A 55,118-nucleotide genomic window follows, 5' to 3' on the forward strand; every position below is an offset into this window, starting at 1 on the left:
GGTTCGGGATGGCCTGAAAGGTGGTCCTGATGACGCCGAAGCGGTATTCGCTGGTGACCGTCAGTGCCGCCAGAATCATGAGCACCAATGCTCCGAATCCACCGACACCGCTGCCTACTGCCTCGAACGCGGACGGAAAGAACGGTTCGAAGTCGGGCTGATCACCCTGTGCGAGTTGATTGTTGTAAGAATTGACACCCAACTTGGACGTGATGCCGACGATCGCCGCCAAGCCGAGTCCGAGCACGATGATGGCTATCGTGCACCACCACGGTGACTTGGTCGAGGTGATTTTGATTCGTTCCGCTGCCAGGACACCCATCAGAGTGAACCACCCATCGCTTGCTGAATGTTCGGATCTTCGGCACCTTCGCCGTGGAATTGCACGTCGTGTCCTGTGAGCTTCATGAACGCTTCCTCCAACGAGCCACGCTGCGAGGACAACTCGTGCAGCACGATGCCGGCACGGCCTGCGATGTCACCGATCGCATCGGTGGACGAGTCGACAACGACGAGCGAGGGCTGCAGCTCCTCTGCCGAATCCGGTTCGCGCACCGTCAATCCGGCGGAGGTCAACGCACTGCGAAGGGCGTCGAGCTGTGGGCTTCGAACTCGGACCGAGGCCTCGGACGCGTGGTCGATGAAATCCTGGACCGACGAGTCGAAGATCAGCTTTCCGCGACCGATCACCACGAGATTCTCTGCTGTCTGTGCCATTTCGGACAGCAGATGACTCGAGACGAGGACCGTTCTGCCTTCGGCTGCGAGGCGCTGCATGAATTTGCGAATCCAGACAATGCCTTCGGGGTCGAGCCCGTTGACCGGCTCGTCGAACAGAAGGACTTTCGGGTCACCCAGAAGCGCACCGGCAAGGCCGAGTCGCTGTGACATACCGAGCGAGAACCCGCCCGCGTTCTTCTTCGCGACGTCGGTGAGGCCGACGAGCCGAAGCACCTCGTCCACTCGAGACTTCGCGATGTCGTTGGACGCGGCCATCCACTCGAGATGTGCCCGCGCAGACCGGTTGGGATGCACCCACTTCGCATCCAGCAAAGCACCGACCGTCCGGAGCGGTTGCTTGATCTTGTTGTAGGGCTTGCCCTCGATCAGCGCCACCCCACTGGTGGGGCGGTCCAATCCGAGGATCATGCGCATGGTCGTCGACTTGCCCGCACCGTTTGGTCCGAGGAAGCCCGTGACGATGCCGGGCTTCACCGTGAAGGTCAGGTCTTCGACCGCCTTGGTGTTTCCGAACTGTTTGGTCAGTCCTTTGACTTCGATCATGGGACTCACTGTCCACTACCGAACTGCCCCGGCACATCACCCCTGAGTCGCGACCTGAGGTCATCCTTTGGGATGACGTGCAGCTACATCGGTGAACTCGCCTGAGCCCAGAAACGTTTCGGTATCCGGCCGGCCTGGCGGGCCTGGTAACCGGCCACGACGGCATGCTTCATCGCCGACGCCATGAGCGCAGGGTCTTGTGCCCTGGTGACCGCCGTTGCCAGTAGGACGGCGTCGCAGCCGAGTTCCATCGCCAGCGCCGCGTCGCTTGCCGTGCCGATGCCCGCATCGAGGATGACGGGCACGGTCGCTGCGTCGACGATCATCTCGATGTTGTGCGGATTCGAGATGCCGAGGCCGGTTCCGATGGGTGCACCGAGGGGCATGACGGCGACGCAACCGATGTCTTCGAGTCGCTTGGCCAGGACGGGGTCGTCCGTGGTGTAGGGCAGCACGTTGAATCCGTCGTCGACCAGTTGTTCTGCGGCCTTGACCAATTCGATGGCGTCGGGCAGCAGGGTTCGCTCGTCGGCGATGACCTCGAGTTTCACCCAGTCGGTCTCGAGCGCCTCGCGTCCGAGTTGCGCGGTCAGTACTGCCTCGGCGGCACCGCGACATCCGGCGGTGTTGGGCAACGGTGCGATGTTCAGCCGTCGCAACAGGTCGAGGACACCGGTGCCACCCGCGGCGTCGACTCGACGCATCGCCACAGTGGTCAATTCGGTACCGGAGGCCACGAGGGCTTCTTCGAGAACCGCGAGATTGGCCGCTCCACCGGTGCCCATGACGAGCCGCGAGTCGAACGTCCTGTCCGCGATCTTCAGAGAATCAACCACCCTGCACCGCCGTCAGTACGTCGATGGTCCAGCCTTTGCTCACCGTGGTCGAATCCCAACGGCTCTTCGGTAGCACCACGCCGTCGACGGCGACGGCGATTCCCTTCGGTGGCATCGAAAGATGTTCGAGCAGTTGACGCATTGTCATCTCTTCGGTCAGGAGGTGGTCCTCACCGTTGACGGTGACACCTATTGCCAGGGCAGTCATTGTTTCCTATCTGTGGTGAATCGGGCCGGGTCTGCGGCCTTCGCTTCGATGAGTGCGTCGTCTTCCAGTAGTGCAGCGACGGCGTCTGCGGTGATGGGCATCAACAGGATTCCATTGCGGCCGTGGCCCGACGCGACGATGACGCGGTCGGAGATCTTGCCGATGAGTGGCAACCCATCGGGGCTCATCGGGCGCAGGCCTGCTGCGCATTCGTGAAGTTCGTATTCGCCGAGGCCCGGCATCAACCGCTCTGCGTCGGCGATGAGGTCTCGGACGCCTGCCACGGTGACCTGGGTGTCCTGACCCGATTCGTATTGTGTGGCCCCGAGAACCAGTCCGTCTCCGCGCGGCACCAGGTAGATCGCGCGTCCGTGGACGCTGCCGCGGATCGTTCGGGTCGGGGCAGGTGTGGCACTGGGTCTGCGTCGTAGACGAAGTATTTCGCCTTTGACTGCCCGGACCGGTACATCGGCGAGGAGCGCGGAGGTCTGGGCGCCTGCTGCCAGCACGATGCGGTCGGTAGTCAGTGCGTCGAGATCGGTGACGGTGTCGGTGGAGAATTCGACGCCTGCGCTCACCGCTGCGGTGTGCAGTGCTTCGAGCAGCATGCGGTTGTCGATGGCCAGTTCGGTGGGTGCCAACAGCCCGAGGCGAATGTTCTGGGCAAGGGAAGGCTCGAGCTCCCGGATCTGTGCCCGACCGAGGATCTCGAGATCGTGCCCCTGCTTCCCGACCCAATCGGCAATGGTTCGCAGATCGGTTGCGTCGGCTGCATCGAGGGCCACTGTCAGTGATCCGGTGGCGGAGAACACCGACGGGCCAGGGAGCGCTCGTGCAAATTCGGGCCATCTGGCGAGGGAATGAGCGCCGAGTTCGAGCAGTTCGTGTTCGCCAGGCCACCCCTCGGACAGCGGCGCGAGCATTCCCCCGGCCACCCACGATGCACCGGTACCGACCGACGGATCGTGTAGCCGCACGGACCAGCCGTCGCGCGCCGATCGTGCGGCCACTGCGAGGCCGATCACTCCGCCGCCGACCACGGAAAGACTCTTGGGCACTTCTCTCACCACCTCACTCCCTGCGCCGGCATGATCCGGGTCAGGTATTGACGGTAAGGACGGCGTGTCCACTCTCAGCCCCACGTACCTGGGACTCCCGTGTATCGACTCTCGCCAACAGACTACCGTTGCCGGTGTGCAAAGCGATCGGATCATCCGCAACCCGGAAGCGCGTGAGCGTTTGACATCAGCTCGGCTGTATCTGTGCACCGATGCTCGACGCGAACTCGGCGATCTCGCCCAGTTCGCCGAGGCCGCACTGTCCGGTGGCGTCGACGTCATTCAACTTCGCGACAAGAACTCCGAAGGCGAGCGCACGTTCGGCCCGCTCGAAGCCAAGGACGAGTTGGCTGCGCTGGCAATTCTGTCGGCCGCCACCAAACGTCACGGTGCTCTCCTCGCAGTCAACGACCGCGCCGATCTTGCCCTCGCATCGGGCGCCGACGTGCTGCATCTCGGCCAGGGTGATCTTCCGGTCCACTATGCGCGCCAGATCCTCGGCCCCGACGTCGTCATCGGGCGGTCGACACAGAATCGAAGCCAGGCCGCTCTCGCTGCCATCGAGGACGGCGTCGACTATTTCGCTACCGGGCCGATCTGGGCCACACCGACCAAACCGAACCGGAAAGCAGCCGGTCTGGACCTGTTGCGCAGTACCGCGGAATCCGCTCCGACGCGGCCGTGGTTCGCCATCGGCGGGATCGACGCCGAGAACGTCCACGAAGTTCTCGCCGCGGGCGCGGATCGCATCGTCGTCGTACGGGCCATCACCAAAGCTCGAGATCCACAGGCAGCTGCACGGGAGCTCAAGCTCGCGTTGCAGGGCTGACCCGGTAGATCCGAAAATGCACGGCTGGCTAGCCGAGCCATCCCAGCACGGTCGACGGCGATAGCACCTGCACCGACGTCGGGATCCGTTGCTGCAGTCCGCGGTCCGCGGTGACCACAGCAGTGAGTGTCGTCGACGCCTGTGCCTGTGATGCGAGCTCGTCGTCCCCGCTGCCGGCGGCGTGGATCAGGGGGACTCTGATGTCCTCGAACTGCGCTGCTCGTGCTTCACCTTCGAGTACGGCCTCGATCCGGGTGAGCCAGCCGAAGCCGACACCCGGCAGCTCGACGGTTCGCGGAAGGGTGCCCGCCAGCGAGCTCAGCAACTTGCCTGTTGCGCCGCTGCGATCACGCCACCAACCGTCGGGCCTCGAGCCGAGTACGTTCGCGGTGTCCAGCAGAACTCGTAGCGGGCTGATGCGCAGGGAGGCCCAGCTGGCGGCGAATCCCGGATGTAGGGGCAGTTGATCGACCAGGCTCTCCGGAACCCACCGGAGTTCGGTGCTCTCACCGTTTATCGTGGTGTCGAGTTGGGTGGCCGCGTCGGCGACGACGGTCGTGTAGGACCATCCGCTCGCCATCCGTGCCGTCTCGACTTCGCCGCGTACGAAAACGTTGTCGGCACCGATTCCGGCTTCCTCGTCTGCTTCGCGAACAGCGGCGTGCACGTTGGTTTCGTGCGAGTCCTTTGCGCCACCCGGCAACGCCCACGTCCCGCCTTGATGGCTCCAGAGCGCCCGGTGCTGCAGAAGGACCGTCGGCTTACCGTGCGGCGAAGGCGCCCGCAGTAGTAGCCCCGCCGCGCCGTGCTTGCCCCAGTGCCGCGTGCCGTCCTCACCTACAACCCACCCGTCACCGTCGCCACGCATACCGACACCCTAGGTGAACCTTCCGGTAGGCGTACGGACGGTGGCTCCGGCTTATATGCTCGGTACTGTGATTGTGGTCGGCACTACGCCCTCGGCTGCCGTACCTCCTACGACGGCTGCCGTGACGTCGGAGGCCGATTCTCGACGCGAACTGCAGCGTCTGATTCGGTCGACACCGGCGCGCATGATCGCTCTGGGACTGATACTCATCATCGCGTTCGTGGTCACGGGCACCGTTACTTCCATCTCGGTATCCGAGAGAGCTCGGACTCTGGACACTCTTCTCGTTCGGACCGAGCCACTCGCCAACTCGGCACAGAACCTCTACGGCGCACTGTCCGTTGCCGACGCGGCTGCCTCGACTGCCTTCATCGCCGGCGGGTTGGAGCCCAAGGACGTTCGCGATCGATACACCCAGGCGATCGGAAATGCCGGCACCGAATTGATCCGGGCATCCGACGGGCTCGCGGTTTCGGACGACGAAGCGCGGAGGGTTCTCATGGAGATCGGCGCGGGCCTGCCGGTGTATACCGGACTGGTGGAAACCGCTCGTGCCAACAATCGCAGTGGCAATCCCGTCGGTGCGGCGTACCTGGGTGAGGCGTCGACGCAGATGCAGTCCTCGCTGCTGCCCCGTGCCGAACGCCTCTACGCCGAGCAGGCAGCTCGAGTGGCCAACGACCAGGAACGTTTCGTCAATCCACCGTTCGTGTCGATCGGTCTCATCGTGGTGTGCCTGATACTGCTGGTGCTCGCACAGATATACCTCTCTACCCGCACCCGCCGGAAGCTCAACGCGGGATTTCTCGGAGCGTCTTTGGCGATCGCGATCCTGCTCGGGTGGATGTTGGTGGCGGGGCTGATTTCTTCGATAGCCACCGACCGCGCACTGGACCGCGGTGTTGCTCCGTTGCAGAAACTGACCTCAGGTTTCATCCTGGCGCAGCAGGCCCGCGCCGATGAAACACTCAACCTGATCCGACGCGGAAGTACCAGAGAGTTCGACGCGGAGTTCGCGCAGAACACCGACCGCTTGACCGAACTGTTTGCAGACAATGCCGAGATGACCGGCTCGGTCGCCGCGTGGAAGGCCTCGCATGAGCGGATCGACCAGGCACTCGCTGTCGGCGACTTCACTACTGCTGTCACCGTGGCCACCGGTAACGGTGTTCAGGATTCCTCGACCCAATTCCGCTTGCTCGACACGATGCTCGACGACGGAATCGACGACGCACGTGCTGAACTGCGCGGCAACGTTGTTCGCGCCAAGTCGGTCCTGACCGGTCTGGCCTCAGGTGCGATCGTCCTCGCCGTCGCCGCTGCCGCAGCAGTCGGAGCGGGGCTCATTCCGAGGTTGCGTGAGTACCTGTGAAAAGTTCGGTGTCCCTTCGTTTCTCGTTCGCAATCCTCGCTGTCGTCGGTGCACTGATCGCGGGATGCGCAACCGAAGATGCGGTACCGGATGTTCCGGCCGTCAGCTACACCGAACCACCGCTGCCCGACGGCGCAGGCCCCGCTCCCACCGCTTCCGAGCCGTCGATTCCGGATCCCCAGTGCGATCGCCCCACCTCCAGCCTGCGGCCGATACCGCCCGGAGCAGCCGGTGAGAACGCCCCGCCGATGCCGACCGTCGACGCGATCAAAGAACGTGGCCGGTTGATCGTCGGGCTCGATGCCGGTAGCAATCTCTTCAGCTTTCGCGACCCGATGACCGGCAAACTCGTCGGATTCGACGTCGACATCGCGAGGGAGATCTCCCGCGACCTGTTCGGCGATCCGGATCGGGTGGATTTTCGGATAATGTCCTCCGCCGAACGTATCGAGGGACTGCAGGATTCGACGGTCGACATCGTGGTGAAAACCATGACGGTCACCTGTGCCCGCAAAGAGGACGTGTCGTTCTCCACCGTGTACTTCCAAGCGCAGCAACGTGTTCTGGCAGTCAAAGGATCGGGGATCAACGGAGTCGCCGATCTTGCCGACAAGCGAGTATGCGCGGTGGACGGCACGACGTCACTGCGCAGACTGCAGCGCATCGTGCCGACGGCGCAGATCGTCACTGCCTCGATGTGGTCGGATTGCCTTGTCGTGCTGCAGCAACGCCAGGTCGACGCGATCAGCACCGACGACGCAATTCTTGCCGGTCTCGCCTCGCAGGATCCATATCTCGAGATCGTAGGCGCCAGTTTGAGCCCTGAGCCTTATGGTGTCGGAATCAAGAAGGAGAGCGAAGACTTGGTCAGATTCGTCAACGGTACCCTCGAACGGGTTCGCTCGGACGGCACGTGGAATCGGTTGTACAACAAGTGGCTCACGGTGATGGGTACTTCGCCGGGTCCTCCCGCACCTACGTACGTCGACTGATCATGGGCGATCCCGACACACCTACCGGCCCGGCGACGGCGCCGACCGCGGAACCCGATTTCACGGACCGCACCCAGGCCGTCGAGAGACCATCCGCAGCGGACCGGACCCAGGCAGTGGAGCGAACCCCTGCCTCCGTCCGGCGGTCCGATCGGACGTCGGGGCGTGTGCGGTCCGGTCGCACGCGCGGTACCGGGATCAGGCGGCGACTCGGCGCCGGGTTGGTCGAAGTCCCTCGGGTCGATCCGGTGGATCCCGCTACGGCCGTCATGCAAGATCCCACGGTTCCGCAGCGAAAAAGATTCTGTTGGAAATGCAATGCACCAGTCGGCCGAAACGCTGAGGGAGAACCGGACAAGCCGGCCGGAACGTGCGATCGCTGTGGTTCCCACTACGACTTCTCACCACTACTCGAGCCCGGTGATTTGGTGGTCGGGCAGTACGAAGTGCAGGGATGTATCGCGCACGGAGGGCTGGGGTGGGTCTATCTCGCGATCGATCGCAATGTCAGCGATCGATGGGTGGTGCTGAAAGGTTTGCTCCATTCCGGCGACGACGAGGCGCGTGCCGTTGCGGTGGCCGAGCGTCAGTTCCTCGCCGAAGTCGCGCATCCGGGCGTGGTAAAGATCTACAACTTCGTCGAGCAACCGCGCGCCGACGGCACGAATATAGGTTTCATCGTCATGGAATACGTCGGTGGACGCTCGCTCCGAGATATCCTGCCGACGCAGGACGAGCACAAACGCATGCCGGTAGAGCAAGCGATCGCCTACATCCTCGAGGTGCTGCCGGCGATGGCGTATCTGCACTCCATCGGCTTGGTCTACAACGATCTCAAACCCGAGAACATCATGGTGACCGACGATCAGATCAAACTCATCGATCTCGGTGCCGTCTCGGGAATCGAAGACTTCGGATACCTGTACGGCACAGCCGGGTATCAAGCTCCCGAGATCGCCAAGACCGGGCCGACCATCAGCTCGGATATCTACACCGTCGGCCGCACTCTTGCGGTCCTCACGCTGGAGATGCCCTCGAGCGGGGGCAGGTACGAAGCCGGCATTCCTTCCGCCGACGATCACGAGTTGTTGCGCACCTATCCGTCGTTCCATCGATTACTGCAACGTGCCACCAATCCCGATCCTTCACAACGCTTTTCGACAGCAGAGGTACTGGCAAGCCAGGCCACCGGGGTGTTGCGTGAAATTTTGGCGTTGAAGACGGGAACCGAACGACCCGGGCTGTCGACGGCGTTCAGTCCGCCGCGTACCACGTTCGGCACCGAGGAATCGGTGGGCCGAACCGACACGTACGTCGACGGGAAGCTCCGTGGCGAGAAGATCAACGGCCGCGAGATCGTCACAGCGCTGCCCGTGCCGCTGGTCGATCCCGCCGACCCGAGCGCACCTCTGCTCGCCGCGTCCGTGCACAGCGAACCCCAGCAGACACTGGATTCGTTGGCGCATGCACGTCGCAACGGCATCGAGCGCTTCGCCGACGGCTCGTCCGGCGGTCTGGAGATCACGCTCGCCGAGGTCAAAGCACACCTCGACCTCGGCGATGTCGGAGTTGCGAGTTCCGTTCTCGCACAGGTCCGCACCGACGGAAACGATCCCTGGCGGGTCGAGTGGTACGCGGGCCTCATCGGATTGCTTCGTGGCGAATTCGGCTACGCCTCGATGCATTTCGAGAAGGTCCTCGATGCACTCCCGGGGGAGCTCGCGCCCAAGATAGCCCTCGCTGCCACTGCCGAACTCATCAGGGAAGGTACCGAGAAGTTCGACACCGACGAGCGCGAGAAGTGGCGAGCGTGCGCCGAGTCGTACTACCGGGCAGTGTGGCGAACCAACCGTGCGATCGTCAGCTCGGCGTTCGGTCTGGCGCGGCAGATGATGTATCGCGGAGACTTCGAAGGCGCGGTAGCCGCTCTCGACCAGGTACCGATCAGCTCACGCCACTATGCCGTCGCGCGAATGACCAGCGTCCTGGTGATTTTAATGGATCGATCATCGAAAGACCTGGAGGAGAAAGACTTTCGTGAGGCAGCGCGTCGCGTTGCCATGTTGCCGCGTGGGGAGAGCCGTACCCTGCAAATGCGTACGTTGGTGTTGGCGATGGCAGTGGACTGGGTGCGATCCGGGCACGCCGTCGCAGAGGAACGCGAGCCCATCCTCGGCTCTCCGTTCACCGAGTCAGGCCTGCGTACCGGTACCGAAGCGGGTCTACGCGCTCTGGCCCGCAATGCGACCGACCGAGCCCACCGCTATACCCTGGTGGATCTGGCGAACGCCATCAGGCCGCAGTCACTGTTCTGATCGCACCAGCTGAGCCGCCGCCCGCGCGATGGCCAGTTCCTCGTTGGTCGGTACCACCAGTACCGTCACCGCCGACGCATCGGTCGAGATGACCCGAGCCTTCCTGCTGCGTGCCGCATTTCTCTCGCCGTCGATTTCGATACCGAATCCGCCGAGGCCTGCCAGTGCGGACGCACGGACCGCTGCGGCGTTCTCGCCCACCCCAGCAGTGAAGGTGATGGCGTCGAGTCGGCCGAGGTCGAGCATGTAGGCACCGATGTACTTGCGTAGGCGATGGATGTAGACATCGAACGCCAGCGCGGCGTCTGCATCACCGTCGTCGATATGTCGCTGCAGCTGCCGGAAGTCGTTGACACCTGCCAAACCCTTGAGCCCCGACCGTCGGTTGAGCAGTTCGTCGATGGCGTCGACCTCCATGTTCGCGCTGCGCCGCAGATGCATGACGACACCTGGGTCGATATCGCCACTTCGCGTGCCCATTACCAGGCCTTCGAGTGGTGTCAGGCCCATCGACGTGTCGATCGGCGAACCGGCTCGGATCGCCGAAGCGGATGCCCCGTTGCCGAGGTGCAGAACTATCTGATTCAGATCCTCGCGCCCCAAGAACTCCGCCACCTGTTGCGACACGTATTCGTGGGAGGTGCCGTGGAATCCGTATCGACGAATGTCGTGAGCTTTCGCGACGTCACGGTCGATTGCATACGTCGACGCGGCCGCGGGGAGACTATGAAAGAACGCGGTGTCGAACACTGCGACGTGCGGCACGTCCGGCAGTTGCTGCCGTGCAACCTCGATACCTAGCACGTTGGGTGGATTGTGCAGTGGCGCAAGATTGGAAAGATCCGATATCTGCTTCAACACGCCGTCGTCGATGAGGGTTGGCCGGTAGAACACCTCACCGCCGTGCACCACCCGGTGTCCGACGGCCATGACATCGGACCCCAGTTCCACACCCGCGGCAGCGAGCATGTCGAAAGCGATCGCGAGACCGACCCCGTGATCGGCGATCTCCTGCGTCTTCTTCGTTTCCTCATCGAGGTAGTCGAGGGTCACGTGCCCCTCTGGTTCACCGATCTGCTCCACGAGCCCCGACGCGATGGAGACGCCGCTCACCGGGTCGAGAAGTTGGAACTTCACCGAGGACGAGCCCGAGTTGACGACGAGCACACTCATTGTTCGATCTCCTGGGCTTGGATGGCCGTAATGGCAACGGTATTGACGATATCTTCCACCAGCGCACCACGAGAGAGATCGTTCACCGGCTTGCGCAGACCCTGCAGTACCGGCCCGACAGCGATGGCACCCGCACTCCGCTGCACAGCCTTGTACGTGTTGTTCCCGGTATTGAGATCGGGGAAGATGAACACCGTTGCGCGTCCGGCCACCTCGGAATTGGGAAGCTTCGACTTGGCGACCGAGGGTTCGATCGCAGCATCGTATTGAATCGGACCCTCCACCAGCAGTTCCGGGCTCCGTTCGCGGACAAGAGCAGTGGCTGCGCGCACCTTGTCGACTCCCGCGCCGGTGCCGGAATCACCGGTCGAATACGACAGCATCGCCACACGCGGTTCGATACCGAATTGTGCGGACGTCTGCGCCGAGGAAATGGCGATGTCGGCCAACTGCTCGGCCGTCGGGTCGGGAACGATGGCGCAATCACCGTATGCGAGAACTCGATCCGACAAACACATCAGAAAGATCGACGACACCGTGTTCACCCCTTCGGCCGTCCTGATGATCTCGAACGACGGCCTGATCGTATGCGCGGTGGTGTGCGCGGCACCGGACACCATACCGTCGGCAATTCCCTTGTGCACCATCATCGTTCCGAAGTACGAGATATCGGTCATGACTTCGCGGGCACGCTCGATGGTCATGCCCTTGTGTTTGCGTAACTCGGTGTACTCCGCGGCGAACACTTCCGCGTAGTCCGAAGTTGCCGGATCGAGTACCTGCGCGTCGTCGAGTTGGACGCCCAGTTCCGCGGCCCGACGACGGATCGGCCCCTCTTCGCCGAGAAGCGTCAACTGCGCCACCCGCCGCTGCAACAAGCGACCGGCCGCACGCAGAATCCGATCGTCGTTGCCCTCCGGCAACACGATGTGTTTGCGATCGGTACGGGCGCGGTGAATGAGCTGGTACTCGAACATCTGCGGGGTGGTGACCGCAGGGATGGTGAGTTCGAGGCGGTCGAGGAGCACCTTGGCGTCGACCCGCTGTTCCATCAGCGAGATCGCCGTGTCGACCTTGCCCTGCGAACCCACCGCCATACGACCACGGGTATTCGCCGCGGCCGAAGCCGTGTCGAACGTACCCAGTCCGGTCGTCAGAATCGGAAGCCGCGGGCCCAGTCCGGCGACGAGACGCGCGATAGCCGGATGCGGGGAAATGCCGCCGTTCATGATGATGCCCGCGAGCGATGGAAAACCCTCTGCCTCATGCGCATTGACCATGGCCAGAAGAACGTCGGACCGGTCTGCGGGCGCGATCACCACCACACCTTCGCTCAACCGCTCGAGAATATGCTCGGCCGTCATGCCGCCGACCATGACCCGCAACGCTTCACGGCGCAACAGCTCGGGGTCGCCGCTGTACATTTCGCCGTCGATCGCCGTCAGCAATTCCGCCATCGTCGGCGCAACGAGCAATGGAACTTCCGGCAAAGTCCACGCAGGCACACCGAGCGGCTCCAGTGCTGCCGCGATCTCGTCGAGCTTGCCGGGATCACACCGGTTGGCCACAATCGCTGCCAGATGCGCATGGTGCGCGCGGAGTTCGGCCTTGCACAGCTCGGCGTACTGCGCGACTTCCGTGACAGTTCTTCCCGAGCCTCGCAACGCCAACAGCACCGGGGCACCCAGATTGGCGGCGATGCGCGCGTTGTATCCCAGCTCACTCGGGCTACCGACATCGGTGTAGTCGCTGCCGACGATCACCACGGCATCGCACTGTTCGGATACCTCGTGGAACCGCGAAACTATCTCACCGAGCGCCATATCCGGATCGGCATGTACTTCCTCGTATGTGACCCCCAACGACTGCTCATACGTCAGATCCGCGGTGGTGTGATCGATGAGCAGTTCGAGGATGTAGTCGGTCTCGGTGGTGGAACGCGCAATCGGCCGGAACACACCGACCCGCGCCGCCGAAGCACACAACATCTGCAGCACCCCGAGCGCAATCGTCGACTTACCGGTGTCACCCTCGGGTGAGGCGATATAGATGGAGGAAGCAGACTCGGCCATGCCAGCCAGACTAGTCGGTGCTGTATTGACACACTCTTACCCGCAACGGGCATCATGGGTTATGACCGAATCACCATTCCCAGACGTCCGCTGGGGCAGCGAGAGCAGTATGATCCGCAAGCCCGCCATTGCATTCGCGGCAACGAAACCGGGGTCGTGGGTCATCCGACACCTCGCCGGGGTGGACCGCCGGCTCCTCGAACGCACCGACGGCAGGTTCACGATCCTCGGGCCCATCGCCGCACCCGTCGTATTACTGTCCACGACCGGCTGCAAGTCCGGCAAGATTCGAAGCAGCCCACTGCTGTACTACCGGGAAGACGATCGACTCTTCGTTGTCGGCAGCAACTTCGGCCAAGAACATCACCCGGCCTGGACGTCGAACCTTCTGAAAGAACCTCGCGCCACCGTTGCTATCGGCGGCCAGCGGATCCCGGTGACAGCAACACCGGTCACCGGCGCCGAGAAAGTTCGGATCTACGCCGCGTTCGCCGAGATCGCCCGGGCCTACAGCGAGTACCAGACCCGGACCGACCGCGATATGCGGATGTTTGCGTTGTCGGCTGACGCTGCTTCCTGACCGGTGAGCCCCACCCACCGCTTGAATGGTCCATTCATACGATCAGATAGCTTGAAGCGCACATTCAAGCAGTGCACATTCAAGCGGCGGACGGTCAGCCCAGCTTGCGAAGCCTCGGCGCCAGATCCTTTTCGAACAGTTCGAGGAACCGCTTCTGATCGTGTCCGGGCGCATGGAAGACCAAGTGATTGAGGCCTGCGTCGGTGTACTGCTTGACCTGTTCGACTGCGTCGTCCGGGTCGGAGGCGACGATCCAGCGCTTCGCGACCTGCTCGATCGGCAGTTCGTCGGCGGCCTTCTCCATCTCGATCGGATCTTCGATCGAGTGCTTCTGCTCCGGGGTCAGTGACAGCGGCGCCCAGAACCGGCAGTTCTCCAACGCCAGCTCGTGATCGGTGTCGTAGGAAATCTTGATTTCGATCATCTTGTCGATCTCGCCTGCGTCGCGCTCGGCTTTGCCTGCGCCTTCCTCGACGGCCGGGAGCAGCTTGTCGGTGTAGAGCTCCATGCCCTTACCCGAGGTACAGATGAAGCCGTCGCCCGCTCGTCCTGCATATCGCGCTACGACGGGTCCGCCTGCCGCGATGTAGACCGGGATTCCGCCGTCGGGGACGTCGTAGATCGATGCACCCTTGGTGGAGTAGTAGTCGCCTTCGAAGTCGACGCGGTCACCGAGCCACAGTTCACGCATCAGGCGCACCGATTCACGCAGCCGCGCGAACCGTTCTTTGAAGTCCGGCCACTCGCCCTTGTATCCGGTTGCGATCTCGTTGAGCGCTTCGCCGGTACCGACACCGAGCATGATGCGTCCCGGGTAGAGGCAGCCCATGGTCGCGAATGCCTGTGCGATGACCGACGGGTTGTAGCGGAATGTCGGCGTCAGCACCGAGGTGCCGAGCTGGATGGTCTTGGTTCGTTCGCCGACCGCGGTCATCCATGCCAACGAGAACGGTGCGTGTCCGCCTTCGTGGCGCCACGGCTGGAAGTGGTCGCTGACTGTCGCCGAGTCCATGCCGTGTGCCTCGGCGAGAACACCGAGTTCGACGAGATCTCGTGGGCCGAACTGCTCGGCCGACGCCTTGTATCCGAGCTTCAGAGCCTGTGCCACGCGCTACTCCTTCGTTAAATGTCACTAATGCCTCGATTGTGCCCTTCCCGCCGTGGCGACGACCACACCGGTCCTTCTCCTAAGTGATACCGAGCACGGTGACGACTGCGGCGAGGATTGCGATGGCTCCGATTCCGACGGAGAAAATCCACAACTCTGTCGCCTCGGGCATCGGCGCTCCTCGATCGAGGGCATGCTTGACCTGCATCCAGCGTCGCAAGCCGACGAAGGCTGCGGCTCCGCCCATCAGGATCAGCGTCAAGCCGAGACCGGTCCGCACCCATCCGGTACTGAAATCGGGAACCAGATGTACGACGGCGATGCCGCCGGCGAGCAAGCCGAGAGCTGTGCGCATCCACGCGAGGAAGGTGCGTTCGCTGGCCAGGGTGAAGCGCTCGTCCGGGCGGTCGGGTTGGGTCATGCCCCCCATCGTGCCCCAGTCACCTTGTGTTCGAACTCTAGGCAGGCGTGCGCGCCAAGGTCAGCAAAGATTCCTCTCGGAGGACGAACCCGATCGACAGATACAGCCTGATTGCGCCGACGTTCGCCGCCGACGCGTGCAGAAACGGTGTCTCGCCGCGCTCGCGGATGCCGTGCCCGACTGCGCGGACGAGCTGGGTAGCAAGCCCTCGTCCGCGATATGCCGGATCCGTACAGACCGCGCTTATTTCGGTCCATCCCGGTGGATGCATCCGTTCGCCTGCCATGGCGACCAACGCGCCGTTTTCGCGGATGCCCAGGTAGGTGCCGAGCTCGTACGTCCGCGGTAGGAACGGGCCGGGCTGCGTACGGGCGATGAGGTCTTCCATGTCGGGGACGTCGCCGACACCGAGCCGGACAGCTCCCGGCAACGGACGGGTCTCGAGGCCACTGCCGTCGAGCTGCACGATCCCGAACTTGTCGATCAGCTCCCAGCCGTCGGGAAGGGTGTGCCCGGTACCTCGAAGCGATACGACGGCGTGAGGCCCGAACAGCGTCCGGATGTCCTTCCAGTCCTGCTCCTCCATCGGCGACGGGTGTCCGAGGAACGGCGCGACCTCGGGGTCGAATCGCGAGACGCGTCCCAGCGTCTGGGCGAACCGGCGGTGCTTTCCGCGCAGCGACGCGACTACCGGATCGTCGAGAGAGTGCACGCTCTGCGTCTCCTCTACTTCCTGTGAACTCACTCGTTCGCCCTTTCTCCTGGTGCTACGACGGTGCAACGTTTCGACGGGCAGTCTCCATCCCGAAAGCCGAGAAACTCCTTATCGCGCCGGAACGTAATCGGCGGTTTTGGTTTGGAACCGTCGGGCATCGGAGAACATGGGTTCAGGACGTGTTGCCTAGCGAAACGAGAGAACATGAGCGACAACATCTACCGCATGACCGAGATCGTCGGAACCTCGACGGAAAGTTCCGACGACGCCATTCGCAAGGCCATCTCCCGCGCGAACTCCACGTTGAACCATCTCGATTGGTTCGAGGTCGTGGAGACGCGTGGACATATCGAGGACGGCGCAATCGCTCACTTCCAGGTCCTGATCAAGGTCGGCTTCAAGCTCGAATGATCTGACTTGGACCTGGATATCCCCGAGGACGCACACCCAGTGATGCGTCCTCGGGGACTTTCCGGATTCGGCCATCGACAGCGGTCATGACTTCCATCGCTTTGCGTGTTCGGCATGCGTCCGCAGATACGCCCCAGGGACGAAGTGTGTGTCGTAGAAGTCCAAGTCGATGTTCTGAGCCTGCAGATACATCAGTACCTGCACGGTGGGAACCGTGCCGGGCAGCTTCCCGAACGTATCGTAGATGTACGACGCTTCCGCCGTCACGAGTTCCTGCACGGCCTCGGCAGGCAGCGCTGCCGACCGCACTGTCGGGGCGTCGGCCCACGGCCCGGGGGTGTCCGGATGGAAGGGACCACCGGGGCCGTACTTTCGGTCGATGTACCGCGCGACGCCGTCTGCGACGGTCGACACGTGTGGCGGGGACAGCGTCTCGAAGTAGCCGGCCAGGCCCGTGGCGTTCGGGAATGGCCAACGCGGATCGGAATCGGCTCGAAAGCCCAGGCCAGGCGCGCGCGGATCGCCGGATCCGCCCAGTACCGACAGCCGGTCGAGCCCGTCGAACATCCATCCACCCAGGCCGAGCGCTTGGAGCAGCAGTACGCCGTTGTGTGTGGCCGTCGCCAGCTCCGCGCTCGCCTCGGTGAGCGTGTACTGCTCGACGAACGACAGCGGAACCGGATCTTCGTAATGAGCCAGGTGCGAGAACGACTCGAGTCCTGGGATCGGGCGGTCGTTGACGTCGTCGAATACGACGTATCCGTTGGCTGCGAAGAACGACAGGTTCGCGATCAAGTGTTCCGACAGGTCCGCGACCGGAAAGGCGAGAAGGCTACCTGGATGGTTCGCGATCCAGGTGTTGTGGCCTTCTATGTACGGCTCCTCGCGGGGAATCTCGAGCCTGGTGTCGGAGAGCCGGACGTAATGATCGACGGTGTGGTTCAGCCAGTTCTCCAGATCGAATTCGCCTTCCAACGGCGGATGGTCTCGAGTGGGCAGAATGTACGTTCCGGAATCGTCGGTGAAGAACAATTGGCTCGTGTGGAAGCCTGCTGCCGACGGAAACGTCCGTCCAACAGCAGAACCCGAATAGTTGGGAAACTTCGGCGCATATCCCCCGTGCCGGGTGATCCCGTAGTGCCATCCCGTCACCCCGCCGACCACCGAGAGCACCAGCGCCCGCTCGACCTCGGACAGAGGTGTCACGGGATGAGAACTCTTGTACGCCAACGGGCCGTCGGGAATCTCTCCACCGAGGGGAAATCTGCGGGAGCGGCGCCCGGCTATGGCGTCGAGCAGCGGGAAAGAGGCTGCGTCGGCCAGTGCGGCGCGTTGGGAGTCGGTGATGGTCAACCGAGCCATGCCCGGTCCTCCTCTTCGGTCGGTTCCGTTTGTTCGAGTACGAAATTCGCGATCGACGCTGCGGTCCGCCGATGCCCGGTCTCGTTGTGGACGTCGTGGCGAGCCCCGGCGATCTCCCGCAGTGTCAGACTCGGGCAAGCCAAGTCAGTGTCGTTGCGTCGTCGCTTATTTCACGAAGTGAGCCGAAATTTCCGCGATCGCCAGGCGAGAGTCCGTGACCGAGATGATCGAGCGCCCAGAACTCGACTCCGTCCGAACTCAATGAGTCCGCGAGACGGTGGTACAGGCCGGAATGCTCGCCGTACCCGTGCAAAAACACCACCGACACCCGTGGGACCTCCGCAGCCCACTGTCGGTAGTAAATCGGACCCGATACCCCGTCGAAGAATGGCACGTCCACAACTTCATCACTGCCTCATGCGCGCGTCAACGGTTCGGATCAGTGTGCAGCCGATCCGACTTCGATCAGTAGGACGCCACCGATGATGAGCGCAATTCCAGCCGTCATGATCCAGGTGAGAGGTTCCTTGAACAGCAACCGTCCGGCAATGGCCGTCAGCGCAACCCCGCTTGCGGCCCAGACTCCGTACGCGACGCCGATGGCCATTCCCGCGGAGAGGGTCAGGGACAGCAGCACGAATGCGGCGACGTATCCCAGCACAACCGGGATGAGCCACACCTTCACTCGCCCGCCTTCCGACGCTCGTAGTGACAGCGTCGCGGCAACTTCGGTGACGATCGCACCTGCCAACAACCACCACATCAGAGGTCGACCTTGTGTGCTGCACGTCCTGAGCCGACTTCGACGAGAACCACTCCCCCGATGACGAGGACGATGCCGGCGACCATGGTGACGGTCAAGGGTTCACTGAATACGGCAGTGCCGAGTATCGCGGTCAACGCGATTCCAGCTGCCGCCCAGATGCCGTAGGTCTTGCCGATAGGCGCTCCGGTCCGGAGGATCATCGACAGCAGTACGAACGATGCGCCGTATCCGGCCACCACCACCGCATACCAGGCTGGGGCATCGAGTGCTGCCTTCAACGACAGGGACGCCGCGACCTCGGTGGTGATGGCAGCCGCCAACAGCGCCCATACCCGTGTGCTCACTTCGTTGCCTGCATACCGATGATGGTCCCACCCCACCGCCATTACCCCTGACAACCACCTGTGCACATCGGACGGGTGGCCGGTTCCGATGCCTCGGAGAGCCGGAATTTCGGCTATCGGCGCGGTGAATTCACCTGCGGTCTCCGAAGTCCCGGATTGACGGATTGAGTCATGTGAATTAACTTCGGTCAGTCAACTGATTTAGAAATTTTTGTTCTATTACCTATATGCCGCGGAGGCACGATGTCCCCACGCTCGGCCGGCACCGCGCCCGCGGTCTCTGATTCCGCGAAAGGCGCCGGCACGGGTCCGATAGTCGCGGTCCTGGCATTCGCGGGCGTCGTCGTCGCACTCATGCAAACCTTGGTCATTCCGCTGATTCCCCAACTCCCTACGCTGCTGGACACCTCTGCGACGAACACTGCATGGGTGATCACCGCGACGTTGCTCGCGGGAGCTGTAGCGGTCCCCATGATGGGCCGACTCGGCGACATGTACGGCAAGCGCAGGATACTTCTCCTCGGCCTGGCCCTGCTCGTCGTCGGATCGGTCATCGGCGCGCTGAGCGCGACCGTGGTGCCACTCGTCGTCGGCCGGGCTTTGCAGGGTTTCGCAGCCGGCGTGATCCCACTCGGAATCAGCGTCATGCGCGATGTCCTCCCTGCCAAGAAGCTCGCAAGTTCGGTGGCTCTGATGAGCGCCTCGCTCGGCGTCGGCGGTGCCCTCGGGATTCCTGCGGCCTCACTGATCGCCGAGTACGCCAGCTGGCACTACTTGTTTTGGGCGGCCGCCGCTCTAGGGGTCTTCGTCACCGGCCTGGTCGTCGCAGTCGTCCCCGAATCCAAAGTTCGTTCCGGTGGACGCTTCGACTTTGCCGGAGCGGCGTCCCTGTCGGCTGCGCTCATCACCTTGCTCCTGGCGATATCCAAAGGTTCGAGTTGGGGATGGACCAGCGCTCTGACGCTGGGAATGCTGATGGTCTCGCTTGCCGCATTCGCATTCTGGGGATGGTGGGAGCTCCGCACCGCAGAGCCGCTGGTCGACCTTCGCGTCGCCGTCGGTCGGCAGGTGCTCTTCACCAACCTCGCGTCGATTTTCGTCGGATTCGCGTTCTTCGCGATGAGCTTGGTCTTTCCCCAGGTTCTTCAGTTGCCGACTGAGACGGGGTACGGGCTGGGACAGTCGATCCTCGCTGCGGGCCTTGTGATGGCCCCATCTGGATTGGTCATGATGCTCGTCGCACCGATCTCCGCACACATCACCACAACGAGAGGCCCGAAAGTCACCCTGATGTTGGGGGCACTCGTCATTGCCGTCGGTTACCTGGTCGGCGCCGCCACACTCGGCTCGGTGTGGCTTCTGGTCGTCATTTCGATCATCATCGGCGCCGGAATCGGTCTCGCGTACGGCGCAATGCCCGCGCTCATCATGGGCGTCGTTCCCGCCTCGGAAACCGGTGCAGCCAACAGCTTCAACACGCTGATGCGCTCGCTCGGAACATCTTTCGCCAGTGCAGTGGCAGGGGTCATCCTTGCGCAGATGACCATCGACACCGGGGCGGTCGACGTCCCCTCCGAAGCCGCCTTCCATGTGACGATGGCAATCGCAGCAGGGGCTTCCATTCTGGCCTTCGTACTCTGCATCTTCATCCCGCGATTCCAGAGTCCGACTACTTCGACAAAGGTCGAGTCGGGCGCCGAGCCATCCGAGCCCGCTACCGCGCGAAACTGACGCTCAGCAGGTCCTCGCACAGCCTGGTAGCGCACAATGGTGACGTGAGCTCACCAGAGGAACGGCAGCGTTGGACCTATTTGATGGACATGGACGGTGTCCTCGTGCACGAGGACCATCTCATTCCCGGTGCCGACGTCTTCGTTGCCGAATTGCAGTCGAACGAGATCCCGTTCGTCGTGCTGACGAACAATTCGATCCGAACTCCCCGGGATCTGCGGGCCCGTCTCGAAAGAACCGGACTGGACATTCCGGAGAAGGCAATCTGGACTTCCGCGCTGGCCACCGCGAACTTTCTGGGGAATCAGCGACCGGGTGGAAGTGCGTACGTCGTCGGCGAATCGGGCCTGACGACGGCACTGCACGACATCGGTTACGTCCTCACCGACTCCAATCCCGATTATGTGGTGCTCGGTGAAACCCGGACCTACTCCTTCGAAGCGATCACTACGGCAATCCGCCTGGTCGAGAAGGGCGCACGCTTCATCGCGACCAATCCCGACGCCACGGGCCCCTCTCGCGACGGTTCGCTGCCCGCCACCGGATCCGTCGCCGCACTCATCACCAAAGCAACCGGGAAAGAGCCCTATTACGTGGGTAAGCCGAATGCGCTGATGATGAGGTCCGCGCTCCGAAAGATCGGCGGCCATTCCGAGAGCACCCTCATGATCGGCGACCGCATGGACACCGACATCGTGTCCGGACTCGAAGCGGGGCTGCAGACCATCCTGGTGTTGACCGGTATTTCGACCGCGGCATCGGTGGAGCAGTACCCGTTCCGCCCGACCAAAGTCATCAACTCGGTGGCAGATCTGGTCGGTCGCACCCAGACTCCCTTCTGATGAACCGAGCTACCCCGGACCATTCCGCCGACCTGAACAGTGGCAGGTTCGTGTTGTCCCGCAGCGACTACAACGTCGAAGCCAGGGGAACCGATCGTTGCTATTCGTCCATCCAGGACGCTGTCGACGCTGTGCGCGCCGGGTACTCCGTCGTCGGGGCGCTACCGTTCGATGTCGCCGACCCAGCGGCACTGGTCGAGCCGCTCGAACTGACCCGGCGGCAGGGTCCGTGGCAGCCATCGGGGACCGTGGTTCCACTGCCGAGCGTGCACATCGGTGGGCAGATCCCTTCCTCGGCGGTGCACGTCGAGCGGGTACGGGCGCTCGTGGATACGTTGCGAGCGGGCGCCGCCCAGAAAGTGGTGCTGGCTCGGTCACTGCAGCTGCACGCGGACGGACCGATCCCCCCACTCTCGCTTCTCGACGCGTTGGTGCGTGCAGACCGACTCGGCAACGGTTTCGCCGCCGACCTGTCCGCGGCCGGCGGTGACTACTCGGGAAAATATTTGGTCGGTTCCAGCCCAGAACTGCTGGTACGACGCCACGGCACCACGGTCACCTGTCACCCGTTCGCCGGCACCGCAGCGCGTAGCGAAGATCCCCGGTTGGACGCGGAGATCGCAGCACAATTGCAGGCGAGTACGAAAGACCACGCCGAACACCGTTTCGTGGTCGAGGAGATTCGAGCGGCGTTGGAGCCGCTCTGCTCAGACCTCGATATCCCAGAACTGCCGCAGCTCAGCAGCACTCCGCAGCTATGGCATCTCAGTACGCCGATCACCGGAGTTCTCCGAGACGAAACAACAACCGCACTCGAGGTAGCACTCGCCCTGCATCCGACTGCCGCCGTCGCCGGTGTTCCCCGCGCAGCGGCCATGGAGGCGATCGCGCGCATAGAAGGAAAACGCGGCTTCTACGCCGGAACAGTCGGCTGGACGGACGGCGCTGGAAACGGCGAATGGATGGTCGCGATCAGAGGGCTCGAGCTTGCAGCAGGCGGGCTCTCGGCCGTCGCAACAGCCGGCGGCGGGATCGTCGAAGCATCCGATCCCGACGCCGAACTTGCCGAAACGACTGCAAAGTTCCGGACGATTCTCGCTGCCCTGGGCCTCTAGCCGAACCGACAGTGACGTGTCGAAGAGCAGCTAGCGCAGCGCCTGCTCCAGATCTGCGATTAGGTCCACGGTGTCTTCCAGCCCGATCGAGATACGCACCACGCCGTCGGTAATACCAACCGAGGCACGACCTTCAGGGCCCATAGCGCGGTGAGTGGTCGTCGCCGGATGAGTGATGAGCGATTTCGCGTCGCCGAGATTGTTCGAGATGTCGACGATTCGTAGCGCGTCGAGGAATTCGAATGCTCGTTTCTTCCCCTCGCCCTCTGCCGCGTCGAGCTCGAACGTGATGACGGTGCCGCCACCGCTCATCTGGGACTTCGCCAGTTCGTACTGAGGGTGCGATTCGAGGTAGGGGTACTTGACCCACGACACCGCCGAATGCCCTTCGAGGAACCGCGCGATCTCCAGCGCAGCCTGCGTCGAGTGCCGCACTCGCACCGGCATCGTCTCGAGCCCCTTGAGCAGAGTCCATGCATTGAACGGACTCAGTGCAGGGCCGGTGTGGCGCATCAGCGTCTTCACCGGTCCGTCTATGTACTCGACAGACCCGAGGATCGCGCCGCCGAGAACTCGGCCCTGGCCGTCGATGTGTTTTGTGCCCGAGTAGACCACGACGTCGGCACCCAGATCAAGGCTCTTCTGCAACAGCGGAGTCGCAAAGACGTTGTCCAACACCACAGTTGCGCCTGCGGCGTGCGCAAGCTCGGACACTCGCACGACATCGACGAGCGACTGCATCGGGTTCGACGGCGTCTCGAAGAACACGGCAGTGGTCGGAACCGACAGCGCCTCTGCCCACTGATCGTTGTCCTCGCCGTCGACGAAGACGGTCTCCACGCCCCATCGCGGCAGAATTTCGTTGCACACCACGAAGCACGATCCGAACAGACTGCGCGCCGCTACCAGTCGGTCGCCTGCTTTCAACAATGCTCCGAGCGCGGTGAACACTGCCGACATCCCGCTCGAAGTACCGAAGCACGCCTCAGCGCCCTCGATCAGCCGCAGTCGCTCCTCGAACATCTTCACGGTCGGGTTGCCGTAGCGCGAGTAGACGAAATGATCGATCTCGCCCGTGAATGCCTGCTCGGCTGCACCGGCACTTTCATAGACGAATCCGGAGGACAGGTACAGCGCCTCGGAGTTCTCGTCGAAGCCCGAGCGCATCAAACCACCGCGGACCCCCAAAGTTCCCTGACCGACACCCGTGGGCAACGGCTTCTCGAAGCCGCCCCCCTTCGGGATACTCGAGCCCTGCCCGCCACTCATCCGATTCCCCGTCTCGCTCACGACTGCCTCCAAGGCAAGCCTGCCGCACGCCACCCTGTCGCGCCGCGATGGCCTTCGGCGTCGGTTGCGCCCTCGAACCCGTCGAGAACGTTGTACGACGGGCCGATACCGGCAGCAGTTGCGGCGATAGCAGCCCCGATGGATCGCTGCCCGGATCGACACAGGAACACCACCGGACGGGAGCCGTCGACACCGGATTCTTTCAATTGTTCGAGGAAGTGCTCGTTGCGCGCACCATCCGGGTAGCCGACCCACTCGATGAGATGCGTCGGCCGCTCGATCGTCGAGGTGTCCGGCACGCCGACATATTGCCATTCCGCGTGGGTACGCACATCCACCAACACTGCATCGGGATCGCTGCGAAGCAGCTCCCAGGCGGCTCGAGGGGTTATGTCACCTGCATAAGTCACGGGTCAAGCCTTCCATATTCGATGGATTCGACATCTCTCATACGTTGCACACCAGCCATTGATCGCCGGAGCGAACGAACTTCCACTGATCGTCGGCCGTGGCTCCGGACTTCAATTCCTTCGTCGGCACCGTGGCGACGCCTCGGTCACCGTTGACCTGGTAGTCGGTAGGTACGCCGTCGACCGTGATCTTGCCGTTCTCCTGAACGTATTCGGCCCGGTCGGATCGGTACTGGTCGTCAGTGCCGTTGATGAGCTTCGCAACCTGGTCCGAACACGTCGCCGATCGCAGCAGCTCGGCATCGCCGGTGTTCTGCGCGTCGACGAAATCGGTGATGCTGTCCGTCATCAACTGGGCCTGGGTGATGTTCTCCTCGGCAGGCGCAAACTTGGCGGATAGAAAAATAGCAGCAAGAATCGCAACCACTATCCCGGTTGCCAGCAGGAACGGCCACGCCGACGCCGGACGGCGCCCGTCTGCCTCGCTTGCCGCCTCGGAGGCGTTGTTCTGCGCTTCCTCACGAGAATCGGCCCACTGTTGTCTTCGTTCACGCCACGACGCCATACGAACAATCTTCCTTGTCTTTACGCACCGAGGTTCGGCCGGGGTTGTCCTGTTGCGGGGCCGATCGGAATGTCACCGCGCAGGGTGATTCGGTGCATCACTCGACGCTCGGTGCCGTAGTCGCGATTTGCATAGTGCGAGGTGCTGCGGTTGTCCCACAACACGACGTCGCCGAGACGCCAGCGGTGGCGGACCACATGCTCGGGCTTAGTGAGGTGCGCATAGAGAAAGTCGAGAATTCCGCGACTCTCGGCCTCGGACACACCGACGATGTGGGAGGTGAATCCCGGATTGACGAAGATGCCTTTACGGCCGGTCTCGGGATGGACCCGAACTACCGGATGCTCGACGGGTACCAGCGCCGTCACCTCCTCGCCGTCCCAGATATTGCCCTTGCCGCCGCGGTTCTGCGCGAGGTAGTAACCGAACTCGCGGTTACCGTCATGGACCGCAGTCAACTGATCGATCATCTGCCTCACGGGCGCCGAGAGCGATTCGTAGGCAAGCTGACTGTCGGCCCAATTGGTGTCACCGCCGTGCGGAGGTAGTACGACGGATCGCAGAATCGAACCCATCGGCGGACGAGCCATGAACGTCACGTCCGTATGCCAGACGTCGGAGAACCCGTTGTCCTGACTGTCGAGGGCATAGACCTCTTCTGCGACGTCACCGCTGTGGTGGACCGGGTGCCCCGCGGTCAACTCGCCGAGCCTACGACCGAAGTCGATCTGAGCCGAGTCGTCGAGCGATTGTCCGCGCACTACGAGAACTTTGTGCTCGACGAGTGCCTGCCGGACCGCCAGCACCTCGGTGTCGGAAGCCGAGGCGATATCGAGTCCGATTATTTCGGCGCCGAAACGCGGACCGAGTTTGTCGAGGGTGAGGGAGACGGCCGTACCGATGGTGGTCATGACTTCCTTGTCTTCTACGCTGCGGAGTCTTCTACGCTGCGGACCGCGTCATCGGCGGGCTCAGCGAGGCTCTGACCTGGCGGATGTCTACCTGCAGTCTCTCACGCATCAGCGAGTGTGGGAGAGCAGCGACGGATCCTGGGCGGAGCCGACATGGGTGCTGGATATTCGAACGAAAGGAGAATGGCCGAAAAGGCTCACGAGTCGGGTGTGGTCACCGACAGCACATATTGGTGCAGACACGACAGAAGTCGACGGCTATCCGCCGGACCAAAAAAGTCGTCTGCACAGTGCAATTCCTACCTGGAACTGGGCAATAGCGCAATTTCGAAGATTGCATGCCGCTGACAGCGCAGTGATGAGTACCACCGACCGACCGAAGTCATGCCTAATTTATGCTGGGGTATCCGTACTTCCCTCGACGAAGGTAGTTCGCTGCACATGACTGATCAGACCCGTCCACTTCGCGTCGCTATCGTCGGCGCCGGACCGGCAGGCATCTACGCCGCCGACGCACTCATGAAGTCCGACTACAACCTCGCCGGCAACGGCGTCAGCGTCGATCTGTTCGAACGCATGCCCGCCCCCTTCGGACTCATCCGCTACGGCGTCGCACCAGATCACCCCCGCATCAAAGGCATCATCACCGCCCTCCACAAAGTCCTCGACAAACCACAAGTCCGCCTCCTCGGCAACATCGACTACGGCACCGACATCACCTTGGACGACATGCGCCGCTTCTACGACGCCGTCATCTTCTCCACCGGCGCCAACGCCGACCGCAACCTCAACATCCCCGGCATCGACCTCGACGGCAGCTACGGCGCCGCCGACTTCGTCTCCTGGTACGACGGCCACCCCGACGTCCCCCGCACCTGGCCCCTGAACGCAGAAAAAGTCGCCGTACTCGGCGTCGGCAACGTCGCACTCGACGTCGCACGCGTCCTCGCCAAAACCGGCGACGAACTCCTCCCCACCGAAATCCCCGTCAACGTCTACGAAGGCCTCAAAACCAACAAGGCCACCGAAGTCCACGTCTTCGGACGCCGCGGACCCGCACAAGCCAAATTCACCCCCCTCGAACTCCGCGAACTCGACCACTCCGCCAACATCGAAGTCATCGTCGCCCCCGAGGACATCGACTACGACGAAGGCTCCGAAGCAGCACGCCGCGGCTCCAAACAGGTCGACATGGTCGCCAACACCCTCCAAGACTGGGCCATCCGCGACGTCGGCAACCGCCCCCACAAACTGTTCCTCCACTTCTTCGAATCCCCCACCGAAATCCTCGGCGAAGACGGCAAAGTCACCGGCCTACGCACCGAACGCACCGAACTCGACGGCACCGGCAACGTCAAAGGCACCGGCAAATACAACGACTGGGACGTCCAAGCTGTCTACCGCGCCGTCGGATACCTCTCCAAAAACATCGCCCAACTCCCCTTCGACGACCAAGCCGGCACCATCCCCAACGAGGCAGGCCGCGTACTCGAATCGGCAAATTCGCACACCACGGTACCGGCGACCTACGTCACCGGCTGGATCAAACGCGGACCCGTCGGCCTCATCGGCCACACCAAAGGCGACGCCAACGAAACCGTCGCCAACCTCCTCGAAGACGCACCGAACTTCACCGCCGCACCAGAACCCACCGAACAGGCCGTCGCCGACTTCCTCGAGAGCAAGAAAGTCCCCTTTACCACCTGGGACGGCTGGTACCGCCTCGACGCCCACGAACGCAGCCTCGGCGAAACCGAAGGCCGCGAACGCGTCAAGGTCGTCGAACGTGAGGACATGTTGAAGGCGTCCGAACCGGACAAGGCCTAGCGGCAGGTGAGTGGAATACGCCTCCACCGGCGTATTTCCACTCACCTGGGTCTGCCTGGATATCCGCCGCAGCCTCTACACCCGCACTGCCAGCAGTTTTCCTGCCGTCTCCACCTTGCGCTGATGCTCGTTGAAGTCGGGTGCGGCGCAGACGAACAGGGTGCGGCCGTCCTCCCCACCGAGTCCGCATGCGAAGACGCCGGTATCGAAGTCGAGCTGATCGATGATGCCTTTGCCGTACGCGAGGTGAACCACACGCTGACCGAGCGCGTCGGCTACCCACAGCGTCCCGTCGGTGTCGATACAGCACCCGTCGGCGGCCACGATCAGCTGTCCGAGTGCGGCAGTCACATCGCCCATGTCCGGGAGTTCGGCGAACTTGACCCAGTCACGCCGCTCCCCGAGCGATCCATCGGGATGAACCGCGAACACACTCACGCGGTTGCCTATGGTCTCGTCGACGAGCAGTTCCCCGTCTTCGGTCATGGCCATCCCGTTGGGAAAGTACAGATCTCTCGCTGCGACGTGGACGGATCCGTCGGGATCGACCCGCAGTAGATCCGCCGTCGCGGGCGTCGCGAGGTTCATCAAATCGAAGCCGAAGTTACCGACATACGCACGGCCGCGGGCGTCGACCAGCATGTCGTTGACGTTGGCGCCGACGTACGAAGACAGATCGGCATGGACGACGAGGCTTCCGTCGTCCTCACGCCGCAGAATCTTCTGATCTCGCATCGACACCACCAGCAACCTGCCGTCGGGAAGCCACCCCAGCCCGGACGGCTGCTGCGGGACCTCTGCCTCGACGCGGACATCGGAGCCATCCGCCTCGGCAGAGATCACCTGCTGGCTGTAGAAGTCCGATACCCAGATGCGGCCGGAGTGCCAGCGCGGACATTCCAAGTACGTGTAGTTCTCGAGGACAACTGTGACTTCAGGTTTCATGAACGCCATCGAAACACACACCTGTCATGCTGTGAGGCGTGTTCGACGCTCACTTTCACATCATCGATCCCGCCTACCCCCTTGTCGAAAACAACGGATTCGTCCCGGAGCCGTTCACCATCGTCGACTATTCGGCCCGAATCGACGGCCTCGGCATCACCGGTGGTGCCGTGGTCAGCGCATCGTTTCAGGGCAGCGATCAGAGCTTCCTGGTTGCCGCGCTGGCGGCGTTGGGCCGAGGATGGGTGGGGGTTATTCAACTCGCGCCCGACGCCACCGACGAGGACATCCTCGCGCTCGACGACGCAGGTGTACGAGCCCTGCGCTTGAATCTCCGACGCGGCGCCACCGATATCGAAACCCTGACCACGCAGGCGCGGCGCGCATTCGACCTCGTCGGGTGGCCCGCCGAACTGTATGTCGATGCGTCCATGCTTCTCTCGCTCGAACCGATTCTGGCGAAGCTCCCCGCTGTCAGTATCGACCACCTCGGCATGTCGTCGAAAGGACTGTCGTACCTGCTCAACCTGGTGGATCGCGGAGCACGAGTCAAAGCAACAGGCTTCGGCAGAGTGGATCTCGACATCGTGGAGACCATGCGCCAAATTCACGCGGTCGATCCGTCGGCGCTGATGTTCGGAACGGACCTGCCCGGCACGCGTGCCCCGCGTCGATTCCTCGAATCCGATCTGAACCTGATCGCCGAGGCGGTCGGTGGCGACCTACCCGCGGTTCTCGACGGCAACGCGCGCGCGTGGTATCGCGTCACCTGACCGATTCTTCAGAAGGCGAGGACGACGGAAAGCCAGACCGCGCTTGCCAACAGAGCTCCCAGCAGCTCCACCAGTATCGACAACCCCGCGGCCTTGGTGGCATGGACCGTGGATTGCCATGCCGCGGAATGACTTCGATGCCGAGGAAGTTCGGCGACATAGACACCGAGCACGAATCCGACGAACAGCCCGACCACCGGGATGACGAAGAAGCCGACGATGCCGAGCAATCCACCGAGGACCAACGATCGCGTGGGAACACCGGCATCGCGCATGCGCCTTCCTGGCCAGGTGTACTTGACGACACCGCTGACCACGAGCAATACCGTCGCGATACCGAAGGCCGTCCACGCTGCGCTACCGCCGGTCAGCAACGCCCATACCCCGATCGCGGCGAAGATCAGGATCGTTCCGGGCAGGATCGGAACGACGACTCCGATCAAGCCCACTGCAATGACCAGACCCACGAGTACTTCCGCGTAGCCGCTCACGTGACCGGGTGAACCTTTCCTGCGGCTTCGACGGCCCTGGACCGGGCGGTGGCTATGTCCGCAGCAGTCGACACCGCAACGCCCATCCGCCTGCGGACGAAGCTTTCCGGCTTGCCGAACAGGCGAAGATCGGTTTCCGGCACGGCCAGCGCATCCGCGACGCCTTCGAAGCTGATTCCGCTCGCGTCGACACCGCCGTAGATGACCGCCGACGCACCGGGTGAAAGGAGCGTCGTATCCACGGGCAGTCCGAGGATTGCACGGGCGTGCAGTTCGAATTCCGAGAAGCGTTGGGTGCGCAGGGTGACCAGGCCGGTGTCGTGTGGGCGAGGACTGACCTCGGAGAAGTAGACGTCGTCCCCCTTGACGAACAGCTCGACACCGAAGACTCCGCGCCCACCGAGTGCAGTGGTGATTCGGTCGGCGACGTCTTTCGCACGTGCCAGGGCAGCGTCGGACATCGGCTGGGGTTGCCAGGATTCGACATAGTCCCCCGATTCCTGCAGGTGACCGATCGGCTCGCAGAAATCTGTTCCCGCCACCGAACGGATCGTCAAAAGTGTTATCTCGTAGTCGAAATCGACGAACCCTTCCACGATGACGCGACCGAGGTCGACACGAGAGCCCTTCAGCGCGTACTTCCAAGCCTGTTCGACGTCCTCGGGGCCGTGCACTACCGACTGGCCCTTACCCGAAGACGACATCACCGGCTTGATCACCGAAGGAAAACCGATGGTGGACAATGCCTTACGAACCTCGTCGAGTGAATCCGCGAAAGCGAAAGGTGAGGTGGGGAGTCCCAACTCTTCGGCCGCGAGCCGACGGATACCTTCACGGTTCATCGTCAGCTGTGTTGCGCGAGCTGTCGGGATGACGACCGTGCGGCCACGCTGCTCCACCTCGGCGAGAGCGTCGGTGGCGATGGCTTCGATCTCGGGGACCACGAAGTCCGGTTGCTGGGCGTCGATCAGAGCCAGCAACTCTTCAGGGTCGCTCATGTCGATGGTGAAACTGTGGTGGGCGACCTGGTGGCCGGGGGCGTTGTCGTAACGATCGACGGCAATCACCTCGACGCCGAGGCGCTGGAACGCGATAATGACTTCTTTACCCAGCTCACCTGCGCCGAGCAGCATCACTCGCGTCGCACCCGAGGTTAGAGGTGTGCCGATCCGTCCATATTCCATTGCCGCGCTCACCTGCCCATTATCCATACCCCGGCTACTTTGACGTCCAAGCACAAGTTAACCTCCAGACACCCAGTCGGCCTGCCGAACGAGCCGACCTGATCGGAACGAGGAAATGTGTCGAGTAGCGGTGGACCACTCACGGGGCTTCGCGTCGTAGAACTTGCTGGAATCGGACCGGGGCCGCACGCGGCGCTGCTGTTGGCAGATCTCGGTGCCGACGTCGTCCGAGTGCAACGCGCCGGGCAGATCGCCGAACACGATCAGCAACTCCGCAGCCGAACTATCGTCGAAGCAAACCTCAAGGACCCGGCCGACATCGAGAAAGTCCTCGGCCTGCTCGAGCGTGCCGACGTCCTGATCGAAGGCTTCCGTCCTGGCGTCACCGAGCGACTCGGCCTGGGCCCGGAGGATGTCCTCGCCCGCAACCCACGCGTCGTGTACGGCCGAATGACCGGGTGGGGACAGGAAGGTCCATGGTCCGCGGCCGCCGGCCACGACATCAACTACATCTCCGTCACCGGTGTCCTGAATGCAATCGGGCGCAAGGGCGAGCGCCCGGTGCCACCGCTGAACATGGTCGGTGATTTCGGCGGCGGATCGATGTTCCTGATCTTCGGCATTCTGGCTGCACTGTTCGAACGCCAGACTTCGGGCAAGGGCCAGGTCGTCGATGCGGCGATGGTCGACGGCACTGCCGCACTCTCACACATGATCTGGGGCCTACGCGGCATCGGCGCCTGGTCGGATGAGCGCGGAGTCAACATGCTCGACACCGGATTTCCCTTCTACGACACCTACGAGACTTCCGACGGAAAGTACATGGCCGTCGGCGCGCTGGAACCGCAGTTCTTCGCCGAGATGCTCACACTGCTGCAGCTGGATCCGGCGACAACTCCAGGCCAAGGTGAGCGTGACCGCTGGCCCGAGATGGTCGAACTGTTCACTGCCACCTTCAAATCCAAGACCCGCGACGAGTGGGCTGCAATTTTCGACGGCACCGACGCATGCGTGTCGCCGGTCCTGACGTTCGCCGAAGCGCCCGAGCAGCGGCATCTGAAAGATCGCGGCACGCTCATCGAGGTAGACGGCGTTACTCAGCACCGCCCGGCACCGCGTTTCTCACGTACCCCGAACGGCACCCCGACCGCTCCCCCGTCGACTGCAGCAGACGTCGAGACACTCTGGCGCTGAGCCTTTTTCGTTCAGAAGACGAGCGCCGGTTGTTGACCCTCGACAGTGGGGGCCAACGCCCGGTACGCCGCCGCAGTGGCTGTGACCGCTGCGGCGAGCTCGGCGGGTTCGCGGGTGTACGGCATTCGAAGGAAGCGCTCGAACGCACCCTCGACGCCGAATCGCGGGCCTGCTGCCAGTACCGCCCCGAACGCAGGCGCAGTCGCGGCCAATGCACTCGATACGGGCGCGGGAATCTGCAACCACAGCGACATCCCACCCGTAGAACGCCGGTAACGCCAGCCCGGAAGATGTTCGGCGATAGCATCTTCCAAGACCCGACGACGCTCACGCAGCTGCGTCCTTCTGGTCTCGAGAATCGCATCCGCATCCTCGAGTAGAAAACCTGCGGCCAGCTGATCCATGATCGAGGTACCCAGATCGTGCGCGGCGCGCGAGCCCGCAAGCTGACTGATCAGCGACGGATGTGCTCGAATCCATCCGATGCGCAGACCACCCCAGTACGACTTCGACGCCGAACCGATGGTGACGATATCGGTCCCGGACACCCGACCGAACGACGCGACCGGTGGTGGCGGTGGGCTGTCGAGCCACAGGTCCACCATCGTCTCGTCGACGATCAGTGTCATCGATGTGTCGCGGGCGATCCGCGCGAGTTCGGTACGGCCATCGGCGTCCAAGCACCTTCCCGTCGGATTGTGGAAGTCCAGGATCATGTACGCGACTTTCGCCGCGGTCTGTCTGGCCGCACTGCGGACACCTTCCAGATCCCACGCGTCGTCGTCAGGGCGTATCGGCACCGGGACCGGGCGCGCACCGATACGCCGGATCGCCTCGAGTGCATTGGGGTACGTCGGATGATCGATCAGCACGCGATCTCCTGGCGAGGTCAACGTGCCCAACAACAACCCCAGGGCCTGTTGCGCTCCAGAGGTGACCATGATCTGGTCGGGGGTGGTCGCGAGGCCCCGCTCGGTGAACCGTCGTGCAATCGCCTCGCGCAGTACTGCGAGGCCGATCGGCTCCATGCCGTGCGTGGGCAAGTACGCCGGAAGTGCTTGCAGCGCAGAGCCGTATGCCGCCAGCATCGCCTCGGTCGGGGCCGCCATCGCAGCGTGACTCATGTCCACCACAGGCCCGCTCGACGACTTCGTCTGGAGGAGGATGCCGTTGGGGCGCGCCGCGTCGGGAAGGGCGACCGTGCTACGCGCGCCCTGCTTGCTGATGAGATAACCTTCCTCGCGAAGGACTGCATACGAAGACGTGATCGTGGTGCGGCTCAGCTCGAGCGCAGCGGAGAGGTCCCTCTCGCTCGGCAGACCCACCCCCAGCGGGATCCGGCCGTCATGAATGAGGAGTCGGACGCCGTCGGCGAGCGCCCGGTACGTCGGCCGGGACGTCCGACGCCTACTCGACCCGTCGTCGGCATCGGTGCGCCAGCGTCCTAGATCGCGCGCCAGAGACGTCGCATGGAGAACCCTCGTAGCCATCGCTCGAGTATTCGCCCACTGGCATTCGGAATCAAATCCAATGACCCATCCAGTGGACTGGTCCATACTGGATCAGTGCCCTACGTACTCTTCGACACCGTCCTCGGGAGGTGTGGCCTGGCCTGGTCCCACACCGGCATCACCGCCGTCGGATTGCCGGAACCGGATGACGCACTCGCTGCATACCTGCATAGCTTCGGCGGCGAACCGGATGTTCCGCAGGGTGCGGCCCGAGAGGCCGTCGAGCTGATCACCGCACTCCTCGACGGCAAGCAGGTCGATCTTTCTGCGATTCCAGTAGTGCTCGACGTCTCGGACTTCGACAGTGCGGTCTACGGCGTCACGCGGGCCATACCGCATCATTCGACGATGACGTACGGAGCGCTCGCTGCTCGGCTCGGGCAACCCGGTGCCGCTCAGGCGGTGGGCGGAGCACTGGGCCGTAACCCGGTGCCGATCATCATCCCGTGCCACCGCGTCCTCGGCGCTGGGCGCGAGGTCGGCGGATTCTCTGCACCGGGCGGGGCGAGCACCAAGGAGAAGATTCTGTCGATCGAAGGTATCGCCGGATTCGGGGAGCCCACACTCTTCTGACCGCGTTGTACAAGAAAAGTTGCGCACGAGTGCAGATTCAAAAAATGATCAGGTACTTGATTCCGCAAGTTTATTATTCATTCGAATTCGATCAATCAATCCGCCGAGCTCGAAATTCGAGCAGAAAGAATCCAGCGGTATCTTTCAGGCAGGAATGGAGATCGGATCGACGGGTAAGTCGGCGGAAGACACATTGGCTGCCTCGGCACTCGCTGGCGTCGCGTCGTCTTCGCTCCGGCCACCGATGATGAAGGCACCCGTATCGGGCAGCCAACCGATCGATCCGCGCTCGAACAGGTTGTAGCGCCCGTAACCCGTGGGCGTGGGCTTTTCGTTGCTGATCGGGTAACCCAGTGAGCCGTAAGGGCCACTGTGCTTCAGGTAGTAGGCAAGTATCTCGCCATGTACTTCGTGGGCGCCGCCCTCAGGGAGTGCGAACACCGTCGCATTTCGGTATTCCAGCATTCCTCCGCCACCCGGACCGAGCATGAAATCACCTACCTGTTCACCGATCCACGGGTGCTCGTAGGCAAAGCGATCGAATTGATAGCCGAAAACTTCAAGACCGCAGTATGTAGTGAGCATCGGCCGACCTTCCGTCGCATTACTTGCCCTCTATTGTCTCCCTATTCAGCGTTTCGGTGAGCCGAATGAAGATACTCGCTTTTCGCCCGGTCGAGTGGACCGACACATGTGGCCTACCGACCTGCCGGGTCACAGGGCCATCGTAGTTACCAAGACTATCGACGCACTCATCGATCTCGCCTCCGTATTTACGAACCTTCGTGCTCCCCGAGAGAGTCCCGACCCATCGCCGAGGTACACATCTCATCGACGTCGATGTCCCATTGCACGACCAGATCAATATCTGCGGTCGACTTTTGCGTGTCGTTTCGGGCTTCGTCGGCCATCACGATCGACATGCCGATCAACATATCCGCGCCAGCGGGCACCACAACTTGGGCGCAGTTCGCCCAGTTATCTCGTCCTTCGACCGATACCGATACCGTCTTCTCGAATCCAACGTCTTCGCTCTCCACCCACAACACCAGGCGACCGTCGTCACCGGTCTCGTTCGAGACATGAAACTCCGTGCTGCGTCGGTCTCCTGGAACCCAACGAATATTCTCTTCGAACAACGAATCGGGGAGCTTCTTCGACCATTCCACACCGCCGCTGCTGAAACTCACGCTGTCACCGGGCCCAGCAGGCCCAGCGCCGATCAGGACCACGATTGCCACGGTAGCGAAACCGGCAACCCAACAGACCGTCGCGTTGTCCATCATGGCGCCCGGGATTCCTTCCGCTTCGTTCGGTGGTCGAGTCCTGCGCCCGCGAACATGAACAGCGCGTAACCGGCTAGTCCGATCACGATGACGGTCACCGTGATCTTGCGCTGTTCACCGTTGAGCCAATTGTTGACGTAGCCCATGTATGGAACCGAGTACCAGACCTTGCCACGGATCTGGCCGAGCTTGACAGGGTCTTTGTCCTCGACGTCGTTGTTGTCACCTCGGGTGATGTACGTCGTCTCACCGCCCGCACTCTGCCGAGTGGCCACTATCCGGTGCGTGACCACATCCGTTTCGCCTGAACGGATCTGATAGGTGACGGCAGTACCGACGACAAGCTCGGCTGCATCGGCAGGCTTGATCACCACCAACGAACCGGGTGGATACGTCGGTCGCATGGAGCTGGTCAAAACCGTATACGGAGTCGACCCACTCGATCGTGGAATCACCACGGTCACAGCAAGAATGAATACCATCGTTGCCAACAACGTGTACGAGACGATGCGACTGACCCACCACCACGGCCCGGTACGCGCCTCGGCGGTTTCGGCTCGAACAACCGGTATAACGTCGGTGTCCTCGGAGTTCGATGGATGCACTATTCGACACCCTTCCATTTGCCGGTCGACTTCGAAAAGCGTGTCTGCCGTTCACCTTCGAATACGACGAGAATGTCGCCATCCCAGGTCAACACCGCATCAGGCGAGATCGTGACCTCCACCCGGTGTGTGCCCGCCGGGTCCGTGATGATCAGCGAACTGTCCACCGCCGACCGTCCTGCGGTGTATTCACCTGATTCGGAGGTCGCGATCGGACCCGTGGTTTGGGTTGGGTCACTGGGCGCGGGTGTGGGCGTGGGCGCGACGTCTGGGGTTGTGGCCGAGTGCGTCGGGTCAACCGACTCCGTGGTCGATGGTGCAGCGGTTGTCGAAGTGGTTGCGGAAGACTGGGGTGGTTCCGGTGTTAATGACATCGACGAAGTTGGTACCGACATCGACGGGGTAGCGCTCGAGGGCACACTCGTGGCCGTACTCGTGCCGGCATCAGTGCCGTTCGGGTCTTCCGCTGCGGTCGAGGTGGCGGGAGCCAACTTCTCGTCGTTCATCGACGGTTGAGCGTTTCTGGCCAGCGGCGTACCGTCACCTGGGTTGAAAAGGTTCTTGGGGTAGATGTGCTCGCCTTCGCCGCTGCCCCACGTCGCCCCATTGCAGTACATGTGTTGCGCTGATCCCAGATGAAGGTATACACCTACCCAATTGGTGCCCCTTACTCCATTGAGTACAGGCAGTATCCGCAGGGTCATATTCCTACCGAGCGCGCCCAGGGCCCATACGTTGTCCTGCAGAATCTGGTAGCTGATGTTACTGCCCCGGCCCACACCGACTCCTGCAGTCACTGTGGTGGAAAATCTGAAAGTGCCGTCTCGCCAGCGAACTTCGAGATAGTAGCTATATCCCGGGCCAAGGTGCTTCCAGGTAACCGTGCTTCGCGGATTCGGCGCGCCGCCTTGGTCCACACAAGACACGAATTGTGATCGCGGCAGCAAGTTCGCGTCCACCGCAAGCTGTCCACTCTTCACCATCACCGAATCCGTCAATGCCGCAGTGGTATCGACCGCCTGAGTGACTCCGAATACCATGAACGCGCCCACGGTCAAGGCGACCAGGGCCCGGACACGCGACTTCTTCGCGCGTCTATCGGCGAAACAGCGAGCTTGGCGCGCAATCCTCTTCATGTCAGCCGAACTCCCTCGTCGACTGCCGTATGGCTGTCTTCGCCATCTGTGAATTGCTCACGGCGGCCGTCCGGGCGAAAGGCAACCATCAGGAGACCACCGACGAGTACACCCCCCAGGAAGATTGCGACCGGACTGGATAGCCAGGCCACCACGTAGCCAAGTCCGTTCACATGGAAGAACACGCGATCTGCTTCGGTGACGAAATACGGACTGGCGTCGGCATCGTCGTTTGCGTCGCCCTTGAGGGTGACCACCATGCTGCCGCCGGCCATCGATTCGATGGTGTCGACGCGGTGCGTGATGCGCGTTCCGTCGCCCTCGACGCTGATGATGTCACCGCGCGACAAGTCCAGAGCGGGAACGGATTTCGCGAGAGCGAGAGCGCCGGTTTCAATGGCCGGCGACATCGAGCCGGACCGGAACACCAAGGGCTTGATACCGAACAGCAGAGAAGTTGTCGCCGCAATGAGGCAGATAATGCCCGCGACGGCGCCTACGGTGAGCGCTATTTCGCGGACGGTATGCCGGTCGGCGATTTCTCGTGTGGATGCCATCGTTACCTCAGGGGTTGTTTGCTGTGAAACGGAAGTCGACCGTTGCCGATTTGCCTTGGGCGACAGGTTTGACGGTGCTGCTGTCGAGAGTCACTTGAATACAGATGTTTTCGCTCGCTCCCACCGTGAGCGAACGCGCAGTGGAGATCAAGTTCCTCGAGGTCGGAGCGGGAGCCAGAGCCACCGCTGGGTTGATGAGTGTCCCATTGCATACTTTCCCAGCAGCGAGGACGGAGTTGATAACGGTAGCCGATCGATAGGCGGCCACTCTGAGATTGGGCGCCAACACCGAGTCAGCGGTCGTGGTCACGGTTGCCGTATACCTGAAATCCACGGTGCCCCGGTTCTCGACCGGCAGCAACCCAGCGACGCTATCCCCTGGTTTCATGGCGACCATGGCAAGCGAGGTCATCGTGGACGTCTCATGCTTGCTGTTGACGTGTAGAAGGATCGCCCCTGCACTGAACTTCGACGAGGTGGCAGTGGCAGAGTCGGACCACGCGGCAAGCGTGCCCACAGCGCCGAGACCCAAAACGATGCCGATAGACATCACAGCACGCATGCGGGTTCCAGTAACCAGTGAACCTATGCGTGCGCGCGCTGCGGTGCCTCCGCCCGTTCGATTACGAAGAAACATCGTTCATCCCTCCAATCTCGAAGAGGCTTGGCTTTCGATCGAGGCGGTGTCGACGCCCCCCCGTCGATCGCGAGTGCACATGGACGGCGTTTCGTCATTTTTGTTGAGCCGCAATGCTGAATGTGACCGTGGATTCTGCACCCGAGGGTGGATTGATTCCAACGGTGCCCGTCATACACAGCACCTCAGACGCACCCGACGCCAGAGTCCTCCATTGCCCGACCGGCGGAAACGCGGCACCGATCATGGCCCCGCTGTAAAGAGTTCCGACGCCGACCGACGCTGCAGGTGACGCCGGACACGCAGCCTCATTGGCTACGACCGAAACATCCAGTCTCAGCGGCATTTCCGCGCTGGATTGAATAGTGTTCTGAACCCGATAGCGCATGGGGATGCTCCCCTTGTTGAAAACGGTCAGCGGAGCCTGAGAATAGTCACCGGGCCCTAGCTTGCGAGTGCTGCTGCCAAAGCCTTGAAAGTCGAAAGCCTTCGATTGGACTCCACTATTTCCCACCGCCAACTCGAGGCGGCCTGAGGTGATGGTGCCCCCACCCGTTGTCTGTTCGGATCTCCACGTGGCGGTGGCCTGCTGGGCAGAAAGTAACGTCAGCACCAAGACCGCCGACGCAGCCAGGGCAGCCACGATGTACTTATTCTTCATCGAGACCAGCTCGCCAGCACGTCGTCACACCACAGTGCGCCCGCCGCCGGTGCCGGCCCGAAGGCCAGCACGACGACGGACGCGGTTGCGAACGCCCGAAATCGGCCGTACATAGATTTCACTCCGTAAAGATCAGGGACGAACCTGATCGAGCGTGAGGGTGAAAGCGTTCAAGTTGACGCTCTCGTTCTGTGCAATCAGATCGGCTGTCGCTTCGTCGAAGGTGATGGTGACCTCGGCGGTGATCGTCTGCGGTGACGTCGTGAGCGGGAAGTCGACTGCAGAACCGTTGGGCAGGGACGTTCCGCCATTCACCGAGACCTCAGTGTCGAGTGCGTCGGCGAGCGCTGTATCACCTGCGACATCGGTGAAATCTGCTGTGATGCTTGCACGAAGGTTGTCGCCTGCCCAATTGACCACGTACGAGGTGGAGTACTCGAGAACGTCACCCGGAACGATGGGGAATCCGGAGGGGTCGGCGCCGAGATCAGCCTCGGGGACTACCGAAGTTTCGGTCCAGTTACCCGATCCCGGCACCAATGCGAAATTGAGTTCACCGGAATTGATCGTTCCACCGCTGACAGGCTCCTCGTCACTCCACAGAGCGAAAGATCCCAAACCGCCGAGCAGCAATACTGCTGCCGCGCCTGCGGCTACTGCGCCTTTGGTTGATTTTTTCATATCGTTCTGCTTTCTCTGGTGTGGCCCTGCGAGTGGGCCGGAAAGAATCGACCCGGCCGGGTCGAGTTGACCTCGGTTCGCCCACGCAACTGGTGCGAAAACCGTTGTGTCGTCAAGACTAGCCGGTTTGTTACCTAGGCAAACTTAAAAGTCCAAAAGATTCTTTACCTGCCCTTTACCAGAAAATGGCCGAGTTCCCTGGTTGATCCAAAGGCGACGAAATGTGCATGTAAAAGCGCATTTATTCACTTAGAAAGTCCGCAAGCGTTCGGCAGATAGAAGTATTTATCATTGGTAAATGTTCGAAAAGTGGGTAAACAGTTTTGTTACTTCGACTACGTTCAGAAATACAAAAAATCGGCCCCTAGAACCTGAGTTCTCGGGGCCGATAATCGATTACTGAAAAAGTCAGCCGAGAATATCCCGACGCACGATGGTTTCATCCCGACCGGGACCGACGCCGATGCAGGAGATGTACGCCTTGGACAGTTCTTCGAGACGCAGCACGTAGTTCTGCGCGTTGATCGGCAGTTCCTCGAACGTCCGCGCACCGGTGATGTCTTCGGACCATCCGGGCATCTCTTCGTAGATCGGCTTGGCGTGGTGAAAACCAGTCTGTGTCATCGGCATTTCGTCGTGCCGTACGCCGTCGACGTCGTAGGCAACACAAATCGGGACGGTCTCCAAACTCGAAAGTACATCCAGTTTGGTCAGGAAGTAGTCGGTGATGCCGTTCACGCGCGTCGCGTAGCGGGCGATGACCGCGTCGAACCATCCCGTACGACGCGCACGCCCGGTGGTGACACCGACCTCGCCGCCCTGCTTTGCGAGGTACTCGCCGAAGTTGTCGAACAGCTCGGTCGGGAAGGGGCCCGATCCGACACGTGTCGTGTACGCCTTCAAGATGCCGAGCACCGTGGTGATCTTGTTGGGGCCGATGCCGGACCCGACCGCTGCGCCGCCTGCTGTCGGGTTCGACGAAGTCACGTACGGGTAGGTGCCATGGTCGACGTCGAGCAGCGTCCCCTGCGAGCCTTCGAGCAGGATCGTCTCACCGCGTTCGAGGGCAAGGTTCAATTCGAGCCGTGTATCGGAGATTCGGTGCTTGAAGCCCTCTGCCTGCTCGAGAACCTCCTCGACCACCTGTTGGGGGTCGAGTGCGCGCCGGTTGTAGATTTTCGACAGCACCTGATTCTTGAACTCGAGTGCAGCCTCGACCTTCTGCGTGAGTATCTTCTCGTCGAGCACGTCGGCCGCGCGGACTCCGACTCGAGCGAACTTGTCCTGATAGCAAGGCCCGATGCCGCGCCCCGTCGTGCCGATCTTCTTGGCACCGAGAAAGCGTTCGGTTACCTTGTCGATGGCAACGTGGTACGGCATGATCAGGTGCGCATCGGCACTGAGCAGCAGGCCAGAGGTGTCGACGTTGCGCTCTTCCAGGCCTGCCAGTTCGGACAGCAGCACACCGGGGTCGACTACGACGCCGTTGCCGATCACGTTCTTCACGCCCGGCGTCAAGATGCCCGACGGAATCAAGTGCAGAGCGAACTTGTCGCCGCTGGGGAGTACCACCGTGTGGCCCGCGTTGTTGCCGCCTTGGTAGCGAACGACCCACTGAAGTCGCTCGCCGAACAAATCGGTCGCTTTGCCTTTGCCCTCGTCGCCCCATTGGGCGCCGATCAGGACTATCGCCGGCATGTGCTCTCCTGGTGGTTTTTGGTGCAGTGACTTCTTGTGCAGTGGTGGCCGTTGCAGCGTGCTGCCAAGCTCACGGCAGTGCCGGGGCGTCAGTCTAGCCGAGGCAACGGCTCGCCCGTTGTGGCGCTACGGTGGTTGGCGAAAGTACGCGGAAGACTCCAGACAGTATGCGAAAAACTCGAGACAAGGCTCGGGCCGTCAACCGGCCCGTATGGGGAGCACTGTGACACCGTTCGTCTTGCAATGCGGAACTCCGCTTCTGCCGATCACACTGACCGACGTTCCGTTGACGTCGGCTTCGAAGATCCCCACGAACGACGAATGCGACATATTGTTTTCGGCGGTGGGTGCAGCGTTGGATCCGCGAGTGATCGTCCTCGGTGACGACGCATCGTTGGCGGCTGTACTGACCAGACTCATGCGGACCGAACGCCTGCACATCGAGCTTGCATTCGTCCCCGAGACGACGACCGCGGCGGGCAGCAACTACCGGCTCGGAAGTGGTTCACGCGCCGCGAAGGTGGCGATGACCGGCACTGCCACCCCGACGCCACTTATTCGTGACGATGCTGGCAAGGCAATCGTAGGAAGAGCGTTGGTCGAAGGAATCGCCGGCGATCTGGAGGGCGAGGCGTATGTGGACGACACCAAGCTCTTCTCGGGAACTGTCTCCGGTGTAGAAGTGATGCCGACGCCCGAGATGCCCGGTTTGAAGGCCCGTGTCATCGGCCGTCGTCGCTTGTTCGAACGACGGTGGACTGTCGGCCGCGCGATGCAGCTCGGGGCAAACGCTGCGCAACTGACGCGCGACGGCGTTCCGGGTGATCGTGAGGTGAAGCGCTCGACGTTCTACCGCCACGACCAGGAGTGGTTGCTGGTGCGGTGAAGCCGAGTCCGATATTCCTCGGGGTTCTCGCCGTCGCAGCCGCCGGTAGCGCGTTGGCATGGACGGCCGAGGCAACCTCGACGTGGGCGCGCGCGGGTGTTTTCGTACTGGTTCTGGCCGGTTGGATCGTCTCGGTCTGCCTGCACGAGTTCGGACATGCATTCACCGCGTTCCGTGCCGGTGACCGCGAGGTGGAACTGCGTGGGTATCTGACGCTCAACCCACTGAAATATTCGCACCCGCTCCTGTCGGTCGTGCTCCCGATCATCTTCATCGCCATCGGCGGAATCGGATTGCCCGGCGGTGCCGTCTATGTGCGCTCGGGCATGTTTGCGCCCCGAGTTCAGCGTCGAATCGCGCTTGCCGGCCCCACCGCAAATGCGTTGATTGCCATACTGCTTCTGGCGGTGATCCGCATCTGGGGGATGAACGGCGACCACCTCGTCTTCTGGTGGGGCCTCAGTTTTCTGGCATTTCTTCAAGTTATGGCCACAATTCTCAATCTGCTCCCGGTTCCGGGTCTCGACGGCTATGCCGCACTCGAGCCATATCTGTCGTACGACACCCGCCGTGCGCTCGCGAATTTCAAGGGCTACGGAATTCTCGTTCTTGTCGCATTCCTGTTCGTCCCGGCTATCAATTCGGCATTTTTCGGCGCGATATATTGGATATTCGGTCTGTCTGGAATTCCAGAGATCAACGCACAGTACGGCAATTACCTCATGCGATTCTGGGCCTGAACGCGACATCTGTGACCCTGAATAATTTCCCGGTCCGAAGTCGAGCGTTGCATACTTGGTCCATGGCCACTTGGCGAGAATTCGAGAGCGCGGCACCGGAGCTGGCGACGGCCGTCTCCGCCAGATCCGGCGCACACAAGCATCATGTGCTGGCGACGCTCCGCGCAGACGGTTCACCGCGAGTCAGTGGCACCGAGGTTGAATTTCTCGACAATGGAACGTTGAGACTCGGATCGATGCTCAATGCCCTCAAAGCGCGTGACCTACAGCGCGATCCGCGATATGCGATCCACACCAACCCCGGAGACCATTCGATGGAAGGTGGGGACGCGAAAATCTCGGGGCATGCCGTCGATTTCGTGGATCCCGAAGCGCTGCAAAAGATATTCGACGCGGCACCGCGCGAACTGTCCCCCTACAACGTCTTCGATCTCGATATCACCGAGGTCGTCCTGACGGAGGTAGTCGAGGACCAGCTGAAGGTTCGGCTGTGGAAGCCGGGCGCTCCGGTGCGGACTTTCACCAGGTGAGTTCGTCCTTGCACATCGCGCCCTGAGCGCTCGGTTCCACCTGGACGGTTGCGTGATCGAGACCGTAGGTCGTCAGCACTGCTTTTGCGCGCTGGAGCAGTACCGAACCGGAGCCATCACACTCGAGGTGAACCGTCGCGACGTCCATACCTGTAGTGAGCGTCCAGATATGGAGATCGTGCACTCCGACGACGCCGGGAAGAGCAGCGAGATCCGCTTCGACGGCTTCGACGTCGACGTGTCCTGGGCTCGCTTGCGTCAGGATGCGCAACGCGGACCCGGCCAGCTTGAGTGCACGCGGAACTACCCACAGCGAGATGAGCACACCGATGACGATGTCCGCCCACGTCCAATCGAACACCAGCAGGAGCACGCCGGCGATGAGGACGCCGACGCTACCGACTGCGTCGGCCAGCACTTCCATGTAGGCGCCGCGTACCGCGATACTGTCTTTGGCATCGCCGCGAATAAGAAGCATGACAACGAGATTGGCTACGAGGCCTGCCGCGGCCGTCAGGATCATCGCCAGCCCGGGGATGTCGGGCGCATCGCCGATTCGGCCGATGGCCTCGTACATGATGAACGCCGCGACACCGAGTAGTAGGACTGCGTTGGCAATCGCGGTGAGGACTTCGGCGCGGTGCCATCCGAAAGTCCGAGCGGCGACGGCGCTCCCCTTGCGGGCGAGCAGAAGGGCGATCAATCCCATCGACATTCCGAGCACGTCGGTGAGCATGTGGCCGGCATCTGCCAACAGACCTAGCGAGTTGATCGCCAACGCCACCGTGGCCTCGACGATGAGAAATACCACGAGTATCGCCAGCGCGATGAACATCTTGCGGATCCGACCGCTCGACGGGCCTACAGCCTGCGGGGATCCCGCCATGCCATGACTGTGTCCGTGCCCCGCGCCCATGGTTCCCCTCCGGTCGTTCGATTCGACCTCACCATATGCGTGCATACGCATATATGCAACGGGGTCGTCCCCTTACAGCACGTCCGGGGTCACACTCGGCTTCTCGACGGTCGGCGGCAGCGTCGCCAGAGCCGATATTCGCTTCAGACCGGCCACCTGCAGCAGATCGACGATGATCGACCGCAACTGAGCCAACACCACCGTCGCGGACAGACCAGCATTGTCGATCAGTTCAGGTTTCGCACCGGATGCGACCGACCGCAGCGCCCGCGCCGCGTCGGCCGCGTCGGGGCGCTGCCCGGGATCGGCGAGAATCATCCGTCGCAGCACATCCACCGCTTGCGAGAGCTTCTCGACCTCGTCGACGAGTCGCGGATCGAGTATCTCGTCGTCACGCACCAACGACAGTGACCGCCGTGCGAGCACCCGAATGTTGCGTACGGCATTGTCGAGCGGATCAGCTGTCTTGGCCAGACTCGCAAGACGGTTGCGTTGCCTCCAGTACAACGGTGAGATCCGCGCGATCTCTCGTCCGCCCTTCAGTTCACTGCGCAGAGTGTCGATATCGGACTGCGTCGCACGCGCCTTCTTCAACGCTTCCTCGATGGGCTTCGGGTCGTTGGCAACGAGACCGTCGGCCACCTTCTGCAGCACATCCGAGGCCGTTTTCAGAATTTTCGCCGCATCCTTACGCGCCCGCCACACTGGATGAGTCGGAATCAGTGCGACGATCGCGATCGCGACGAGACCGCCGACCAACGCGTCGACCATCCGGTCGATTCCACCGGTGTTTCCGGGTGGAATGAGCGTCGCAACAAGTACGGCCGAGGAGCCTGCCTGCATCGCAAAAATCGGACCGCCGTCGAGAAACACCGCGGCCGCCATCGCGAGTGCCACGACCAGAGCGAGCTGCCAGGGGCCGCTGCCGATCGCCGAAATGATCAGGTCGCCGACACCGATTCCCAGAGTGACGCCTACAACCAGTTCCGCCGAACGCCGCAACCTGGACCCCAGTGAGAGGCCGAGCGAGATGACGGCCGCAATCGGCGCGAAGAACGGAGTCGGGTGTCCGACGATGTCGGTAGCGACAAACCAGGCGACGCCGGCCGCCAAAGCACACTGAATAATCGGCAACAACGAAGACTGGAGCCGGAGACGCCCGGTCTTCAGCCGCGCCCTGCCACGCTTTGCCGTCGGGCGAAAGCGATCAGCCGAGGCCGAGCGCGTCCGCAGCTTTAGGGTCGCAGTCTTCCAGGAGGTCGAGGCAGCGGGCGTACTCGTCGTTCTCGCCGATATCGCGCGCAGCCTTTGCAAGAACGGCGACGCATCGGAGGAATCCTCGGTTCGGCTCATGGTTGTACGGGACCGGCCCGAACCCCTTCCATCCATTGCGACGCAGCTGATCGAGTCCGCGGTGGTAACCGGTGCGCGCATAAGCGTAGGCGGTGATCGTCTGTCCAGCGGTCCAAGCGCCTTCCGCCAAATAAGCCCAGGCAATCGAGGCCGTCGGATTGTCGGCAGCCACCTTTGCCGGGTCCTCGTGATTCAGAAGCGCGGACTCGGCCTCTTCGTCTCCAGGCAAGAGCGTCGGCTGCGGTCCAAGCAGGTCACCGAAAGAAGTCATGGACCCTATTGTGCCCCGACACTCTGCGCGCGTGCGTCCACCCACCCTTCCGCTCGCTAGGCTCGTCTGCGTCACACAGTCCGGTCAGTTGGGAGAACAGGGTGTCGGATCAGCAGGACAAGTCGAACGAGGTGGGCGAAGAGCCCGCCACCGAGGCGATTCGCAAACAAGAACCACCGGCCGCGAAGCAGCCGCCGACACAGAAGACCCCGCCTCCTGCTGCTCCCGATCCGTCCGAAGCGGAGACCACCGCCCTTGCCAAGGTGCCACCGGCTACCGAGCATCCCCACCCGGCGCCGTCGACCGTGAAGCCCTCCGGCGCCACGCCCGCTGCCCGACCGCCGGCTGCACCGCGACGCATCCCCGCGCGTGGTGAGCTCTCGCAGCCACAAGTACCGCCCCAGCGCATCGAACCGACGCCGAGCACTCCGTCGCGGAAGTCCGAGAGCAGAAAATGGATCGCCGCGCTCGTGGGTGCGTTGGTCCTGATCGCCGCCATCGGCGTCGCGGGATTTGCCTACCTCTCGCGCGACGACGAGGGCAGTTCGGTCGATGCGCAGATCAGAACGTCGATCCAATCGTTCACGCAAGCATTGAGCACCGGAGATCTAGCGACTCTCCGCAGCGCCTCGTGCGGCGAACTTGCCACCTTCTACCGCGATATTCCGGACGCCGATTTCGCCGACGTCCACCGCATTGCCGTCGAGCAGGGCAATGTTCCGGTCGTGGAAAGCATCGATGCCATTCAGGTGACCGGCGACACCGCGATTGCGCAGGTCCTTGCGCACACTGCGGCCAATCCCGCCGACACCTCACCCCGCACCTTCGACCTGCGCCGTGACGGCGATGTGTGGAAAGTCTGCAGCCCGAGTAGCCCCGCACCCCCCGAGTAGCCCCTGATTACGCAGTGGCACCCCTGATCACGCCCAGCACTCGGCCCCACAACGAAAGCGCGTTGCGGGGCCGAGTCGGTCGAGAGTGGGTTTTATCCGGCAGACACGCTGCGGCCGGCGGACTTCAGGTCGTTGCACGCCTCGATGACGCGAGCGGTCATCCCTGCTTCGGCCTTCTTCAGGTAACTGCGGGGGTCGTAGACCTTCTTGTTGCCGACCTCGCCGTCGACCTTCAGGACGCCGTCGTAGTTGCTGAAGAAGTGCCCGGCGATCGGCCGACTGAATGCGTACTGGGTATCGGTGTCGACGTTCATCTTGACGACGCCGTAACCGAGTGCCTCTTCGATCTCACTCTTCGCCGACCCCGATCCACCGTGAAAGACGAAGTCGAACGGCTTGGAACCCTCGGCAAGACCAAGATGCTCCGACGCGACCTTCTGGCCGTCGGCGAGCACCGAAGGCTTCAGCTTGACGTTGCCCGGCTTGTAGACGCCGTGCACGTTGCCGAACGTTGCTGCGAGCAGGTAACGCGATCCCGCGTCGCCGGCACCTAGGGCTTCGACGGTCTTGAGGAAATCCTCGTTCGAGGTGTAGAGCTTGTCGTTGATCTCGGCCTCGACGCCGTCTTCTTCGCCGCCGACGACGCCGATTTCGATCTCGAGAATGATGCGTGCTGCCGCTGAGAGCGCAAGCAGCTCCTTGGCGATCTCGAGGTTCTCATCGATCGCGATCGCGGAACCGTCCCACATGTGCGACTGAAAGAGCGGGTTCTTGCCCGCGTCGACGCGCTCCTGGGACAGGGCGATCAGCGGACGTACGTAGGTGTCGAGCTTGTCCTTCGGGCAGTGATCAGTGTGCAGCGCGATGGTGACGTCGTATCGCGCAGCGACCACGTGAGCGAACTCGGCGAGGGCTGCCGCGCCGGTGACCATGTCCTTGATCCCCAGGCCCGACGCGAACTCGGCGCCGCCCGTCGAGAACTGAATGATGCCGTCGCTACCTGCATCGGCGAAGCCTTTGATGGCGGCATTGACGGACTCGGAACCTACGCAGTTGATAGCCGGAAATGCGAATTGGTGTTCCTTCGCCCGGCCAAGCATCTCGGCGTAGACCTCGGGAGTTGCGATCGGCACGGCGGATTCCTCCATGTAAAGAGTCGATCGGCGAGCGCTCACGCGTAGCGGCGCGCGCCGTGTGTCCTCTGCAGTATGGCAACTCAACGGCGCTGTGTCGCCCGGGACCCACCAACACCTGTCGCAGGGTCTCTGAAATCGATCGCGACTAATCGGACAGCCCCGTATCCGGTGGTCGAAACCTGTTGTTCAGGTTCTCCCAGGTTCGGCCGGTAGTGTGAGCGCCGTGAGTTTCAATGCCGCCTCGGAATCCGTGACGACCAACCTGGCTTTGCTGCCCGGGTTCCTCGATCCGGTCAACCTGCTCAATTCGTTCGGCACCTGGGTGTTGGTCGGATTGTTGCTAGTCGTTTTCATCGAATCGGGGTTGCTGTTTCCCCTGCTACCCGGTGATTCGCTGCTGTTCACAGCAGGGCTGATCGCGGCCTCCAAGTCGACGGACATCGAGCCGTTCGCACCTATCTGGCTCTTGCTGATCTTGATTCCCATCGCCGCGATCCTCGGTGACCAGGTGGGGTTCTTCATCGGCTCCAAGGGCGGTACCGCCCTCTTCAAATCGAACGATGCGCGCTTCTTCAAGAAGAAATACATCGACGAGTCGCATGCATTCTTCGAAAAACACGGGCCTATCACCATCATCCTCGCGCGCTTCGTTCCGATCGTTCGCACTTTTGCCCCCGTCGTCGCGGGTGCGTCGAAGATGAAGTATTCGCTGTTCCTGACCTACAACATCGTCGGAGGCATCCTCTGGGGTGCAGGTGTGACGATGCTCGGCTACCTGCTCGGCCAGATCGATTTCATTCGCGAGCACGTCGACATCATCTTCATCATCATCGTTCTCGTCTCGGTGTTGCCGATCGTCATCGAGGTCGGCAAACGGATGATCAAGGCACGCAAGACTCCGTTGGCCGAAGCGACCGAGTCGATCGAATCGCAGAGGGACGCCACTTCCTGACATGGTGCGTCGCGCATGATCGGCCAGATCAACGTACAAGCGTCCGAGACGCTAACGGCAATGGGCAGTTTCGGACCGCTCACCACTGCCGGTCCTCTTGTCGTATGGATCATCGTCGTCGCCTTCGTGTTCCTCGAATGCGCTGTCATCATCGGCCTGTTCCTTCCCGGTGACTCGATGCTCGTCACCGCAGGAATCGTCATGGCCACACACTCTTCCGGAGTCGGGCACATCTGGGCACTGTCGGTGGGCGCGATGATCGCCGCGATCGCCGGAAATCAAGCCGGATACGTCATCGGCCACCGCACCGGCTCCAAGCTCGTCGCACGCAAAGACGGCAAGTATCTCAACACGAAGAACCTGCACAAAGTGAATGTCCTGCTGGAAAAACACGGCTTCTGGGCGGTACTCGTCGCTCGCTGGATTCCGTGGGTCCGCACGCTCTGCCCGATGGTCGCAGGCGCAGCAAACATGAACCACCGCAAATACACGATTGCCAGCACCCTGGGCGCCATCATCTGGGCGCCGGTGCTGCTGCTCATCGGCTTCTACTTCGGCAGCTTCCTCGAACAGGTCCCGTGGCTACTACCGGCGGTATTGATCGCGATGATCGTCGCGCTCGTACTGGGCACCGCACTCGGCATCTGGCAGTACCGCAAAGAGATGGCCCGACCGACGGAGATTGTCGAGGTGGAAGAGGTTCACGAGTGAATCCTCGGGCAGTACTTCGCTAGCGGAAGCCGGCCGCGGAGACGACGTGGGCGGCTTCCATCAACATCCACCCACCTAGTTGGACCGATAGATCGCGCTCGGGAATCCTGGACGAGCGGACTGTCCCACCGGTGAACGTGGCAATGGAATGCCCCGATCCGGGCAGGCGCGCCTCCTTGTTCCAGGCGGCACCGAACAGCGGATGGTCCTCGACCTCGAGTCGGTTCTCCCACGCGGCCTCCGCCGATGCAAGAACGATCGATGCCGCCAGCGAGCGAGCCTGTTCGTCCTCGTCGCACTCACCGGGGAGCGTCGTGGCGACGAAAGCAAGGTTACGTGCCAAAATTCCGTCGAACAGACCACCGTCGCCCCCGCCCACGCCCCCGCCCACGATCACCAGGTCCCGACACAGGTGGGTCTCCACGGCGGCAACCAGCGCATGAACGCGTGTGCGATGTCGCGGCGCATCGAGACGAACTGCCAATTCGGTCTCGACCCCGAGCACGACGCCCTGGCAGTAGCTGAACACTGCACGATCGAGCACGCCACCGGTGCGAATGCCGTCGAGCATCAGACCCGTCGCTGGGTCGCGCAGGTTCGCGTCCATCCAGTCCGCCATGGCCTGTGCGCGCCACAGCCGACCGGTGCGAGCAAGCAGTATCGACGCAGGCCCGTTCGCCGGAGTGTTGTAGAAATCGTCACCCTTGCGCCACGGTATTCCGCCGCCCTTCTTCGGTGCCCAGGCGTCGAACAACTCCAACTCGATCGTGTGGATCGCCGACCGATGGTCGACGGCGTGCAACCGCTGCGATCGCTCCAGCGCAAGGCCGAGCCATGCCATGTCGTCGTAATAGTTGTTGGTCCATCCGGTGATGTTCCGAATGCGATGTGCACGAGCAATTTTGGACAACTTCCTGCGACGCTTGGCAGTGGGCGCCCGCGTCGCCGCGTCGACAGCACAGTCCAGCAAGTGCGCCTGCCACCAGTAATGCCAACGTCCGAACAGTCGTTCACGCCGGACGGGCGGCCACGCCACCACTCCTAGGGCGGTGCCGGGCAGTCCCCACAATCGACGTACGTGGCGCGCGTAGACCGCCCCCTCCGCAGCGTCTGCACGCTGCGACCATTGCTCCTGCATACACCGATCCTGCCATTACCGGCAAAGCGAGTGACACAAGGAGGTCAGGTCCACGCCTGAGACAAGTCCGCGTGCTGCCGAACCCAGGAATGCATGGCGATACCCGCGGCAACACCGGCGTTGATACTTCGAGTCGAACCGAACTGGGCAATGGACACCGTCATCGAGGCGCCGCCGCGGGCTTCCTCCGTCACTCCCGGGCCCTCCTGACCGAACAACAGCACGCAGTCACGCGGAAGATCCGCCGTTTCCAGCGGCACCGAGCCCGGTGTGTTGTCCACGGCGACAACGGTCAGCGAGTTCGCCCGGGCGAACTCGAGCAAGTCGGCGACCGTGGCGTGGTGGTGAATGTGTTGATAGCGATCGGTGACCATTGCACCCCGCCGATTCCACCGACGACGACCGACGATGTGAACTGCCTGCGCAGCAAAAGCATTGGCCGTCCGGACCACGGTGCCGATGTTGGCGTCGTTCGCGAAATTCTCGATCGCGACGTGCAGACTGTGCCGACGACTGTCGATGTCCGCAACGATCGCCTCGCGTGTCCAATATCGATAGGCGTCGACGACATTGCGTCGATCTCCATTGTCGAGCAGTTCGGCGTCGTAACGAGCATCGGTCGGACACGGCAACGCGTACTCTTCGATCCACGGTCCGACACCATTGGGGGCCTCACCCCACTCGGTCGGGCCGGCATCGGCTGCGACTCCGGATTCCTTGTCGCTCAAAATGTTTCGTTACTGTCGGCAGCAATGCGGAAACCATGACCGGTCTCGTCGTTGTTGCAGGAGATACCGTCGGCGGCCGAGATGCACGTGTAGCCGTCGCCGACGATCTGTTGACCCACCTCGAGCGGCGGGTCGATCGTTTCACCACCCGAGGTGTACACCGCGCCACCGGAGCACATGAACTCGGCTACGCCTTCGTTCGTGACGCGAATTCCGTTGCCCCAGCTGATCATGCACGATTCGGGCCGCGGTGGAACCGGCGTGGTCGTGCCTTGACAGCCTGCTTCCGTCCGCGAAGGAAGAGTGACGATTCCGCACTGGAACTGCCCGTCCGGAGAACTGAAATAGTAGGCGCCCTGTAGCGGGGCATACGTAGTCTGCGGCATCGGCGGCGGTGGCGGCGGTGGCGGCGGTGGCGGCGGAGCAGGCTCGGTCGTCGTGGGAATCGGCGCCTCGGTAGGGGTGACGGGGGCAGGTGCGACCGTCGTCGTAGTGGTAGCGGCGGGCGCACTCGTCACACTCGGCGGCGAGGTTGCGGCCACCTCCGCACCGGACTCACTGCCACATGCCGTCAACAATGCCATCACCGCCAGGACTGCCGCTGCTGCAAGACGCTTGTCCACCATGAAATACCCCGACCCCGCTCTCGCTGACCTGTTCGCAGTGCGACCCTACCGGCGCACCGCGACAAGCACTGTGGGGGTGGGTCAGGTGTGGCTCAAGCGCCGGTTGATCTCACGCGTCAGCCATGCTGGGGAGAATCTCGACCCGAGGGTCATCACCTTGGACTGCAGACCCACTGGGAAATGGACCTTGTGCAGCAGGCGCTTCGAAGGCCGGGTGGCGTCGAAGATCGCTTCGGCGACATCGTCGGCCGTGAGCTTGATTCCGAGCGAGTTGGTGGTGCCCGTGGACACACCCTGGGTCATCGCGGTCTGCACGAACAGCGGCCACATCGCCTTCACCGAGATGTCGTACTCGGCCCATTCGAGGTCGAGGGCCTCGGTGATACCGCGGACTGCGAATTTCGTCGCGCCGTAGGTGACAAGTTCAGGCTGGCCGTAGATCGCAGATGCGGAACAAAGGTTGATGACCTGGGCGCCGGGGGTGGCCTTCAGATACGAGAATGCGGCGAGAGTGCCGTAGACGACGCCGTTGAAGTTGATGTCGATTTGACGCTTGTGCACAGCGAGCGGTATCTCTTCGAATTTGCCTGCGACGAGGATGCCCGCGTTGTTGATCAGGACGTCGAGTCGCCCGCCGGACTCCCTTTCGAACTCAGTCAGGCGATCTGCCCACTGAACCGGGTCGGTGACGTCGAGAACTCCCGTGATGACCCGGCCACCGGCCGCGGCTATCTCCTTGCTCAGCGACGCCAATCCGGTCTCGTCGATGTCATAGGCCCCGACGAGGTATCCCGAGCGAGCGAATTTCAATGCGGTGGACCGTCCGATTCCGGCTGCCGCGCCGGTGATGAACACAGTTCGAGTAGGCACACCGACAGGATATGGGTTACTAGAATTATCGGTAAACACTTCGACCGTTTTCGGGACTACGCTGAATGAGTCTTCGAGGAGATTTCGGTGAATCACGAAAAAGTTCTGCGCTCGGTTGCCTTCGTCGCTGTCGGCTACCTCATCGTGCTGATCATCTGGGCCGGCTTACTGCGAACGCATACACCGCCCGGTACTCTGCCCTACCAAATTGTCGGCCTGGTTGCCGGATTCGGTACGGCGCTCGCATTGGCCATGATGGTCGCCAACCGCCCCACTGCCGAACAGCGACGACTGGCCAAGAACGGGGTCGAGGGCTGGGCGACGGTCGAGGCGAGCCGAAGGATCGACGAGAGGAAGATGGAACTCGACTTGGCGTTCACAGTGCCCGGTTCGGATTCCTACGTCGGCAGGATCGTCTACTCGATACCCCCTTCGGAGACGACGCGATTCGAAACCGGTCGAACCTTGCCGATCCTGGTCGACCCGTCGGATCACCACCGTGTCCTACTTCTGCCTGCTGAATCCTTCGACGAGAAGTAGCTGAGCGGCGGAATACGTCGCCAGAATCGCACCTTCGACGACCCGCCGAGACATCTCGCTCGAAAGATAGAGCCGCCGGTACACGATCAACGCGTCGGAGACGGTGAACAGGATTCCGCCCAGCGCCTGCCAGGAACGCGGATCGGAATTCGGCACCACGACACCCGCGTACACGTCCGCTCCTGGTGCGGACGCTGGATCTGCAGCCAACGTCGACATCGCCGCCAGAGCTACGCCGTACCCGGCCAATCCCGGGGCCACCTTCGGTGACTTTTTTGCCAACTGTGACGACGCCACCGCCCAACCGGCGAAGCGCGGTACGGCGGCGGCCAGCGTCGGTCGACTACCAGCCGAAGCGAGAAGGACGCAATAGCAGCCCTGCATGACAGCGAAGGCTCCGGCTCCGCGCAAAATCTTGGAATCGTCATCCGGGTCCATCAACAGAACGTCGCCGACGGTTGCGGCTGAGAGCGCCACCCCGAGGACCGGCGAGAAGCGCCGCATCCCGAGCGCAAGCGCAGGGACGATGAGCGGCTTGGCTACCCGGTGCATCATCTCGTTCCCGGTGACCGCACCGACCACCGTCGCGATCGCAGCCGAACCAAATGCAGCACGTGAGAACGTCGTTCGTTTCATCGGACTTGTTTCCTCCATCGCTGGCTGAGCAGAGCAAATATGTGATGCTGACCCCGAATGCTTGATCGCAAGCCCCAAGGTTGCCATGGTGATGGTTGGACACGCGAGAGAACACGTGGGGACTACGATGCGTCGAAAGCATGCACAGCACGCCGGAACGGCCCGATCGCATCATTTTGCCGAGCGAAACCCATTGGTTCGCCGCTCGGACCGCATTCAGTCCACCATCAAGACCACCGTCTTCACCCTGATGATCCTGATGTTGCCGGTAGCTGCGTGGATCGGAATGTCCACCCTCGCCACCGTGCAGAGTCGGGTCGCCGCACAGGAGAGCAGTGTCCACCAGGTCACTGCCACCACCACCGCCGTCGCCGATACCGCACCCGTCCTGCAGGGCGAAGTCGGATCGGTTACGAGCACCACCGTCGAGGCGACGTGGAGCTATGACGGGCTCGACCATCACGGACAGGTCTCCCAGCCGACAGGCAGTCCCTCCGGCACCCAGCTCCCGATATGGATCAACCGCGACGGCGACCCGACCGCACCTCCGGCAACCATGGCCGATGCCGTCGTCACGGCACTGTTCACCGGATTCGGCAGCCTCTTCGCCGCCGCATCTGTTCTCGTCGGCACCTATTTCGCTGTCCGATTTCGTCTCGACGCCCAAAGGTACGACGAGTGGGACCGCGAGATCGAGGTACTTCTGGACGAGAACAGCCCGACCTGATCGAGCGGTAGTTGCGCGTCGACTACTCCCCCGCTGCCTGTACGAGGTACGGAAAATCACAGTCGCCTATCGACGCAGCTCAGCCACCCAAACCACTTCAGTCACAGGCGTCCCACACGTAACACTTC

62 protein-coding genes and 1 riboswitch (1 of these 63 only partly in view) are annotated in these 55,118 nt (G+C 62.4%); of the genes, 22 read left to right on the top strand and 40 right to left on the bottom strand.

Features of this window, described 5'->3' with window-relative positions; genetic code table 11:
* The 5 genes from QMK32_RS02270 to thiO all read right to left on the bottom strand — a co-directional run.
* Positions 1-322, bottom strand: partial view of an ABC transporter permease gene (locus tag QMK32_RS02270; protein ID WP_283472725.1) — the 5' end (the start) only. The gene continues 476 nt to the left of window position 1, outside the view; the window shows 322 of its 798 coding nt (coding positions 1-322); the start codon lies at positions 320-322; the stop codon falls past the left edge of the window.
* Positions 322-1,284 carry an ABC transporter ATP-binding protein gene (locus QMK32_RS02275; RefSeq protein WP_283472726.1) on the bottom strand — a complete coding sequence of 321 codons (963 nt, stop codon included), beginning with the start codon at positions 1,282-1,284 and terminating at the stop codon, positions 322-324. The genes QMK32_RS02270 and QMK32_RS02275 overlap by 1 nt, the downstream gene beginning before the upstream one ends.
* An 83-nt stretch (positions 1,285-1,367) precedes the next feature.
* Complete coding sequence (locus QMK32_RS02280) at positions 1,368-2,120, bottom strand: thiazole synthase (protein ID WP_283472727.1); 753 nt, start codon at positions 2,118-2,120, stop codon at positions 1,368-1,370.
* The gene (thiS, locus tag QMK32_RS02285; protein WP_269304603.1) at positions 2,113-2,328 is read right to left on the bottom strand and encodes a sulfur carrier protein ThiS; all 216 of its coding nucleotides are present in this window, start codon (positions 2,326-2,328) and stop codon (positions 2,113-2,115) included. The genes QMK32_RS02280 and thiS overlap by 8 nt, the downstream gene beginning before the upstream one ends.
* A complete protein-coding gene (gene thiO, locus QMK32_RS02290) occupies positions 2,325-3,386 on the bottom strand; it encodes a glycine oxidase ThiO (protein WP_283472728.1) in 1,062 nt (353 codons plus the stop codon). The genes thiS and thiO overlap by 4 nt, the downstream gene beginning before the upstream one ends.
* A riboswitch (TPP riboswitch) is annotated at positions 3,387-3,497 on the bottom strand.
* Between the two features lie 25 nt (positions 3,498-3,522).
* On the opposite strand from thiO, the gene thiE reads away from it, so the two are divergent.
* Positions 3,523-4,215, top strand: a complete 693-nt coding sequence (thiE, locus tag QMK32_RS02295; RefSeq protein WP_283472729.1) for a thiamine phosphate synthase — start codon at positions 3,523-3,525, stop codon at positions 4,213-4,215.
* A gap of 28 nt (positions 4,216-4,243) precedes the next feature.
* Here thiE and QMK32_RS02300 read toward each other — a convergent pair whose 3' ends face one another.
* Positions 4,244-5,083, bottom strand: coding sequence for an NUDIX hydrolase (locus QMK32_RS02300; RefSeq protein WP_283472730.1), 840 nt, complete (start codon positions 5,081-5,083; stop codon positions 4,244-4,246).
* A 67-nt stretch (positions 5,084-5,150) separates the two neighbouring features.
* Between QMK32_RS02300 and QMK32_RS02305 the strand changes: the two genes are divergently transcribed.
* Genes QMK32_RS02305 through QMK32_RS02315 form a run of 3 tightly spaced genes read left to right on the top strand, consistent with a single transcriptional unit; the run spans position 5,151 to position 9,762 of the window.
* Positions 5,151-6,455, top strand: coding sequence for a GlnX family signal transduction membrane protein (locus QMK32_RS02305; RefSeq protein ID WP_269304598.1), 1,305 nt, complete (start codon positions 5,151-5,153; stop codon positions 6,453-6,455).
* Positions 6,456-6,463: 8 nt separating this feature from the next.
* The gene (locus QMK32_RS02310) at positions 6,464-7,447 is read left to right on the top strand and encodes a glutamate ABC transporter substrate-binding protein (RefSeq protein ID WP_442972386.1); all 984 of its coding nucleotides are present in this window, start codon (positions 6,464-6,466) and stop codon (positions 7,445-7,447) included.
* A 2-nt stretch (positions 7,448-7,449) separates the two neighbouring features.
* Entirely contained in the window at positions 7,450-9,762 is a 2,313-nt protein-coding gene (locus QMK32_RS02315; RefSeq protein ID WP_283473153.1) for a serine/threonine-protein kinase, read from the top strand.
* Here QMK32_RS02315 and QMK32_RS02320 read toward each other — a convergent pair.
* Together QMK32_RS02320 and pta are read right to left on the bottom strand one after the other, a co-directional pair.
* Positions 9,751-10,935, bottom strand: coding sequence for an acetate kinase (locus QMK32_RS02320; RefSeq protein WP_283472731.1), 1,185 nt, complete (start codon positions 10,933-10,935; stop codon positions 9,751-9,753). The two genes, QMK32_RS02315 and QMK32_RS02320, sit on opposite strands and share 12 nt — an antisense overlap.
* Positions 10,932-13,007 carry a phosphate acetyltransferase gene (gene pta / locus QMK32_RS02325; protein ID WP_283472732.1) on the bottom strand — a complete coding sequence of 692 codons (2,076 nt, stop codon included), beginning with the start codon at positions 13,005-13,007 and terminating at the stop codon, positions 10,932-10,934. The genes QMK32_RS02320 and pta overlap by 4 nt, the downstream gene beginning before the upstream one ends.
* 61 nt (positions 13,008-13,068) lie before the next feature.
* On the opposite strand from pta, the gene QMK32_RS02330 reads away from it, so the two are divergent.
* On the top strand, positions 13,069-13,587 hold the full coding sequence (locus QMK32_RS02330; protein ID WP_283472733.1) for a nitroreductase family deazaflavin-dependent oxidoreductase: 519 nt from the start codon (positions 13,069-13,071) through the stop codon (positions 13,585-13,587).
* A gap of 94 nt (positions 13,588-13,681) precedes the next feature.
* On the opposite strand, the gene fgd is transcribed toward QMK32_RS02330, so the two are convergent.
* The 3 genes from fgd to QMK32_RS02345 form a co-directional block, all read right to left on the bottom strand.
* Positions 13,682-14,695 (bottom strand): glucose-6-phosphate dehydrogenase (coenzyme-F420), encoded by a 1,014-nt coding sequence (gene fgd / locus QMK32_RS02335; protein ID WP_269304591.1) that lies wholly within the window; start codon positions 14,693-14,695, stop codon positions 13,682-13,684.
* Between the two features lie 79 nt (positions 14,696-14,774).
* Entirely contained in the window at positions 14,775-15,116 is a 342-nt protein-coding gene (locus tag QMK32_RS02340) for a YidH family protein (RefSeq protein WP_283472734.1), read from the bottom strand.
* A gap of 37 nt (positions 15,117-15,153) precedes the next feature.
* A complete protein-coding gene (locus tag QMK32_RS02345) occupies positions 15,154-15,861 on the bottom strand; it encodes a GNAT family N-acetyltransferase (RefSeq protein WP_283472735.1) in 708 nt (235 codons plus the stop codon).
* A 174-nt stretch (positions 15,862-16,035) separates the two neighbouring features.
* Between QMK32_RS02345 and QMK32_RS02350 the strand changes: the two genes are divergently transcribed.
* Positions 16,036-16,242, top strand: a complete 207-nt coding sequence (locus tag QMK32_RS02350; protein ID WP_283472736.1) for a dodecin — start codon at positions 16,036-16,038, stop codon at positions 16,240-16,242.
* 84 nt (positions 16,243-16,326) lie between these two features.
* Here the strand turns inward: QMK32_RS02350 and QMK32_RS02355 are convergent, their stop codons facing one another.
* The 4 genes from QMK32_RS02355 to QMK32_RS02370 all read right to left on the bottom strand — a co-directional run bounded on the left by QMK32_RS02355 (position 16,327) and on the right by QMK32_RS02370 (position 18,714).
* Positions 16,327-17,604 carry a hypothetical protein gene (locus QMK32_RS02355; RefSeq protein WP_283472737.1) on the bottom strand — a complete coding sequence of 426 codons (1,278 nt, stop codon included), beginning with the start codon at positions 17,602-17,604 and terminating at the stop codon, positions 16,327-16,329.
* A 124-nt stretch (positions 17,605-17,728) separates the two neighbouring features.
* Entirely contained in the window at positions 17,729-18,004 is a 276-nt protein-coding gene (locus QMK32_RS02360) for an alpha/beta fold hydrolase (protein ID WP_283472739.1), read from the bottom strand.
* A 39-nt stretch (positions 18,005-18,043) separates the two neighbouring features.
* On the bottom strand, positions 18,044-18,367 hold the full coding sequence (locus QMK32_RS02365; RefSeq protein ID WP_283472742.1) for a DMT family transporter: 324 nt from the start codon (positions 18,365-18,367) through the stop codon (positions 18,044-18,046).
* Complete coding sequence (locus QMK32_RS02370; protein WP_283472743.1) at positions 18,367-18,714, bottom strand: DMT family transporter; 348 nt, start codon at positions 18,712-18,714, stop codon at positions 18,367-18,369. The genes QMK32_RS02365 and QMK32_RS02370 overlap by 1 nt, the downstream gene beginning before the upstream one ends.
* Positions 18,715-18,957: 243 nt before the next feature.
* Here QMK32_RS02370 and QMK32_RS02375 point away from each other — a divergent pair, with 243 nt between their 5' ends.
* From QMK32_RS02375 to QMK32_RS02385, 3 genes are all read left to right on the top strand, one after another.
* Positions 18,958-20,445 carry an MFS transporter gene (locus QMK32_RS02375; protein ID WP_283472745.1) on the top strand — a complete coding sequence of 496 codons (1,488 nt, stop codon included), beginning with the start codon at positions 18,958-18,960 and terminating at the stop codon, positions 20,443-20,445.
* A gap of 83 nt (positions 20,446-20,528) precedes the next feature.
* Positions 20,529-21,287, top strand: a complete 759-nt coding sequence (locus QMK32_RS02380; protein WP_283473154.1) for an HAD-IIA family hydrolase — start codon at positions 20,529-20,531, stop codon at positions 21,285-21,287.
* The gene (locus QMK32_RS02385; protein WP_283472747.1) at positions 21,287-22,402 is read left to right on the top strand and encodes an isochorismate synthase; all 1,116 of its coding nucleotides are present in this window, start codon (positions 21,287-21,289) and stop codon (positions 22,400-22,402) included. The genes QMK32_RS02380 and QMK32_RS02385 overlap by 1 nt, the downstream gene beginning before the upstream one ends.
* A 30-nt stretch (positions 22,403-22,432) precedes the next feature.
* On the opposite strand, the gene QMK32_RS02390 is transcribed toward QMK32_RS02385, so the two are convergent.
* Genes QMK32_RS02390 through QMK32_RS02405 form a run of 4 tightly spaced genes read right to left on the bottom strand, consistent with a single transcriptional unit; the run spans position 22,433 to position 25,578 of the window.
* Entirely contained in the window at positions 22,433-23,671 is a 1,239-nt protein-coding gene (locus QMK32_RS02390; RefSeq protein WP_283473155.1) for an O-succinylhomoserine sulfhydrylase, read from the bottom strand.
* 17 nt (positions 23,672-23,688) lie between these two features.
* Entirely contained in the window at positions 23,689-24,102 is a 414-nt protein-coding gene (locus QMK32_RS02395; RefSeq protein WP_283472749.1) for a rhodanese-like domain-containing protein, read from the bottom strand.
* Between the two features lie 37 nt (positions 24,103-24,139).
* Positions 24,140-24,667 (bottom strand): Rv0361 family membrane protein, encoded by a 528-nt coding sequence (locus tag QMK32_RS02400; RefSeq protein ID WP_283472751.1) that lies wholly within the window; start codon positions 24,665-24,667, stop codon positions 24,140-24,142.
* 20 nt (positions 24,668-24,687) lie between these two features.
* The gene (locus tag QMK32_RS02405; RefSeq protein WP_283472753.1) at positions 24,688-25,578 is read right to left on the bottom strand and encodes a TauD/TfdA dioxygenase family protein; all 891 of its coding nucleotides are present in this window, start codon (positions 25,576-25,578) and stop codon (positions 24,688-24,690) included.
* 441 nt (positions 25,579-26,019) lie between these two features.
* On the opposite strand from QMK32_RS02405, the gene QMK32_RS02410 reads away from it, so the two are divergent.
* The gene (locus tag QMK32_RS02410; RefSeq protein ID WP_283472755.1) at positions 26,020-27,405 is read left to right on the top strand and encodes an FAD-dependent oxidoreductase; all 1,386 of its coding nucleotides are present in this window, start codon (positions 26,020-26,022) and stop codon (positions 27,403-27,405) included.
* A gap of 75 nt (positions 27,406-27,480) precedes the next feature.
* Here QMK32_RS02410 and QMK32_RS02415 read toward each other — a convergent pair whose 3' ends face one another.
* On the bottom strand, positions 27,481-28,350 hold the full coding sequence (locus tag QMK32_RS02415; RefSeq protein ID WP_283473156.1) for an SMP-30/gluconolactonase/LRE family protein: 870 nt from the start codon (positions 28,348-28,350) through the stop codon (positions 27,481-27,483).
* Between the two features lie 38 nt (positions 28,351-28,388).
* Between QMK32_RS02415 and QMK32_RS02420 the strand changes: the two genes are divergently transcribed.
* On the top strand, positions 28,389-29,123 hold the full coding sequence (locus tag QMK32_RS02420; RefSeq protein ID WP_269306968.1) for an amidohydrolase family protein: 735 nt from the start codon (positions 28,389-28,391) through the stop codon (positions 29,121-29,123).
* A gap of 8 nt (positions 29,124-29,131) precedes the next feature.
* On the opposite strand, the gene QMK32_RS02425 is transcribed toward QMK32_RS02420, so the two are convergent.
* Both QMK32_RS02425 and purT read right to left on the bottom strand, forming a co-directional pair.
* Positions 29,132-29,614, bottom strand: a complete 483-nt coding sequence (locus QMK32_RS02425; RefSeq protein ID WP_269306966.1) for a DUF456 domain-containing protein — start codon at positions 29,612-29,614, stop codon at positions 29,132-29,134.
* Entirely contained in the window at positions 29,611-30,825 is a 1,215-nt protein-coding gene (gene purT / locus QMK32_RS02430; RefSeq protein ID WP_502943506.1) for a formate-dependent phosphoribosylglycinamide formyltransferase, read from the bottom strand. Before purT ends, QMK32_RS02425 begins: the two co-directional genes overlap by 4 nt.
* A gap of 90 nt (positions 30,826-30,915) precedes the next feature.
* Between purT and QMK32_RS02435 the strand changes: the two genes are divergently transcribed.
* Entirely contained in the window at positions 30,916-31,992 is a 1,077-nt protein-coding gene (locus tag QMK32_RS02435) for a CaiB/BaiF CoA transferase family protein (protein ID WP_283472759.1), read from the top strand.
* Positions 31,993-32,003: 11 nt separating this feature from the next.
* On the opposite strand, the gene yczR is transcribed toward QMK32_RS02435, so the two are convergent.
* The gene (gene yczR / locus QMK32_RS02440) at positions 32,004-33,482 is read right to left on the bottom strand and encodes a MocR-like transcription factor YczR (RefSeq protein WP_283472760.1); all 1,479 of its coding nucleotides are present in this window, start codon (positions 33,480-33,482) and stop codon (positions 32,004-32,006) included.
* A 75-nt stretch (positions 33,483-33,557) separates the two neighbouring features.
* Here yczR and QMK32_RS02445 point away from each other — a divergent pair, with 75 nt between their 5' ends.
* Positions 33,558-34,076: a methylated-DNA--[protein]-cysteine S-methyltransferase gene (locus tag QMK32_RS02445; RefSeq protein WP_283472762.1), complete on the top strand. Its 519-nt coding sequence runs from the start codon at positions 33,558-33,560 to the stop codon at positions 34,074-34,076.
* A gap of 144 nt (positions 34,077-34,220) precedes the next feature.
* On the opposite strand, the gene QMK32_RS02450 is transcribed toward QMK32_RS02445, so the two are convergent.
* The 3 genes from QMK32_RS02450 to QMK32_RS02460 all read right to left on the bottom strand — a co-directional run bounded on the left by QMK32_RS02450 (position 34,221) and on the right by QMK32_RS02460 (position 35,967).
* The gene (locus QMK32_RS02450; protein ID WP_283472763.1) at positions 34,221-34,661 is read right to left on the bottom strand and encodes an LGFP repeat-containing protein; all 441 of its coding nucleotides are present in this window, start codon (positions 34,659-34,661) and stop codon (positions 34,221-34,223) included.
* Between the two features lie 188 nt (positions 34,662-34,849).
* Entirely contained in the window at positions 34,850-35,362 is a 513-nt protein-coding gene (locus QMK32_RS02455) for a hypothetical protein (protein ID WP_283472764.1), read from the bottom strand.
* The gene (locus QMK32_RS02460; protein ID WP_283472765.1) at positions 35,359-35,967 is read right to left on the bottom strand and encodes a signal peptidase I; all 609 of its coding nucleotides are present in this window, start codon (positions 35,965-35,967) and stop codon (positions 35,359-35,361) included. The genes QMK32_RS02455 and QMK32_RS02460 overlap by 4 nt, the downstream gene beginning before the upstream one ends.
* A gap of 72 nt (positions 35,968-36,039) precedes the next feature.
* Here QMK32_RS02460 and QMK32_RS02465 point away from each other — a divergent pair, with 72 nt between their 5' ends.
* Positions 36,040-36,483, top strand: a complete 444-nt coding sequence (locus QMK32_RS02465) for a hypothetical protein (RefSeq protein ID WP_283472766.1) — start codon at positions 36,040-36,042, stop codon at positions 36,481-36,483.
* Between the two features lie 616 nt (positions 36,484-37,099).
* Here the strand turns inward: QMK32_RS02465 and QMK32_RS02470 are convergent.
* The 5 genes from QMK32_RS02470 to QMK32_RS02490 form a co-directional block, all read right to left on the bottom strand.
* Positions 37,100-37,660, bottom strand: coding sequence for a signal peptidase I (locus tag QMK32_RS02470; RefSeq protein WP_283472769.1), 561 nt, complete (start codon positions 37,658-37,660; stop codon positions 37,100-37,102).
* Positions 37,661-37,667: 7 nt separating this feature from the next.
* Entirely contained in the window at positions 37,668-38,222 is a 555-nt protein-coding gene (locus QMK32_RS02475) for a TasA family protein (protein ID WP_283472770.1), read from the bottom strand.
* Between the two features lie 169 nt (positions 38,223-38,391).
* Entirely contained in the window at positions 38,392-38,958 is a 567-nt protein-coding gene (locus QMK32_RS02480) for a hypothetical protein (RefSeq protein WP_283472771.1), read from the bottom strand.
* A gap of 132 nt (positions 38,959-39,090) precedes the next feature.
* On the bottom strand, positions 39,091-39,639 hold the full coding sequence (locus QMK32_RS02485; protein ID WP_283472772.1) for an alternate-type signal peptide domain-containing protein: 549 nt from the start codon (positions 39,637-39,639) through the stop codon (positions 39,091-39,093).
* A 408-nt stretch (positions 39,640-40,047) separates the two neighbouring features.
* Positions 40,048-41,337 carry an adenylosuccinate synthase gene (locus tag QMK32_RS02490; protein WP_283472773.1) on the bottom strand — a complete coding sequence of 430 codons (1,290 nt, stop codon included), beginning with the start codon at positions 41,335-41,337 and terminating at the stop codon, positions 40,048-40,050.
* 211 nt (positions 41,338-41,548) lie between these two features.
* On the opposite strand from QMK32_RS02490, the gene QMK32_RS02495 reads away from it, so the two are divergent.
* The 3 genes from QMK32_RS02495 to QMK32_RS02505 all read left to right on the top strand — a co-directional run bounded on the left by QMK32_RS02495 (position 41,549) and on the right by QMK32_RS02505 (position 43,493).
* Positions 41,549-42,223: a hypothetical protein gene (locus tag QMK32_RS02495; protein ID WP_283472774.1), complete on the top strand. Its 675-nt coding sequence runs from the start codon at positions 41,549-41,551 to the stop codon at positions 42,221-42,223.
* On the top strand, positions 42,220-42,963 hold the full coding sequence (locus QMK32_RS02500) for a site-2 protease family protein (RefSeq protein WP_283472776.1): 744 nt from the start codon (positions 42,220-42,222) through the stop codon (positions 42,961-42,963). The genes QMK32_RS02495 and QMK32_RS02500 overlap by 4 nt, the downstream gene beginning before the upstream one ends.
* Positions 42,964-43,025: 62 nt before the next feature.
* Positions 43,026-43,493, top strand: a complete 468-nt coding sequence (locus QMK32_RS02505; RefSeq protein WP_283472777.1) for a pyridoxamine 5'-phosphate oxidase family protein — start codon at positions 43,026-43,028, stop codon at positions 43,491-43,493.
* Here QMK32_RS02505 and QMK32_RS02510 read toward each other — a convergent pair.
* The 3 genes from QMK32_RS02510 to QMK32_RS02520 all read right to left on the bottom strand — a co-directional run bounded on the left by QMK32_RS02510 (position 43,483) and on the right by QMK32_RS02520 (position 46,033).
* Positions 43,483-44,409, bottom strand: a complete 927-nt coding sequence (locus QMK32_RS02510) for a cation diffusion facilitator family transporter (protein ID WP_283472778.1) — start codon at positions 44,407-44,409, stop codon at positions 43,483-43,485. The two genes, QMK32_RS02505 and QMK32_RS02510, sit on opposite strands and share 11 nt — an antisense overlap.
* A 72-nt stretch (positions 44,410-44,481) precedes the next feature.
* Positions 44,482-45,579: an FUSC family protein gene (locus tag QMK32_RS02515; protein WP_283473158.1), complete on the bottom strand. Its 1,098-nt coding sequence runs from the start codon at positions 45,577-45,579 to the stop codon at positions 44,482-44,484.
* A gap of 37 nt (positions 45,580-45,616) precedes the next feature.
* Entirely contained in the window at positions 45,617-46,033 is a 417-nt protein-coding gene (locus QMK32_RS02520) for a DUF3151 domain-containing protein (protein ID WP_283472779.1), read from the bottom strand.
* A 101-nt stretch (positions 46,034-46,134) separates the two neighbouring features.
* On the opposite strand from QMK32_RS02520, the gene QMK32_RS02525 reads away from it, so the two are divergent.
* Complete coding sequence (locus QMK32_RS02525; RefSeq protein ID WP_283472781.1) at positions 46,135-46,926, top strand: Rv0361 family membrane protein; 792 nt, start codon at positions 46,135-46,137, stop codon at positions 46,924-46,926.
* Between the two features lie 92 nt (positions 46,927-47,018).
* Here QMK32_RS02525 and fbaA read toward each other — a convergent pair whose 3' ends face one another.
* Positions 47,019-48,059, bottom strand: a complete 1,041-nt coding sequence (gene fbaA, locus QMK32_RS02530) for a class II fructose-bisphosphate aldolase (protein WP_269306981.1) — start codon at positions 48,057-48,059, stop codon at positions 47,019-47,021.
* Between the two features lie 226 nt (positions 48,060-48,285).
* Here fbaA and QMK32_RS02535 point away from each other — a divergent pair, with 226 nt between their 5' ends.
* The gene (locus QMK32_RS02535) at positions 48,286-49,014 is read left to right on the top strand and encodes a VTT domain-containing protein (protein WP_269306935.1); all 729 of its coding nucleotides are present in this window, start codon (positions 48,286-48,288) and stop codon (positions 49,012-49,014) included.
* Between the two features lie 60 nt (positions 49,015-49,074).
* Complete coding sequence (locus QMK32_RS02540; protein ID WP_283473159.1) at positions 49,075-49,725, top strand: DedA family protein; 651 nt, start codon at positions 49,075-49,077, stop codon at positions 49,723-49,725.
* Positions 49,726-49,744: 19 nt separating this feature from the next.
* On the opposite strand, the gene QMK32_RS02545 is transcribed toward QMK32_RS02540, so the two are convergent.
* The 4 genes from QMK32_RS02545 to QMK32_RS02560 all read right to left on the bottom strand — a co-directional run bounded on the left by QMK32_RS02545 (position 49,745) and on the right by QMK32_RS02560 (position 53,087).
* The gene (locus tag QMK32_RS02545; RefSeq protein ID WP_283472783.1) at positions 49,745-50,863 is read right to left on the bottom strand and encodes a glycoside hydrolase family 76 protein; all 1,119 of its coding nucleotides are present in this window, start codon (positions 50,861-50,863) and stop codon (positions 49,745-49,747) included.
* 44 nt (positions 50,864-50,907) lie between these two features.
* Complete coding sequence (locus QMK32_RS02550) at positions 50,908-51,591, bottom strand: TrmH family RNA methyltransferase (protein ID WP_502943507.1); 684 nt, start codon at positions 51,589-51,591, stop codon at positions 50,908-50,910.
* A complete protein-coding gene (locus QMK32_RS02555) occupies positions 51,588-52,217 on the bottom strand; it encodes a DUF6636 domain-containing protein (protein WP_283472784.1) in 630 nt (209 codons plus the stop codon). Before QMK32_RS02555 ends, QMK32_RS02550 begins: the two co-directional genes overlap by 4 nt.
* Positions 52,218-52,298: 81 nt before the next feature.
* Complete coding sequence (locus QMK32_RS02560; protein ID WP_502943508.1) at positions 52,299-53,087, bottom strand: SDR family oxidoreductase; 789 nt, start codon at positions 53,085-53,087, stop codon at positions 52,299-52,301.
* Between the two features lie 87 nt (positions 53,088-53,174).
* Here QMK32_RS02560 and QMK32_RS02565 point away from each other — a divergent pair, with 87 nt between their 5' ends.
* Complete coding sequence (locus QMK32_RS02565; RefSeq protein WP_283472786.1) at positions 53,175-53,627, top strand: hypothetical protein; 453 nt, start codon at positions 53,175-53,177, stop codon at positions 53,625-53,627.
* On the opposite strand, the gene QMK32_RS02570 is transcribed toward QMK32_RS02565, so the two are convergent.
* Positions 53,592-54,263, bottom strand: a complete 672-nt coding sequence (locus tag QMK32_RS02570) for a lysoplasmalogenase (protein WP_283472788.1) — start codon at positions 54,261-54,263, stop codon at positions 53,592-53,594. The two genes, QMK32_RS02565 and QMK32_RS02570, sit on opposite strands and share 36 nt — an antisense overlap.
* Positions 54,264-54,390: 127 nt before the next feature.
* Between QMK32_RS02570 and QMK32_RS02575 the strand changes: the two genes are divergently transcribed.
* Entirely contained in the window at positions 54,391-54,990 is a 600-nt protein-coding gene (locus tag QMK32_RS02575; RefSeq protein WP_283472789.1) for an Rv1733c family protein, read from the top strand.
* Positions 54,991-55,118: the final 128 nt, after the last annotated feature.

Origin of the sequence: Rhodococcus sp. H29-C3 (assembly GCF_030063405.1) — a bacterium.
GTDB lineage: Bacteria > Actinomycetota > Actinomycetes > Mycobacteriales > Mycobacteriaceae > Rhodococcoides.

Excerpts from the sequence above, each read along its gene's own strand:
- QMK32_RS02275 (WP_283472726.1), bottom strand. The coding sequence starts at position 1,284 with ATGATCGAAGTCAAAGGACTGACCAAACAGTTCGGAAACACCAAGGCG.
- thiS (WP_269304603.1), bottom strand. The coding sequence starts at position 2,328 with ATGACTGCCCTGGCAATAGGTGTCACCGTCAACGGTGAGGACCACCTC.
- QMK32_RS02300 (WP_283472730.1), bottom strand. The coding sequence starts at position 5,083 with ATGCGTGGCGACGGTGACGGGTGGGTTGTAGGTGAGGACGGCACGCGG.
- QMK32_RS02315 (WP_283473153.1), top strand. The coding sequence starts at position 7,450 with ATGGGCGATCCCGACACACCTACCGGCCCGGCGACGGCGCCGACCGCG.
- QMK32_RS02320 (WP_283472731.1), bottom strand. The coding sequence starts at position 10,935 with ATGAGTGTGCTCGTCGTCAACTCGGGCTCGTCCTCGGTGAAGTTCCAA.
- pta (WP_283472732.1), bottom strand. The coding sequence starts at position 13,007 with ATGGCCGAGTCTGCTTCCTCCATCTATATCGCCTCACCCGAGGGTGAC.
- QMK32_RS02330 (WP_283472733.1), top strand. The coding sequence starts at position 13,069 with ATGACCGAATCACCATTCCCAGACGTCCGCTGGGGCAGCGAGAGCAGT.
- QMK32_RS02340 (WP_283472734.1), bottom strand. The coding sequence starts at position 15,116 with ATGACCCAACCCGACCGCCCGGACGAGCGCTTCACCCTGGCCAGCGAA.
- QMK32_RS02350 (WP_283472736.1), top strand. The coding sequence starts at position 16,036 with ATGAGCGACAACATCTACCGCATGACCGAGATCGTCGGAACCTCGACG.
- QMK32_RS02355 (WP_283472737.1), bottom strand. The coding sequence starts at position 17,604 with ATGGCTCGGTTGACCATCACCGACTCCCAACGCGCCGCACTGGCCGAC.
- QMK32_RS02365 (WP_283472742.1), bottom strand. The coding sequence starts at position 18,367 with ATGTGGTGGTTGTTGGCAGGTGCGATCGTCACCGAAGTTGCCGCGACG.
- QMK32_RS02375 (WP_283472745.1), top strand. The coding sequence starts at position 18,958 with ATGTCCCCACGCTCGGCCGGCACCGCGCCCGCGGTCTCTGATTCCGCG.
- QMK32_RS02380 (WP_283473154.1), top strand. The coding sequence starts at position 20,529 with ATGGACATGGACGGTGTCCTCGTGCACGAGGACCATCTCATTCCCGGT.
- QMK32_RS02385 (WP_283472747.1), top strand. The coding sequence starts at position 21,287 with ATGAACCGAGCTACCCCGGACCATTCCGCCGACCTGAACAGTGGCAGG.
- QMK32_RS02390 (WP_283473155.1), bottom strand. The coding sequence starts at position 23,671 with ATGAGTGGCGGGCAGGGCTCGAGTATCCCGAAGGGGGGCGGCTTCGAG.
- QMK32_RS02400 (WP_283472751.1), bottom strand. The coding sequence starts at position 24,667 with ATGGCGTCGTGGCGTGAACGAAGACAACAGTGGGCCGATTCTCGTGAG.
- QMK32_RS02405 (WP_283472753.1), bottom strand. The coding sequence starts at position 25,578 with ATGACCACCATCGGTACGGCCGTCTCCCTCACCCTCGACAAACTCGGT.
- QMK32_RS02410 (WP_283472755.1), top strand. The coding sequence starts at position 26,020 with ATGACTGATCAGACCCGTCCACTTCGCGTCGCTATCGTCGGCGCCGGA.
- QMK32_RS02415 (WP_283473156.1), bottom strand. The coding sequence starts at position 28,350 with ATGAAACCTGAAGTCACAGTTGTCCTCGAGAACTACACGTACTTGGAA.
- purT (WP_502943506.1), bottom strand. The coding sequence starts at position 30,825 with ATGGATAATGGGCAGGTGAGCGCGGCAATGGAATATGGACGGATCGGC.
- yczR (WP_283472760.1), bottom strand. The coding sequence starts at position 33,482 with ATGGCTACGAGGGTTCTCCATGCGACGTCTCTGGCGCGCGATCTAGGA.
- QMK32_RS02450 (WP_283472763.1), bottom strand. The coding sequence starts at position 34,661 with ATGCTCACTACATACTGCGGTCTTGAAGTTTTCGGCTATCAATTCGAT.
- QMK32_RS02455 (WP_283472764.1), bottom strand. The coding sequence starts at position 35,362 with ATGATGGACAACGCGACGGTCTGTTGGGTTGCCGGTTTCGCTACCGTG.
- QMK32_RS02465 (WP_283472766.1), top strand. The coding sequence starts at position 36,040 with ATGTCGCCATCCCAGGTCAACACCGCATCAGGCGAGATCGTGACCTCC.
- QMK32_RS02470 (WP_283472769.1), bottom strand. The coding sequence starts at position 37,660 with ATGGCATCCACACGAGAAATCGCCGACCGGCATACCGTCCGCGAAATA.
- QMK32_RS02475 (WP_283472770.1), bottom strand. The coding sequence starts at position 38,222 with ATGCGTGCTGTGATGTCTATCGGCATCGTTTTGGGTCTCGGCGCTGTG.
- QMK32_RS02480 (WP_283472771.1), bottom strand. The coding sequence starts at position 38,958 with ATGAAGAATAAGTACATCGTGGCTGCCCTGGCTGCGTCGGCGGTCTTG.
- QMK32_RS02485 (WP_283472772.1), bottom strand. The coding sequence starts at position 39,639 with ATGAAAAAATCAACCAAAGGCGCAGTAGCCGCAGGCGCGGCAGCAGTA.
- QMK32_RS02490 (WP_283472773.1), bottom strand. The coding sequence starts at position 41,337 with ATGCCGGCGATAGTCCTGATCGGCGCCCAATGGGGCGACGAGGGCAAA.
- QMK32_RS02495 (WP_283472774.1), top strand. The coding sequence starts at position 41,549 with ATGGGGAGCACTGTGACACCGTTCGTCTTGCAATGCGGAACTCCGCTT.
- QMK32_RS02505 (WP_283472777.1), top strand. The coding sequence starts at position 43,026 with ATGGCCACTTGGCGAGAATTCGAGAGCGCGGCACCGGAGCTGGCGACG.
- QMK32_RS02510 (WP_283472778.1), bottom strand. The coding sequence starts at position 44,409 with ATGGGCGCGGGGCACGGACACAGTCATGGCATGGCGGGATCCCCGCAG.
- QMK32_RS02520 (WP_283472779.1), bottom strand. The coding sequence starts at position 46,033 with ATGACTTCTTTCGGTGACCTGCTTGGACCGCAGCCGACGCTCTTGCCT.
- QMK32_RS02540 (WP_283473159.1), top strand. The coding sequence starts at position 49,075 with ATGGGCAGTTTCGGACCGCTCACCACTGCCGGTCCTCTTGTCGTATGG.
- QMK32_RS02545 (WP_283472783.1), bottom strand. The coding sequence starts at position 50,863 with ATGCAGGAGCAATGGTCGCAGCGTGCAGACGCTGCGGAGGGGGCGGTC.
- QMK32_RS02555 (WP_283472784.1), bottom strand. The coding sequence starts at position 52,217 with ATGGTGGACAAGCGTCTTGCAGCAGCGGCAGTCCTGGCGGTGATGGCA.
- QMK32_RS02570 (WP_283472788.1), bottom strand. The coding sequence starts at position 54,263 with ATGAAACGAACGACGTTCTCACGTGCTGCATTTGGTTCGGCTGCGATC.
- QMK32_RS02575 (WP_283472789.1), top strand. The coding sequence starts at position 54,391 with ATGCGTCGAAAGCATGCACAGCACGCCGGAACGGCCCGATCGCATCAT.